At 55.8% G+C, this 40,686-nt stretch carries 26 protein-coding genes, 9 pseudogenes and 1 other annotated feature (1 of these 36 only partly in view); of the genes and pseudogenes, 17 read left to right on the top strand and 18 right to left on the bottom strand.

Annotated features, from left to right (window positions below; all coding sequences use genetic code 11):
- Positions 1–188, bottom strand: a pseudogene (locus AU509_RS18250) (hypothetical protein); the annotation flags it as partial.
- Positions 189–616: 428 nt separating this feature from the next.
- Positions 617–3,175, bottom strand: a complete 2,559-nt coding sequence (gene dosP, locus AU509_RS02925; protein WP_085652044.1) for an oxygen-sensing cyclic-di-GMP phosphodiesterase DosP — start codon at positions 3,173–3,175, stop codon at positions 617–619.
- Between the two features lie 576 nt (positions 3,176–3,751).
- Between dosP and dld the strand changes: the two genes are divergently transcribed.
- A complete protein-coding gene (gene dld / locus AU509_RS02920) occupies positions 3,752–5,506 on the top strand; it encodes a D-lactate dehydrogenase (protein ID WP_409359741.1) in 1,755 nt (584 codons plus the stop codon).
- A gap of 93 nt (positions 5,507–5,599) precedes the next feature.
- On the opposite strand, the gene AU509_RS18450 is transcribed toward dld, so the two are convergent.
- From AU509_RS18450 to AU509_RS02890, 7 genes and pseudogenes are all read right to left on the bottom strand, one after another.
- Positions 5,600–6,175 carry a PhoU domain-containing protein gene (locus AU509_RS18450; protein WP_254901506.1) on the bottom strand — a complete coding sequence of 192 codons (576 nt, stop codon included), beginning with the start codon at positions 6,173–6,175 and terminating at the stop codon, positions 5,600–5,602.
- A gap of 231 nt (positions 6,176–6,406) precedes the next feature.
- A pseudogene (locus AU509_RS18445) lies at positions 6,407–7,167 on the bottom strand (Na/Pi cotransporter family protein); the annotation flags it as partial.
- Positions 7,168–7,497: 330 nt separating this feature from the next.
- Positions 7,498–8,489 (bottom strand): annotated as a pseudogene (locus tag AU509_RS02910) (ABC transporter ATP-binding protein).
- 2 nt (positions 8,490–8,491) lie between these two features.
- Positions 8,492–9,277, bottom strand: a complete 786-nt coding sequence (locus tag AU509_RS02905) for an ABC transporter permease (RefSeq protein ID WP_094117606.1) — start codon at positions 9,275–9,277, stop codon at positions 8,492–8,494.
- A 19-nt stretch (positions 9,278–9,296) separates the two neighbouring features.
- Entirely contained in the window at positions 9,297–10,139 is an 843-nt protein-coding gene (locus AU509_RS02900; protein WP_094117605.1) for an ABC transporter permease, read from the bottom strand.
- Positions 10,136–10,954, bottom strand: a complete 819-nt coding sequence (locus AU509_RS02895) for an alkaline phosphatase family protein (RefSeq protein WP_094117604.1) — start codon at positions 10,952–10,954, stop codon at positions 10,136–10,138. Before AU509_RS02895 ends, AU509_RS02900 begins: the two co-directional genes overlap by 4 nt.
- Positions 10,955–10,976: 22 nt before the next feature.
- On the bottom strand, positions 10,977–12,038 hold the full coding sequence (locus tag AU509_RS02890) for an extracellular solute-binding protein (protein ID WP_094117603.1): 1,062 nt from the start codon (positions 12,036–12,038) through the stop codon (positions 10,977–10,979).
- 268 nt (positions 12,039–12,306) lie between these two features.
- Between AU509_RS02890 and AU509_RS02885 the strand changes: the two genes are divergently transcribed.
- Positions 12,307–13,026, top strand: a complete 720-nt coding sequence (locus AU509_RS02885) for a UTRA domain-containing protein (protein WP_094117602.1) — start codon at positions 12,307–12,309, stop codon at positions 13,024–13,026.
- A gap of 16 nt (positions 13,027–13,042) precedes the next feature.
- Here the strand turns inward: AU509_RS02885 and AU509_RS02880 are convergent, their stop codons facing one another.
- The 3 genes and pseudogenes from AU509_RS02880 to AU509_RS02870 all read right to left on the bottom strand — a co-directional run bounded on the left by AU509_RS02880 (position 13,043) and on the right by AU509_RS02870 (position 18,428).
- Complete coding sequence (locus tag AU509_RS02880; RefSeq protein ID WP_162896366.1) at positions 13,043–13,276, bottom strand: EamA family transporter; 234 nt, start codon at positions 13,274–13,276, stop codon at positions 13,043–13,045.
- Positions 13,277–13,323: 47 nt separating this feature from the next.
- On the bottom strand, positions 13,324–13,755 hold the full coding sequence (locus AU509_RS02875; protein WP_085651346.1) for a type III secretion system chaperone: 432 nt from the start codon (positions 13,753–13,755) through the stop codon (positions 13,324–13,326).
- Between the two features lie 33 nt (positions 13,756–13,788).
- Positions 13,789–18,428 (bottom strand): annotated as a pseudogene (locus AU509_RS02870) (AvrE-family type 3 secretion system effector).
- A gap of 629 nt (positions 18,429–19,057) precedes the next feature.
- Here AU509_RS02870 and AU509_RS02860 point away from each other — a divergent pair.
- Together AU509_RS02860 and AU509_RS02855 are read left to right on the top strand one after the other, a co-directional pair.
- Positions 19,058–20,440 carry a pectate lyase gene (locus tag AU509_RS02860; protein ID WP_094117599.1) on the top strand — a complete coding sequence of 461 codons (1,383 nt, stop codon included), beginning with the start codon at positions 19,058–19,060 and terminating at the stop codon, positions 20,438–20,440.
- A gap of 1 nt (position 20,441) precedes the next feature.
- A complete protein-coding gene (locus AU509_RS02855) occupies positions 20,442–20,786 on the top strand; it encodes a DNA-binding protein (RefSeq protein ID WP_094117598.1) in 345 nt (114 codons plus the stop codon).
- Positions 20,787–20,961: 175 nt separating this feature from the next.
- On the opposite strand, the gene topA is transcribed toward AU509_RS02855, so the two are convergent.
- Positions 20,962–23,559 carry a type I DNA topoisomerase gene (gene topA, locus AU509_RS02850; protein ID WP_085651350.1) on the bottom strand — a complete coding sequence of 866 codons (2,598 nt, stop codon included), beginning with the start codon at positions 23,557–23,559 and terminating at the stop codon, positions 20,962–20,964.
- A 434-nt stretch (positions 23,560–23,993) separates the two neighbouring features.
- On the opposite strand from topA, the gene AU509_RS02845 reads away from it, so the two are divergent.
- Positions 23,994–24,251, top strand: coding sequence for a YciN family protein (locus AU509_RS02845; RefSeq protein WP_085651351.1), 258 nt, complete (start codon positions 23,994–23,996; stop codon positions 24,249–24,251).
- Between the two features lie 98 nt (positions 24,252–24,349).
- Here AU509_RS02845 and sohB read toward each other — a convergent pair whose 3' ends face one another.
- On the bottom strand, positions 24,350–25,396 hold the full coding sequence (sohB, locus tag AU509_RS02840; RefSeq protein WP_085651352.1) for a protease SohB: 1,047 nt from the start codon (positions 25,394–25,396) through the stop codon (positions 24,350–24,352).
- A gap of 320 nt (positions 25,397–25,716) precedes the next feature.
- Between sohB and AU509_RS02835 the strand changes: the two are divergent.
- Positions 25,717–26,477: pseudogene (locus AU509_RS02835) on the top strand (YciK family oxidoreductase).
- 90 nt (positions 26,478–26,567) lie between these two features.
- Here AU509_RS02835 and rluB read toward each other — a convergent pair.
- The 3 genes from rluB to rnm all read right to left on the bottom strand — a co-directional run bounded on the left by rluB (position 26,568) and on the right by rnm (position 29,184).
- Positions 26,568–27,449, bottom strand: a complete 882-nt coding sequence (gene rluB, locus AU509_RS02830; protein ID WP_085651354.1) for a 23S rRNA pseudouridine(2605) synthase RluB — start codon at positions 27,447–27,449, stop codon at positions 26,568–26,570.
- A 143-nt stretch (positions 27,450–27,592) separates the two neighbouring features.
- On the bottom strand, positions 27,593–28,213 hold the full coding sequence (locus AU509_RS02825) for an L-threonylcarbamoyladenylate synthase (protein ID WP_085651355.1): 621 nt from the start codon (positions 28,211–28,213) through the stop codon (positions 27,593–27,595).
- Between the two features lie 77 nt (positions 28,214–28,290).
- Positions 28,291–29,184: an RNase RNM gene (rnm, locus tag AU509_RS02820; protein ID WP_094117597.1), complete on the bottom strand. Its 894-nt coding sequence runs from the start codon at positions 29,182–29,184 to the stop codon at positions 28,291–28,293.
- 220 nt (positions 29,185–29,404) lie between these two features.
- Positions 29,405–29,504, top strand: a sequence feature (Trp leader region).
- A 21-nt stretch (positions 29,505–29,525) separates the two neighbouring features.
- On the opposite strand from rnm, the pseudogene AU509_RS02815 reads away from it, so the two are divergent.
- The 9 genes and pseudogenes from AU509_RS02815 to yciA all read left to right on the top strand — a co-directional run bounded on the left by AU509_RS02815 (position 29,526) and on the right by yciA (position 38,992).
- Positions 29,526–31,087 (top strand): annotated as a pseudogene (locus tag AU509_RS02815) (anthranilate synthase component 1).
- Positions 31,087–32,685 (top strand): annotated as a pseudogene (gene trpD, locus AU509_RS18440) (bifunctional anthranilate synthase glutamate amidotransferase component TrpG/anthranilate phosphoribosyltransferase TrpD). Before AU509_RS02815 ends, trpD begins: the two co-directional pseudogenes overlap by 1 nt.
- 3 nt (positions 32,686–32,688) lie before the next feature.
- Positions 32,689–34,076: pseudogene (gene trpCF, locus AU509_RS02800) on the top strand (bifunctional indole-3-glycerol-phosphate synthase TrpC/phosphoribosylanthranilate isomerase TrpF).
- A 9-nt stretch (positions 34,077–34,085) separates the two neighbouring features.
- The gene (gene trpB, locus AU509_RS02795) at positions 34,086–35,279 is read left to right on the top strand and encodes a tryptophan synthase subunit beta (protein ID WP_176223446.1); all 1,194 of its coding nucleotides are present in this window, start codon (positions 34,086–34,088) and stop codon (positions 35,277–35,279) included.
- Positions 35,279–36,089 (top strand): annotated as a pseudogene (trpA, locus tag AU509_RS02790) (tryptophan synthase subunit alpha). The gene trpB and the pseudogene trpA overlap by 1 nt, the downstream one beginning before the upstream one ends.
- Positions 36,090–36,549: 460 nt before the next feature.
- A complete protein-coding gene (locus AU509_RS02785; protein ID WP_094117594.1) occupies positions 36,550–36,924 on the top strand; it encodes a YkgJ family cysteine cluster protein in 375 nt (124 codons plus the stop codon).
- Between the two features lie 112 nt (positions 36,925–37,036).
- The gene (locus tag AU509_RS02780; protein WP_094117593.1) at positions 37,037–37,789 is read left to right on the top strand and encodes a YciC family protein; all 753 of its coding nucleotides are present in this window, start codon (positions 37,037–37,039) and stop codon (positions 37,787–37,789) included.
- A gap of 163 nt (positions 37,790–37,952) precedes the next feature.
- Complete coding sequence (locus AU509_RS02775) at positions 37,953–38,525, top strand: septation protein A (RefSeq protein WP_094117592.1); 573 nt, start codon at positions 37,953–37,955, stop codon at positions 38,523–38,525.
- A 41-nt stretch (positions 38,526–38,566) separates the two neighbouring features.
- Positions 38,567–38,992: an acyl-CoA thioester hydrolase YciA gene (yciA, locus tag AU509_RS02770; RefSeq protein WP_026742465.1), complete on the top strand. Its 426-nt coding sequence runs from the start codon at positions 38,567–38,569 to the stop codon at positions 38,990–38,992.
- Positions 38,993–39,067: 75 nt separating this feature from the next.
- Here yciA and tonB read toward each other — a convergent pair whose 3' ends face one another.
- Positions 39,068–39,805, bottom strand: a complete 738-nt coding sequence (gene tonB, locus AU509_RS02765; RefSeq protein WP_094117591.1) for a TonB system transport protein TonB — start codon at positions 39,803–39,805, stop codon at positions 39,068–39,070.
- 192 nt (positions 39,806–39,997) lie between these two features.
- On the opposite strand from tonB, the gene AU509_RS02760 reads away from it, so the two are divergent.
- Positions 39,998–40,294 carry a YciI family protein gene (locus AU509_RS02760; RefSeq protein WP_094117590.1) on the top strand — a complete coding sequence of 99 codons (297 nt, stop codon included), beginning with the start codon at positions 39,998–40,000 and terminating at the stop codon, positions 40,292–40,294.
- A gap of 319 nt (positions 40,295–40,613) precedes the next feature.
- Positions 40,614–40,686: the 5' end (the start) of a methyl-accepting chemotaxis protein gene (locus tag AU509_RS02755; RefSeq protein WP_254901503.1), read on the top strand. 1,724 nt of this gene lie beyond the right edge of the window; the window shows 73 of its 1,797 coding nt (coding positions 1–73); its start codon is at positions 40,614–40,616; its stop codon lies off the right edge, out of view.

Genomic DNA, 40,686 nt, shown 5'->3' with positions numbered 1-40,686 from the left:
GTGGCTTTAAGTATATAGCACAGTGGTATCAGAAAGACGTGACCTGTGTGCACCCCTGCCATCCCGATGAGGCCAATAAAAAAACCTCCGCAGAAACCCCATCCCCAAAACGTCATTGGCAAGCTCAACTGCCCAGTTACAAGTTTCTTAAACACAATTACATCTCTTGAAAAGTATTCATTGATCATCAATAACTTCATTATCCGAAATATTACTTCAATCCCAGTGAAAGGCAGCTATTCCGGACTAAATTGAATACCAGCGCAGCTTTGTGCTAGCCAGTTTTTATCTTTAAGCCTCTAGACAAGCTAAAGTTCATCATCTGACGACGATGCGGAACCACATTTCTCACACGCATATAGCTTAACGTTTAGTAATGCTTTGAGGGCACATCCGGAAGTGTAGGTTCTCCCACTGAGCGCTAAGGCCCGTATTATCCAGTTCCCCCAACAAACTCCCCATCTACTTGCTTCATCCCCGGCAAATTGTTTTACAAGCTGAATGGCTATCTGCACGCAACTGTTCAAACACTGATGCAGTTACCTAGAGCTGTGCTCCGGTCTTAAACAGAACCTTCGCCAGGCAGAACGCTTAGCAGCCCTCCTAATTACATGAATCAATGCTGCTTACTCGGGCTCGAAGAGGCCATCCATTGGTTCAAGGCATTCGGCGGCAGCGGTTTTGAGAACAAATAGCCCTGCACTACCGGGCAATCCAACGCAATCAGCAATCGGCGCTGTTCATCCGTTTCCACCCCTTCAGCCACCACCATCAAATCCAGACTACGCCCAATACCAATGACGGCATGCACCACCGAACGCAGCCGGTTTTGCTTTCCGCACTGGTCGATGAAACTGCGATCGATTTTAACTTCCGTGACAGGAAGGTTGGCGAGGCTGGACAGGCTGGAGAAACCGGTGCCGAAGTCATCCACCGACAGTCCGACGCCCAACGCGCGTATGCGGTTTAGGATATCCAGCGTTTCATCCGTCAGCGCCATCATCAGGCTTTCAGTGATCTCGATGGTCAGGTTCGACCCCGCAAGCCCGTAGGTCTGTAGCTGACGAGCCACATATTCAGGAAGATCCGGATGATTAAAGTTGTATGAGGAGAGGTTCACCGACACCACCGGCACACGAATGCCTTCCGCCCGCCACGCGGCCATTTGCCGGCAGGCTTCTTCCAACGCCCAACGCCCGATGTGATCAATTTCGCCGATATCTTCCGCCAGACGAATAAACCGGTCGGGCGGCACATCGCCGAACTCAGGGTGATGCCAGCGAGCCAACGCCTCGACGCCAAACAATTTTCCACTACGCGTGCACACCTGAGGCTGGTAATGCAGGTGTAACTGACGATGCGCCAAAGCCGTCTTGAGCGCAGCTCCAAGCAATAGTCTCTCACGCGCCAGCACGTTCATTTCGGCGCTGAAAAAGCGGAATACGTTACCGCCAGACTTTTTGGCCTTGTACATGGCGTTCATGGCATTCGTCAGCAGCACTTCTCGCGTGGTGCCACCTTCGGGATACTGGCTGATACCGAGGCTGGCCGATAAACTCAACCGGTGACCGCTGATTTTTATCGGCTCTCGTACAATGCTGAGGACCTGGCTCGCCAACGCTGATGCCCTTGTGACGTCAAAATTCGGCATGATGATGACAAACTGGTCGGTTTCGGTACGGCTGATAAACTCGTCCGAACGTATCCACGACTGCAAGCGGTTCGCCATCGCCACCAGCACCTGATCGCCCGCTGCGTGCCCAAACATGTCGTTAATGTCTTTGAAATGGTCCAGATCCAGATTAAAAAAGCCGATCTTCTGGCTGGATGAGGTGAGCAAATCATCCACATGGCAATGCATGTAGCTGCGATTCGGTAAGCCAGTGAGCGCATCAAATCTGACGACGCGAGCCATCTGCTGCCGGTTCTCTTCCCGTTCAATCGCCAAAGTGCATAAGTGGATACTTGCGTCGGCGATATGTTCAAGAAAGGTGTTGGGTTTTAACCCTTGCCGAAAATAGAAGGCGAAAGTTCCCAGCACCCGGCCGTCGCGCTGTTTAATAGGATAGGTCCAGCAGGCGCGCAGGCCATGCGGCAACATTTGATGTTTATAAGGCGCCCACAGAGGGTCGGTTTCAATGTCATCCACCATCACCTGTTCACCTCTGAACGCGGCCGTACCACAGCCCGCGACGCCCTCGCCTATTTCTACGCCTTCCCAGTCAGGGCCGTAAGAATCATGAAAACTGGGCGCGGCCCAGGGGCGCAGCTTGTTGTCTTCCACCCGACAGACAGAAACAAGAACCCCCGGCACAATCGATTCGATACGGCGACATAAAAAATTACCGAGTTCATTGAACGACAGACTGCTGGTCAACGCTTCCAGCGCATCGCGCTCTAAATCCTGAATCAAGCGCTCCTCAGTGACATCCGACAACACGACGACATAGTTTTTAATAAGCTCGTGGTTTCGCTCGTCAACAATAGGATTGACGGAAAAACGTACCCAGACATCTCGACCGTCTTTGGTCAGCGTCAGGATGTCGCCATGTACGCCCAGCCAGTCCTGAGTTTTCTTTCGCAGTTTATCCACTAACGATTTATCTGTGCGTGGACTGGCCAGCAGTTCGCTCGGCCCTTTGCCGATGGACTCTTCGACCGTATAGCCAAACAGGGAGGTAAATGCCCGGTTGATCTGAACAATTCGTCGAGACGCATCCAACACGCAGACGACACGGTCAGTGTTGTTGATCGCCAGCAACAGTAATCGCGTTTCTTCCCGACGGGCGACCTCATCCGTCACATCACGCGCGATTGCCATGAAATGGATGCGTCCGTCGACATCGACTTTAGACAGGAAGAACTTTGCCCATAGCTGTTGTCCATCCCGTTTTTCCATGAGGATTTCACGGCTCATCGCTTCCGCTCGAGGCGAGTTTCCCTGGCGGTTTCTGCGGATGTAGCGGGTATGCACTTCCCGCATGGCCTTGGGCAACAGCGGGCGCATATGTTGGCCGAGCACGTCTTCGCGAGGGTATCCCCACAGTCTTTCTGCGGCCGCATTAAAAAACAGGACGCGGTCGCACTCATCAATTAGGACGACGGCTAGCATCGTCTGCTCCAAAGCTGGTAGCAATATGTGATAGTAATCAGCGACCGGACCTTCCATCTTCATCGATATATCCTCCATGCAGATGGGTTATCCGTTCCTTTTGCGATAAGTTCATCTGCAGCAATCTCAATTTTTAAGCAGCCCTAGGCACCAGGTAAACTGCATGGGTACACAAATGGATATTTGCGCCGCCGTCATGGCCGGTCACCGACAGTGCTCATGTCAGGGGTCTTCATCAGGAAAACCAGAAATGACGGGAAACATAAACTCCGGCCTGGGTTTTTGTCTTATCGGCACCACGGAGCAAACATTGAACATTTGCTCCAACTCATCACAGGCACAGATAAGCAAACGTTTACACAATACGACGGCCCGTTTCACCACCTTCGCGCTCTCTCCACACGCTTTATTTTGGTCGTCCAGTATGCCATCGAAGCACGACTTTTCTGTGGTGATAATTAGATGAATTTAACTTATCCATTAACATGTTATTCACGTATGGCAGCGGTTAAAAACCGGCCCCAACCCTCCGTGTGAACGGCCAATACAATAGCTCACCGAGCGAACCGGGGATACGCGCAAAATTCTGAATAAGCACTATCCTTTTTAAAGAAATCATAAGATTAATTAACAGGACAGATGCTCATGCAGGATCATGCAACTTCAATTACGTTTAGCGTAAACGCCCAGGACCTCATCGACACCCTCACCCACATCGTCGGCAAATCTCATATCCTCACCGACGCACGCCAAACTGAACGCTATCGAAAGGGATTCCGTTCCGGCCAAGGTGATGCGCTGGCAGTCGTCTTTCCCGGCTCATTGCTGGAACAGTGGAAAGTCTTCAAAGCCAGCGTAGAAGCCGATCGTATCGTCATCATGCAGGCGGCCAATACTGGTCTGACCGAAGGTTCGACTCCCAGCGGCGATGGCTATGACCGTGAAATCGTTATTATCAGCACACTGAGGCTCGACAAGGTGCAGCTGTTGGATCAGGGGCGGCAAATTGTCGCGCTGCCCGGCAGTACGCTTTGGCATCTGGAGCGCGTATTGAAGCCTTTAGGGCGCGAGCCGCACTCGGTGATCGGTTCGTCATGTATCGGCGCATCGGTCATCGGGGGGATCTGCAATAACTCCGGCGGTTCGCTGGTGCATCGCGGTCCGGCTTACACAGAGATGGCGCTGTATGGCCGCGTAAACGATCAAGGCAAGGTAGAGCTGGTCAATCATCTCGGTATTAATCTGGGGGAGACGCCGGAGCAAATTCTCGTTCGTCTGGAACAACGTCAGTACACCGAGGCGGATGTGGTCAACGATGATCGCCAGGCATCCGACCACGAATACGCCGACCGCGTCCGCGACGTGGATGCCGATACCCCTTCCCGCTTCAACGCCGATGAACGCCGCCTGTTCGAAGCCGCAGGCTGCGCCGGTAAGCTGGCCGTTTTTGCCGTGCGACTGGATACATTCCCGGCGCAGCAATCTCAACAGGTGTTCTACATCGGAACTAATCAGCCGGAGGTGCTGACCGAGCTGCGTCGCCATATCCTGGCGAATTTTGTTCACCTGCCGGTGGCCGGAGAGTATCTGCACCGGGATATGTTCAACATGGCTGAGGTCTATGGCAAAGACACCTTCGTGATGATCGACAAGCTGGGCACCGACAAAATGCCCCTGTTCTTCAACCTCAAAGGCCGAATGGACGCCATTTTTGATAAAATTCCGTTCCTGCCATCGCATTTGGTGGATCGCACCATGCAGCTGCTGAGCCGTTTGCTGCCTTCCCAGCTGCCAGAGCGGATGCGGGCCTATCGCGACCGCTATGAGCATCACCTGATGTTAAAAATGGCGGGAGATGGCATTGAAGAGGCGCATCGCTGGTTGGAAAGCTATTTCCGCGAGGCGGACGGCGAGTTTTTTGCCTGTACGCCGGAGGAAGGCAACAAAGCGTTCTTACATCGGTTCGCCGCGGCCGGAGCCGCTATTCGCTATCACGCCGTGCATAGCCGCGAGGTGGAGAATATCCTGCCGCTGGATATCGCCCTGCGCCGTAACGACCGGGAGTGGTTTGAGCATCTGCCGCCGGAAATCGGCGATCAGCTGGTGCATCGCCTCTATTACGGACACTTCATGTGCCACGTATTCCATCAGGATTACATCGTGAAAAAAGGCGTCGATACCCACAAGCTGAAGGAGAAAATGCTGGAACTGTTGGATAAACGTGGCGCCGAATACCCTGCTGAGCACAATGTCGGCCATCTTTATCAGGCCAAACCGCAGCTGAAGGCGTTCTATCAGCAGAATGACCCCACCAACACGCTCAATCCCGGCATCGGGAAAACCAGTAAGCTGAAAAACTGGGGCTGTGGCTGTAACGACCATTCACACCACTAACGCTGCCGCTTTACTCTGGGGCTTCGCCACACCGCTGCGAAGCCCCGTTCTCCTGCCATCACGTCAATCGCCGTAGCGTGGCGACTTCTATCGTTAGTTGGCTTCGACGACATCGCGCTCTTCGTCGTCCTGGTCGTCCAGCTCCAGCACGCTGTAGGCGACCGAACAGAACAGCGAGTTCAGACGCTTCATATCCCCTAACAGCCCCAAATGCAGCGAGCTGGTTTCCAGACTCTGCACATTCTTCTGCCGCAAACGCTCGACGTGCGCATGGGCAAAACGGCGATCCATAATGCGGAAGCGATGCTTGGAACGACGCAGACGTTTTGCGCTGGCAACGTCGTTGTTGAAAAACACGGTCTGACTTAGTCGCAGATTATCGAGTAGTCGGGAATAGAGCGCGTCCAGCTCCTCTTGCCCTTCTGCGGAAAAGGCGCGGCGCGATGCCTGCGCCTTGGCGCGAATATCCCCGGCCATTTTTTCCAGAATATCACCCGCCTGTTCCAGATTCATGGTGACCTCGATAACCTCGGCCCAACGGCGAGAGTCGCTTTCACCGAGATCGTCCTTCGCCATCCGCGCCAGATAGAGCTTGATGCCGGTATAGAGCACGTCCACATCGTCATCCAGACGACGAATGGTTTTCTCCTGCAAGTAGTTGCCGTGCATCATCTCGTGGGTAAGGATCAGCATATTTTCCACAATGTCCCCCATCCGCAGCGTCTCCCGAGCGGCATTGGCCAACGCCAGCGCCGGGGTATCCAATACGCTGAGATCCAGATGTCGCGGACGCAGCCGCGGATCTTCCTCCTGATTATCGCGCAACAGCGCCTGACACCACTCCGCCATTCGTCCTGTCACCGGCAGCATCAGCAAACAACGCAGCAGGTTGTAAACCACGTGGAAGTAAATGACCAGATTCTCTGTGCTGATGGGCAGTTTTTCCATCTCCGCCGCCAGCATCTCGACAAAAGGCAGCACCACCACGCAGCCCGCCAGTTTGAACAACAGGCTCCCCAGAGCGACCCGGCGACCATCAACGCTTTGTTTACTGGCATTGATCATCGCCAGCATTCCGCTACCCAAGTTGGCCCCGACCACCAGACACAGTGCGACTTTCAGCGATATCACGCTGGTTGCCGTCAGCGTCGCGGTCAGCAAGACGGCCGCCAGGCTGGAATAACTGACAATGGCGAACAACGCGCCAATCAGGCATCCAGCAAGATGTCGCCCGTCAGTGAGGAAAAGAGCACTTTGACCCCGGCCGCCTGCGTAATCGGCGTTGCGGCATTCACAATCAGCTCCAGCGCCAGCAGGATCAGTCCGAGACCGATCAATACGCGCCCCATCTGTCCGATGCGGGCCTGTTTACGACTGAGAAACAGCGAAACGCCGCTGAATATCAGCAGCGGAGAAAGCCAGGAGAGATCGAAGGTCAGAATTCGCACCATCAGCGCAGTCCCGACGTCCGCGCCCAGCATAATCACCAGACCAGGGGCCAAGGCAATCAAGCCCTGCGAAACAAATGATGTGACGAGCAACATGGTGGCGTTGCTGCTCTGCACCAATGCCGTGACCACAATTCCCGCCATAAAAGCCAGCGGTTTATGGCTGACGTTCTTGCTGAGCATACGACGCAGTCCTGCGCCATACACTCGCATGATCCCGGTGCGGACAATGTGCGTCCCCCACACCAGCAGCGACACGGCGGACAACAAATGCAGCAATATCAACAAAACAGAGAGCTCCTTAATATTCAGCGATCAACCGTTCCCTATCGCCAGTGATGTAGCCAAAATAGGTCATATGCCAGAAAAGCGATCAAGCGGCTTCCGAATTTTGTCGCCGTCCTCTCGCCGGTAAAAATAACGGCTGCAACGGGCTTTCAATCGTTTCGAATCCGGTCAGGTTATCAACCTTAAAACGTCCCTCTGATGGGGTATAGGATTGTATTTAGGCTTTGTGAAACTCTCTGTCCGCGCAAGCTAACGTCAGGCCACCTCCTGAACCGTCGCCAGATCGAGAAGTAACCCCACCTGGTCGCCCTCACCGTAAGCCTGTTCCATCGAGCGGTTGAGTGCATCAACCTGCAGTTCGACTCCCTGAACCCTCACCTGATAGCGGATCACATTACCGAGTAAGCTGTGACCGACGATAGTCGCGGGCACCCCCTGCGGCGGATTGACCAGGGCAATCGACTCAGGCGAATCGCCACCTGCTGCGTAAACGTCTGCCCTGTGAGTTGTGAAGCCTGATCCGCGCTTAACAGATTGTAGTTGCCAATGAAGCCGGCGGCGAATGCATTAACCGGCTGAGTATACAATTGCGCCGCGTGACCATTTTGCACGATTTCGCCTTTATTCATCAGGACGATGCGATCGGACAACGTCAAGGCCTCTTCCTGATCGTGCGTCACAAACAGCGCAGTGAGCTTCAGCTCACGCTGGATAGTGCGGATCTGCTCTCGCAAATGGCGGCGAATACGCGCATCCAGCGCGGAAAGCGGTTCATCCAGCAGCAGCAGCCGCGGGCGCGTCACCAGCGATCGCGCCAGCGCCACTCGCTGACACTGACCACCTGACAGTTGATGCGGATAGCGCCGGGCGAAGGTCTCAAGTTCCACCAGCGCCAGAACATCCGCCACCCGGCGATGCACCTCGGCACTCGACAACTTTTGCATCTTCAACCCGAACGCGACGTTGCCCTCCACCGTCATATTGGGGAACAGCGCGTAACTCTGGAAGACCATGCCGATTCCCCGCTTCTGAGGCGAGAGCGGCACGATATTCTGCCCCTGAAGCAAGATCTGCCCGCTGTCGACCGGCGTCAGACCGGCAATACAGCGCAATAACGTGGATTTGCCGCAGCCACTCGGGCCTAGCAGCGTTACGAATTCACCCTCTTCCGCCATGAAGTCGATCTGGTTGAAAACGGAGGTCGACCCGAAACTTTTATTGAGTTGCGACACTTGCAGATAGGCCATATTTATCCCTTGTCTTTATTCAGCAAATTCGCCAGCCACGTCACCACCAGCACGACGAAGAAATAAGAGATCACCAGTGCGCTGGTGAAGTGTCCGCTGCCGTTACGCATGTTGAACAGGTAGACCTGTAGGGTTTCGTAACGGCTTCCCACCAGAAGATTGGCGAAGACGAACTCGCCGATCAGGAAGGAGAAAGACAACAGGACGGCAATAAACGCGCCTTTGCGCAAATTGGGCAACACCACCCACCATGCCGCCTGCCAGGTACTCGCCCCCAACAGGTGAGCGGCATCCATCAGCTCGCGCAGGTTAATTGCCTGTAGGTTGTTCGTGATCGCGCGATAGATAAACGGCAGCGCGATGGTGAAATAGCAGCCGACGAGGATCCACGGCGTGCCGGTCAGCATCAGCGGATCCGAAGAGTACAGCTGGAGCAGCCCCACGGAAGAGACGATGGGCGGTACGGCAAAGGGCAGCAAAATCAGGACGTTCATCACCGCATCCAGTCGAGGGAACTGATAAGCGATGACGAACATCGCCGGCAGAATCAACGCCAGCGACAGCAGCAGCGAAGCGCCGCAGATCAACAAGGAGTGCCACAGCGCCGTCAGAAAACGCGGGTCCATCCATAAACTTTCCATCCACTTCAGCGTAAAACCCTCTGGCAAGAGGGTGGCGCCCCACTGGGTGGCGAAGGCATAAACCAGCGTTGCCGCCAGCGGCAGCACCAGAACAAACAGCAGCGTTCCCACCACGTACCGGTGGTAGACGCGTTCAGAGCGAGACATAACCGTCCTCCACGATGCGTTAACGTTTTACGTTCAGGTAGCTATGACGAACTAACCATTGATGAAGCGCCGTAATCAGCGTCATCAACATCACCAGCAGCATGGCCAGCGCACTCCCGAGGTTGGGGTCCAGCGAAATGTCCCCTGCGACCAGCGCCGCGATCCGGACGGGCACGATATTGAAGTTCCCGTTGGTCAGCGCATATACGGTGGCATACGCGCCCAGCGCATTCGCAAGCAGGATCACGAAAGTGCCGACCAGCGCCGGCATCAAAATGGGCAGTCCGATATAGCGCCAGTAACGATAACGCCCGGCACCGAGCAGCGCCGCAGACTCCCGCCATTCCGCTTTCAGACCGTCGAACGCGGGATACAGCAGGAGAACGCCAAGCGGGATCTGAAAATAGGTGTAGAGGATAATCAGCCCGGAGCGGGAATAGAGATTGAACGTCTCCATAAAACCCAGCTGTTTGAGCAACAGCGTCAGACAACCGTTCAGCCCGAGCAGAATCACGAACGCGAACGCCAGCGGTACGCCGGCGAAATTGCTGGTCATGTTGGTAAAGGCCATCACGCAGCGATGCAGTCGACCGTCTCGGAGCTGACTCAGAGAGTAGCTCCCGATAAGCGCGATCAATAAACCGTAGAGACTGGAGTAAAGCGAGATATCCAGAGAAAACCGCATCGCCTGGAGATAAAACGGCGACGTCAAGATGTCCCGGTAGTTATCCCAGCCCCAACTGGCGTTGATGTCACTATAGAAGCTGTTGACGGCGATCCACCCGAGCGGCACCAGTTGAAAGGCGATAAAAAACACGGCAAACGGTATTAAACAGATAATTGCCAACCCTTTTTTCTTCATCGGCTCGCGCCCTCCACGTCAGCAAGCAGCGCCGAACAGCACGATTTATCGTGTGGAATCCCCAGAACCTCGCAGATCGTCCCGCACAGATCCGTCTGACGCAGCGACGCCTCATCCAGAGAAAATGCATCGCCGAACACATACAGCGGAACCGCCCTTTCCTCGGGCAACACGCCGCCGTGGCTGCGGTCGTCGTTCATACCGTGATCTGCGGTCACCACCACCTGATAGCCTGCCGACAGCCAGTCCGCTAACCGCAGCGAGAGATAACCATCGACCCTTCGGGCTTGATTGCGATACTGCGGCGACGACAGGCCGTACCGATGGCCCGCATCATCAATGTTCATCGAATGCGCCAAGAGAAAATCAGGACGATATGTCCGCCGCAAGCTCTCGGCGTCAATCAACAGGTGTGAGTCTGGGTAGTCGTCCTCGTAATAGAAATGACCGTACTGGATAGGCAGATGTTTATCCGCCGTATGACGATCCCGCGGCGGGTCAAACGGCGTCCGGTTATACAGCTCGCTCACCCAGTGATAAGCCGCCGCCGCGGTCGTCAGCCCGGCGTCACGGGCATAATGGAAAATGCTCTTCTCATTCGATAATCGTCGTATGTCGTTGTGCACAATGCCGCTTTCCACTGGCGTAACGCCAGTCAGTATGCACTCATACAGCGGCCGGGAGAGAGAAGGCAGTTCGCAGGTCAGCGGATAGAGTCGCCCCCGTCCCGCCTCGCACTGCGCTTGCAGATATCCCATAGCATCGCGTGCCACCTGATAATTCAGTCCGTCCAGCACGACCAGAATACATTTCATGCCTTGCTCCCTCCCTGGCAGGTTACTGCTGCATGTTGATCATGACCGACTCCTGCCACTGACGCGGCAGCAGACGCGCGCTTTTCTCCCAGGCAGCCGGGTCGGCAATAGGACGGGCTGACTTGTACTGTTCCGCCGGCAACAGCTTATCTTTCACATCATCCGGCAGTGACAGATGCTCTGCGCGAATCGGACGGGCATAGCCGCGCGCCAGATTGATCTGACCAGCATCCGAGAAGATGTATTCGCGCGCCAGCTTGGCCGCGTTGGGATGCTGGGCATACTTGTTGATGATCGTGGTATAGCCGGACGTCACCGAGCCGTCTGACGGGATCAGCACGACAAAGCGATTTTTATCAATTTGATCGCGGTAGTTAAGGCCGTTGAAGTCCCACACCACTCCAACCTGAACTTCCCCTTTCTCGATATTGGCAATCACCGGGTTGGTCAGACCAAGCCGCCCCGCCTTGGCCAGGTCGGCGAACAGATCCAGTCCCGGTTTAAGGTTGTGCTCATCGCCGCCCATCGCATAGGCCGCCGCCAGTATGCCGTTGGTCGCCTGAGCCGCCGAACTGACATCGCCAATAGTGACGGTGTAACTTCCTTTTTTCAGATCGGCCCAGCTATGAGGCACGTCTTTCACCAACTGCTTGTTGACGATGAACGCGATGGTGCCGGTATACGCCAGCGCCCAGTGACCGTCTTTATCTTTGGCCCAGTCAGGAATTTGCGACCAGGTGGTGGGTTTGTAAGGCTGAGTGACGCCCTTTTGCATCGCGATGGGGCCAAACGAAGCGCCGACATCGCCGATATCTGCGCTGGCATTCTGTTTTTCTGCGGCGAACTTGGCGATCTCCTGCGCGGAGCTCATATCGGTGTCCGTGTGGCGTAAGCCATAGCGTGAGTTGAGGTCTTTCCAGGTGTCTTTCCAGTTCGCCCAGCTATCCGGCATCCCCACGCTGTTCACCTGCCCTTCCGCTCGCGCCGCCTGCTCCAGCTCGGCGACGGAACCTTCGGCCGCGTGAGCGGATGAAAGCGACAGCACGACGGCTGTCGTTAATACGGATGCAACCCTGTTTTTCATCTTGAATGCTCCTGGTGATAGGAATAATCGCTGGTCTAGTCCAGCAAGAACCACGCCAATCTACCCCCAAAAGATGAAATTTGTATGTCAGTCGCCCTGTATCGCCTGCCAGGTATACGGTGCGTAAATCCATGTCCGCCCGGCCCAACTGAACTGGGTGGTTCGAGCAAGACCTTTTGGCGGCTGCATGGCAATATAACGCTCTGATTAAGAACGGCGGTGTATCCACGGTGGTGCACGGCGTGCTCCAGAATAGGCAGATGAACTCATGCAACAACCCTCGACAACCGTGGCGCTGATTTGCCAAACGCTGCTGTCGCACATTGATGAAGGCACATGGCGGGATGAGGCGCGTCTGCCCTCGGAGAGAACGTTGAGCGAACAGTTTTCCACTACCCGAATTACCCTGCGGGAAGCCCTGCTGCAATTGGAGTCTCAGGGGGTGATTTACCGGGAACCGCGTCGAGGATGGTTTATTTCGCCGCCGCGGATCGTCTATAACCCATTGCAGCGCAGCCATTTTCACGCCATGGTTGAACAACAAGGCCGCCGCGCCGCCACAGAGGTGCTGGAAGCGCGTGAGATGGCCGCCAGCGATGTGATAGGCCATCAATTGATGTTGCCCATCGGGGCAAAGGTGTACCAGATCCGGCGCCTGCGACGCGTTGACGAACGCGCGGTGCTGTACGTGGAGCACTATCTGAATCCCGCTTTCTTTCCGAATATCCTGCTGTCCGATCTCACGCAATCCCTCACCGATCTCTATGAGACGCGCTATGACATCCGCTATGGCCGGGTTCGTTTCACGATGTTGCCGACGCCGGTTTCGCCCTTGGCCGCGTCCGCGCTCAACGTGGCGACAGGCAGCCCGGCGCTGTTCATCACCCGTATCAACCGCGAGCAGTCAGACCGGATCATCGATTGCGACCACGAATACTGGCGCTACGACGCCATTCACATCGACGTCGAAGCGGTTGAACGGCGCTAAATGCGGGCGTTTAGGATCACGGCGACGTCAGAACCGGTTCCCTTGACCGCAGCAGGCTGACGACCCGGCCCGCCATGATAAAGGCCGCCCCCACGGCCCCAAATCGCCCCATCACTTCTCCAAAGATGAAAAATGCAAACAGGGTCGAAAAGAGCGGGTCGCTGGTTTCAATAATCTGGACGCGCCTCACATCCCCTTTTTCCAACGAGCGAATAGCGAAGTCGATGCCGCCAATTGACGGAAGCAGCACCAACGCGGTCGCATTCCTTCGTGGAGCCAGTGTCCCTGCCGCGCAGGTTACGCCGCCTGCATCTGCCCCAGCATAGAGATAATAAAGTCCCGACTCTCTTTCACCTGTTGGATGAACCCGGAAAGCACCGCGTTAAAGCGATTTTCGTCCAATCCGCTGAGCGTGTGCTGAAAACACAGCCGTAGCTGGTTGAATTCATCCACCGCCAGCCAGCAACCGCGCATGGCCGCCATTTCGAAATTAAGTTGTAGCATCAGGCGTAACATTGCCGCTTCATTTGCCTCTTCCAGCCCGTCTAACGGGACGATCCGGCAGTGCAGCAAGAGTTGTTCACTGTGCGCCGGAACGTCGATCACCGCGGCTTCTTCGCCGTTCTCGTCGTTAAGCACGCAAATGCCATTGTCCAGTCTCAGCGGGGGTTGAGTAGACCGACCAAACGCCTGCAATAGCCGGGTGACGTGTTGTTGTTGGGAATGCATGGTGGAGCTCCTTCTGCTATGTGCCATCGTGTATCAGTGTTTCGCCAGCGTCATCCCTTCCTGATGCAGGCTGTCCAGTGCCTGCGCCAGGCTTGGATTAGCCCGCGCGATGTCGCCTTCCAGACTGAAATGCCTCGGCGTGTCCTGATTCTGTCCGTAGGAGAAATGAATTTCCCCGAGTGACTTGCTCATACTGACGTCCACGCTGCTGGACGCCCCGACGATAGGCGTCGGAAACGTGAAGCCTTCCTTCTTCTTCACCGTCTCGGTAAAGCTGATCGAACCAATGCGAAGGTTGTTGCTGTCTTTAAACAGGTCGACGATCGCTTGTTTACTCAGGCTATTGTTCTGAATGCCCTTTTCCACCTGCTCTTTCACGGCGTCTTTCGGTTCCAGATTCACGCTGGCCGACGCATTAGGCAGCGATTGCAAATGAGTGATCACGGCTTTCAATGCCGGATCGTCGCTCATAAAAGCGTGAATGCGTTCGGCGTTGGTTGGCGGCAGGTTATCGCTCACCAACTTGCGCAGCGCGTGTAACACCCCGTTGCTGTCCAACTTCGATAAGTTGGCGTAGCTGGCGCTGTGGCTGACGCTGGAGAGCATCACCGCCTGTTGCTTTGCCGCTGACTGCTGCCGCACGGCCTTGCTAAGCGACTGCATCGCGTTGTACTGACCATCGCTTTGCGGCGTTTTGGCGTCAAAGTGCCGGTGCACGATGGCGAGCTGTTCGTCGATGTCATCCAGCTTTTTCACGCCGCCAAGTAGGTGTTGGGTTTCCACATCGCCAAAATGTTTCTCAAGGGAGGCCGTCAGTTCCTCGATATCGTTCTTCTGAAGCGGCTCCGCGACCTTTACCTTTAGCGCGATGCTATGGCTGGTTTTGGTATCGACCGAGAGCGTGGCGGACGCGCCGGTGCCAAATCCAGCCGGCAGCGTGCCTTTGCCCGGTTGCGTTGTCGCCATCCCCGCCCAGAGCGCCGCATTCGCACCGACGGAGGCATGATTAAAGAACCGGACACGGTTGTTGCTGGCGGTACTTTTCTCACTCAGATCGCCCCGAACCGTGCTGTGATCGTGACTCGCGGACAGCACATTGACGCCCCCGCTGACGCCCAACGACGCGCGAGTCGTGGTGGAGAAGGTTTGGTTGTCGTTATCCGTCATGTTAACCGCAGCACGTCCGTCGAGAGTGAACGCGCCGTCCACGTCGAACGTCACAGAAAGCCCCTGCTTGACCTGGTGCTCTGTCCCTTTTTTAACCAGTTCCAGCGGATTGATCGCCCCCCGCGTCAGTTCATCGATAAACGACGGCAGCTCTTTTTCGCTCAGCGTGAAACTGAGGCCATTCTGGCGGGACGCCCCAATCGTGGCGGAGCCGCTAACGCCCACCCTGAGGTCGAACGTCAGCGTGTGGTCGTCATCCAGGATGAGATTTTCTGCCGTGGCTTTCGGTTCATGACCCACGATCATCCCGGCCTTGGCGCTGAGGCCGCCGGTACGGCCAAAGCTCACCTCAATACCGCTGTCTCCCCGACTGAAACTCAGGCTATAGCCACGATCGCCGGTCACTCCGCCGCTGGCGATCAACGGCGACGGAATGTGGTTGATGGTCACCTTAGCCAGTTGAGTCGGCATCACATAGACCGAACTCACGCCCGCGTTGTAGTTCCGGTTGAAGCTGATACTTTCACCGGCATTCAGCGACAGCACGGTGTCTTTCATTTTTTGGGCTAATTGCTCTTGATCGCCCGCCTGCAAAGACGTACGCGACGTCACGCTGACGGCATGCCGTTCATCCTTGAAGGCGCGCGTAAAGGTTTTCACCGCGTCATAGTCCGCCTCTAGCGCCGAGAAACTGGTGAATCCCATATCCGTGGCGCGCTTCACTTCGTGATGGCCATACTGATGATCTCGCAGCAGCGCCAGCGCTTCATGCATCGGCTGGAGATCCGCCTTTGTCGGTGACGCGCCGGAGTATTGGGCCAGCTTATCCACGATGCCATGCAGATCGCCGATCGTGAGCGTGTCCAGCGCCAGACGCGATTTTGTCAGCGCCATTGCATCATGCACGTCGCGGTGCGCGCCCTGAACCAGCTTGTCGCTTTGGTAACTCATATCCACTTTCTTCAAGACGAACTGTTTCAACAGCGCGGTCGCCTTGCTGTCCGTCGAGGAAGGATGCGCCAGCGTTGCCGTCATCAACGCCTCACTGAGGCTCTTCCCGGAACGGTGCGAATTCAGGCCTTGAATGGCGGACTTTAGCGCCGACGGAGTGAACTGATGATGGATGTCGCCTTTGGCGTTAATCAGGCCCTGATGCTTACCGAGCAACAGCGCCGCGTTGCCCGAACTCAGCTCCAGATCCTGATGAAACCGATGCAGCGCCGCCATCAGCGGCTTGCCCGCATCGCCCAGATCCAGCTGGCTTAGCTTGGTCTTCAGGTCGGTGCGGTTCATCGACGGACTCTGTTGTCGTTGTGTATTCAGCACCTCCAGCCGTTTGAAGACTGAGGCCTGAGCGGAATAGAGCGGATGCAGTCCCGCCCGGCCTTTAAAGTGGTGCTGAATGCCATCGCCCACGCTTCTCCCCAGCTCAGCCGGCAGTTTGATGACATTCGCGCGCATACGATCGACAAAACCGCTGTTGGTCTTTTTGTTTTCCTGCGCCGCTTGTCCCAGCACTTGCGTATCCAGCTGCGCCGTCAATCCGGTACCGGGGATAGACACGGCCTTGGTGTCACCACGTAGTCGTTGATAGACCGTTTCCGCCGCGCGCGGCTGAGCCGGGGTAATCGCCGTGTTTGGCCGATGCTCCGCCCATCCGCCTGGAGTCAGACGCTGTTGACGATCGCCCTGATGGACCACCAGATCATGTTCCGGCGTGGTATCCAGCCGGTCGGCCTTAACGCCTTCGGGCGTGTCCACCGGTTGCCATCGCGCGCCAACCGTTCCCACATGCTCGCCCTGCCAGGCGTCGCGGGGCAAGGTAAATAAAGCCCCATCTCGGTTGAGCGCGAACAGGTTGCTATCGCGATCCAGCGCCAGATCGGCGATCTTGCCCGTCAACCCGTCTTTAGGCAGCGCCGTGGCAGGAACCGACGCGCGGTTTGTGCCGGGACGGATCTGATGCAGTTGAATTTCGCCCGCAGCGTCGGCGGAGATGAACCGATTAGGGTTCACCACGGCTAATGCGACGGCCCCCCGTTTTTTTTCCAATCCCGGCAGCGCATCGCCCGCCTTTGGCGCATTGCGCGCGTGCTGAGAGCGAAGACGTTGCTGTCGCCATGAACGACGCTGTCTGCTTTCTGATTGATCGACAGCGCCTTAACCTGACCGTCGTGCAGGACGTAGGGCTGGTTATCCAGGCCGCGTTTGAGCTGACTGGCGGAAATCGACGTGGGCGTCCAACTGCGGGTGGTGCTGTCCACGTAATGCACCTTGCCTTCATGCAGCGCCATCATGCCGAAGCGCCCCATATTCATGACGGACGACGAGGGCGGCGCAACGTTTAGCAGCCCCATTTTGTGGTCTACCACCAGCGAATCGCTGAGATTCCACCCTGGTTTGAAGCCGCGGCCTTCCGACGCGGGGGCGGCCAAGTGCTTATGTCCCTGCGCATCCTTGACCACCGCATGCAGACTGCCTTCGCCATTGCTGACAAAGCCCTCCGTGTGATGACCTTTCCCCAGAGAACCTTCCAAATCCGGGCTATGCAAGGGGGTCAGTTCGACCTGATGCCCGTCGCCCTGTGGCAACGTTCCGGCAAACACCCGCCCTTCATGATCGGCCACCAATAGCTGTTGTCTATCGAGCCCGACGGCTTTGGCATCCACCTGTTCGCTGCCGCGTTCTAATGCGTGTGTGCCGTTCAGAGAAAGTTGCAATGCCCGATGCTCGGCCAGGGGTGCGTCCAGTGTCGGCAGTAAATGAAGCTTGCCTACGCCGCTGTCAGGTGTCGTCAACACCACCGTCTGGCCATCGAGATTGGAGGAGAAAGAGGTAATCTTGTCGGCAAAGGCCGCCGACTCCATGCCGGCAGACAGGTTGCTTAACGTGTGGTTTTCCTTCACCGCATACAGTCCGCCGTCCGCCTGACGGGACAACTGCGAATGCTTGCGATCGTCTTTCTGCTGCCAGACGCCATCGGGGCTCAGACTGAACAACTTACCATCATGCAGGCGCAACGCCTCGTCATGATCGTCCAGAAAAATCCCGGACAATTGCGACTGGAGTCCGCCGGTGGGATTCGGCAACGACTGTGATCCGGCATCTTTACCGTTGATGTTTGCCTCGGTATGCACCTGGGTTTCAGACAAATGCAGTGAGTAGCCTGCTGAGGCTTTACTGTGCAATAGCTCGCTGTCTTTTCGTGAGGGAACGCTGCTGTGCAACCCCACCAGACCATGTTTGCCGTGATGAAGGCTGAACAATCGCCCTATTTTATCCATTAACACATGATGGGTGCCGTTCGAGTTCTTGTGATGCGCCACAAACGGCACATCGTGTTTACCCAGCGTTTGGGATAGTACCGTTTTCAGTGGGGCCGGAACTTCATCGCCCACAATGACCTTGCCTTTTTTATCCAGTGAAAGCCCCAGACCGACCGCCGCAGGCGCGTGATCGGCGTTTGTGCTTGCCGCCTCACTGAAGTGAGAAACCGCGCTGTGCATGCTGCCCGTACGGGACGAACCGGCGCTGGAGGAAGACTGACGCGACAGAGAACGTTGCAGCAGTTCCCGGAGCGTGGTGACCGTTTTAACCGGCGTTTCAGCCGTCGCCTCAGTATCGGGCGCGTTCTGCATCGCACGGTCGATGGCCTCTCTCATATCGCGCAGATTGGGTGACCGCCCTACCTGCGATCCCAAAGCCTCAGGATGTTGCGCGGGCTGGCTGACGCGAGGCGTTGACGCCAGACGCATCCCCTCCTGCGCCAACGAACGGGTCGCTTTCTGTCCCGCGACGGAGGTGTGTCCCAGAGAGACCGCCCGGCCTTCTCCGGACACAGGCGGCGCATGCACTTCCGCCACCGTCTTATGATGAATGTGTCTGATATTCCCCAACATCGTCGTCTCCCAAAGAGGTTTCTGGATAAAAGGTGATTGCCGAGTAAGTGGTTGGGAAAACACATTCAGTTCCGCAGAGAAAGAAAACGAGAGAGTGGATAGCTTGAGCTTATCCCTTCGCCCTTCGGGGCCAGGAACCGGGCGATCATTTGAGCCACCCATAGAACGGCTAACCGGCTATTCCATATTTGCCGCAGCCTGTTTTTTACTCAATGTCATCCTGCGAGGCGCACGCTATGTCAGATATGAATATCACGCTTACTCTGCCCGGCTCCGGCATGAATCACGCCAGTTTGGACAGCAACACGTCACAAAATCTCACGACAGAACGTCAAAATAACGACCTCAGTTCGACACAAAACGCGGCGGCGCTAGATAGCTTAGCCAAACTGCTGGCGGCTTTATTACTAACGCTGCAAGCCGGAAGCCAGACGCCGTCGGCTGGCGTAAGTCCCTCTGAGAACAACGGCGGCGGCGCGGACGGAATTGGCGGTCGGAATAATCAGAATCAGCAAAACCAGCTTGAGACGCTCGGCAAGCTGCTGGATACGCTGATGCCCCAGAGTGGACAAAGCGCGCCACAGAGAGGGACGACGGTCTCCGCGCATCCACAGGATTTGAGCCGTGATACGTTGCAGAACGCGGGAAGCAACGCGCTGGCAGGCAGCCTGTCGCCAACACAGGACGGCGGAGGACAACTCAGCAGCGACGAACTGTCTCAAACGCTGCTGCAACTGATCGCGATGCTGATGGACAACCAGAAGAGTTCGTTCGGCCAACCGCAGAACGGAAACGCCGACAGCGGCAGCTCATCGGTCGCTCCTTCGTCGCAGCCGCTGAATAGCGCATCAGGTTCCCCTTCAGCGGAGCCCCAAACCGCAGAAACAGTGCCTGAGGCTAAGGGAGGATCATCGCTGCCGGGCACGCATGGCAACAGCCCATCATCAGACAGTCTTCCGGTTCAGTCGGAGGAAACGCCGTCCGCAACCTCGCAAAGCGCCGCCGTCAGTTTTCCAACGGCCGATAACGCTAATGCGGTGGTCGTGAACGAACCGATCAAAGTTGGCGCAGGGGAAACGTTTGACGGCCAGGGCAAAACTTATGTCGCCGGGGCGGGACTGGGCAATGGCAGCCAGACGGAAGGACAGAAACCGCTGTTTGAAGTCGCGGACGGCGGCTCGGTTAAAAATGTGATTTTCGGCGATAATGCCGCGGATGGTATTCACCTGCACGGCGACGCCACGATCGATAATGTCCACTGGACCAACGTCGGCGAGGATGCCTTAACGGTCAAGGACAACGCGGGTCGCCCTGCCAATGTAACGATCACCAACAGCAGCGCGCAGGGAGCCTCCGACAAGGTTTTCCAGTTAAATGCGGACGCTAACTTCACGGTCGACAATTTCAAAGTCAAAGATTTTGGAACCCTTGTGAGGACCAACGGCGGCCAGCAAGGGAACTGGAATCTCAACCTCAACAATATTGATGCGGAAAACGGCAAGTTCGCCTTCGTGAAAAGCGACAGCGAAGGGCTCAATGTCACCGGCCACAATAATAGCCTGACCAACGTCAATAATCCGTTCAAAGTGCCGACCTCGGCCGAACTGAAGGTCAGCTGAGATGGATAACAGAACGCCCTCTTTTTCCTGCGACTCTTCCGCCCGTTGGCGTGACCATGTCACGCCAGGCGGCTCTCTGTCGCCTGCCGAACGACGCGCATTCGAAAAGGCCATTCATCTGGTGTCGACACGGATAGATCAGGTATTAAGTCATAAAGATAAACCGCGAGCGGGGGTATTTGATTTCGACGCCTTCGTGGATTCACTGGAGGCGGACTTTCTGGGGACTGCGGGGGATCGTCTGACGTCGGGCTTGAACAGTGATGTCGGGCAAACGGCATTCTGGATCATTCGCGTCATTGCCGACCATCTGATCGCCCTTCAGGCTCAACGTCACGCGGATTAACGGCGCGCCCGATGTCATTTGCCGGGGATCGACGTTGGCGTTGCTATACAGCAACACGCTATGGCCGCGGATTATATGATCGTTCGACAAAAAAACGAGGCCGTCAAAAACGGCCTCGTTGTCATCATCTTACCTGTCGAACGGAGCGGCTTTACGCTCGCCGTCGGGATGAAGATTATTTCTTGGTTTCAACCCATTTGCCATCCACATAGAATGCGGACCAGCCGGTCGCCTTACCGTCTTTTTCAGACGAGACGTACTGCTGTTTGGTTTTACGGCTGTAACGCACCATCGTTTTGTTGCCCGCACCGTCGTTGACGGGCGCATCGGCCAGATAGCGCAGTTTTTCCGGCAACCGATCCTTGAAGCGCAGCAGTTCTTCTACCAGCGGCGCGCGCGTTTCACGCGATTTCGGGAACGTATTAGCGGCCAGGAACACACCGGCGGCGCCGTCTCGCAGCACAAAATAAGCATCGGACTTCTCACAAGGCAGCTCAGGCAGCGGTACCGGATCTTCTTTCGGCGGAGCGACTTCGCCACTACGCAGGATCTTACGTGTGTTGGTGCAGTCGTCGTTGGTACACGCCATGTATTTACCGAAACGCCCCATTTTCAGGTGCATTTCCGCGCCGCACTTGTCGCACTCAACCACCGGGCCGTCGTAGCCTTTCAGACGGAACTCGCCGGTTTCGATTTCATACCCTTCACAAGACGGGTTGTTACCGCACACGTGCAGCTTGCGCTGATTGTCGATCAGGTAGCTGTCCATCGCCGTACCGCATTTCGGGCAACGACGGCGCGCGCGCAGCGCATGCGCTTCCGCCTCATCCCCTTCGAGGATATTCAGCACTTCCTCTTCCGGAATCAGGTTAATCGTCGTTTTGCAGCGCTCTTTAGGCGTCAGCGCATAGCCGGAACAGCCCAGGAACACGCCGGTGCTGGCGGTGCGAATGCCCATTTTACGGCTACAGGTCGGGCAGTCGATGCTGGTCAGCACCATCTGGTTCGGCTTCATACCGCCCGCATCCGGATCCAGCTCGGCCGTTTCCAGACGCTTGGTGAATTCATCGAAGAACTCGTCCAGCACGGCTTTCCACTTCGCCTGATTGTTGGCGACCTGGTCGAGGCTGCTTTCCATCCGCGCGGTAAAGTCATAGCTCATGAGTTCACGGAAGTTCTCTTCCAGACGGTCAGTGACGATTTCGCCCATTTTTTCCGCGTAGAAACGACGGTTTTCTACCCGAACATAGCCACGATCCTGAATCGTCGAAATGATGGAAGCATAGGTAGACGGGCGACCGATCCCGCGTTTTTCCAGCTCTTTCACCAGAGAAGCTTCGCTGTAACGCGCAGGCGGCTTGGTAAAATGCTGGCTCGGCAACAGTTTGTCGAGCGTCAGGGCTTCGCCCACCTCCACCGCAGGCAGAGAACGATCTTCATCGTTTTTGCGCAGCGCAGGCATGACTTTGGTCCAACCGTCGAAACGCAGCGTACGGCCTTTGGCGCGCAGCTGGTAGTCGCCAGCGCTGACCGTCAGCGTGGTGGAATCGTACTGCGCCGGCGTCATCTGACAGGCGACGAACTGACGCCAGATCAGCTGATACAGCCTCTGCGCATCCGGCTCCATATCTTTTAACTGTTCGGATTGCACGTTGACGTCGGAAGGACGAATCGCTTCATGCGCTTCCTGAGAGTTTTCTTTGCTGCTGTAGTGATTCGGCGCATCCGGCAGGTAACGTTGACCAAACTCATCGCCGATAAAGCCGCGAACCATTTCCAGCGCATCCTGACTCAGGTTGGTGGAGTCGGTACGCATATAGGTAATGTGCCCCGCTTCATACAGACGCTGCGCCATCATCATGGTCTTTTTCACGCCGAAGCTGAGACGCGTGCTCGCAGCCTGTTGCAGCGTGGAGGTAATAAAAGGTGCGCCGGGTTTGCTGCTGGTCGGTTTATCTTCGCGGTCGGACACCACGTAGCTGGCCTTCTCCAACAGAGAAACCGCCGCGTGGGTCTGCGTTTTGTTAACCGGTTTGAAAGGCTTGCCGTTGTGATGCGTGACCTGCATTTTTAATGCAACGTCGCTTGACGCCAGCAGGTCCGCGTGAAGTTCCCAGTACTCTTCAGGCACGAACACTTTGATTTCACGTTCACGATCTACGACTAAGCGCACCGCGACGGACTGGACGCGTCCGGCGGACAGACCACGTGCGATCTTCTTCCACAGCAACGGCGAAACCATGTAACCCACGACGCGGTCCATGAATCGACGAGCCTGTTGGGCGTTGACGCGGTCGATGTTCAGTTCGCCCGGATTTTCGAACGCCTGCTGGATCGCGTTTTTGGTAATTTCGTTAAATACGACGCGGCTGAAGCGCGTTTCATCTCCACCAATAATTTCCCGCAGGTGCCATGCAATGGCTTCCCCTTCGCGGTCAAGGTCGGTTGCGAGATAAACATGGTCGGCGTTTTCCGCCAGCGTCTTCAGCTCGGCAACGACTTTTTCCTTGCCCGGCAGGATCTCGTAATTTGCCGCCCAGTCATGATAAGGATCGACGCCCATACGATTGACCAACGCGGTCTTTTCGTCCTTCTTAGGCGCTTTTTTGGTTTTTCCCTGTGAGGAATCCGCGCTCTTTTTACTCGCAGAGCCGCTGGTCGGCAGGTCACGCACATGACCAACGCTGGATTTAACCACATAGTTATTGCCAAGATACTTATTGATCGTTTTGGCTTTTGCCGGGGACTCAACTATGACGAGAGCTTTACCCATAATTTATTGTTACCTACTGAATTCTTTAAGAAAAGAAGAAATCTTTACCAACACGGGATGATAACCGTCACCACCCCAGCTCAATTCGCTTTCGGCTGCGAGGAACATCATTGTGTTCTTGTCTTTACGGGCTCGCTGGCACCGCTGATCCGTCGCAACTCTATGATCCCGTGGGAATAGTCATTTACAGCATTGTAACCATAGATAACGTTTATCATCCACGGCGTAAATAAATTATTCTGCTTGACTCTGGAAAATCCCACACTCTACCTGATAAATGCGACCACGCAACTTAATTAGCATGTAAAGGCGGTTTTCGCCACCGATCCCCCCGTAAGACCTCAAACGGGTAAGATAAAAATCTGGCGATTTGCCGTGTGAAGGCGTCAGGCAGTACAATGCCGCAGAATTTTATTCGCAGGAGCACAGGCGTTATGCACACTAATAAAGAAAAGACCCTCATCGATCGCGCCACCTTGCTGGCTGAAGCCAATACCCTCATTAAAAATCACGATGACTATTTGCACGGTATTGAAGCCACCGACGTCGAGCAAAAAAACGGCGTATTGGTTTTTCGTGGTGACTATTTCCTTGACGACGAAGGGCTCCCTTCGCGCAAAACCACCGCCGTATTCAATATGTTCAAATATCTGGCGCATGAGTTGTCTGAGAAATACACCCTGAAGGACTAGTCTCGTCGACGGTAAGGCAGGTGAGTCGGCGCAGAGGCCTCGGAAAGCGTCACTATAGGGAAGGATAGCCCGCCTCTTAGCGGGCTAAATACGGCAGGTTACAGGAGAGGCTGTTGCCCTTTTTGCCACCAGCGCAGCATCAAGCGCTCCAGCGTGGCCCCCGCGCTGCCGGTGAAACGATCCATCAGACGTTTACGGCGCGTGTAGTGTACTGACAGGACGTTGTACGTATCCATCTCCGCAATCAGCAAATCGTCGCTGGTGCCAATTGCGTCCACCAGCCCCAGCGCTTTCGCCTGAGTACCGAACCAGTGTTCACCTGTCGCCACGGCATTAATATCCAAGCCAGGACGCATTTCGCTGACGAAAGACTTGAACAACTGATGCGTGATATCCAGCTCTTCGCGGAATTTCTCCCGTCCGGCATCCGTATTTTCGCCGAACAGCGTCAGGGTCCGTTTATATTCGCCTGCCGTATGCAGCTCGACATCGATATCGTTATTTTTGAGCAACCGGTTAAAGTTAGGCAGTTGCGCGACGACGCCGATAGAACCGACGATGGCGAACGGCGCCGCTACAATGCGATCCGCCACGCAGGCCATCATATATCCCCCACTGGCCGCGACTTTATCGACCGCCACCGTCAGACGAATGCCTTTATCACGCAAACGCTGTAGCTGTGAGGCTGCCAGACCGTAGCCATGCACTACGCCACCGGGGCTTTCGAGTCTTAACAACACTTCGTCGTTCTTGCGGGCCACGGCCATGACCGCGGAAATTTCTTCGCGAAGCGAACTGACTTCAGAGGCGTCCATACTTCCGTTGAAATCGAGTACATACAGGCTCGGTTTACCCTCGATCTCATCGCCGCGTCGACTGCGCTGCTTCTCCAATCGAGCCTTGGCCTTTTCCTCTTTCTTATGCTTTTTCTCCAGCGCCTTGCGCTCCGCATCGCCCAATGCCGCGCTTTCCATCTCCTGCTGCACGCCGCGATACTGTTCGCCGAGATCGATAACCTGCAACTCTCCGCCCCGCTGACGTTTTCGCTGAGACAGCCCGACGGTCAGCACTACCAGCGCACCGATGGCGACCACGACGGTCAATGTTTTTGCCAGAAATAATCCATATAAAGCCACTAATTCCACGAATACCGCCTTTTGTTCTGTGACGAGCAGGAAACTAACTCGGTCAGCGCTCCTGCCTGGGTTGCCTAACATCAGTGTCATAACGTAGCGTATGCCATACGTAATGGCGATGCCTCAGCAACGAAATTCACACTTTCGCTGTTTTTTCCAACACGCGTCCCGGAAATCGTGCCAGTCTGATTGAAAACGCCTATCGTTTCAGGCATAAACCCTCTATTTATACCTTCCAAAATCGATATCGGATTCAGGCCGCCGCGCGTGGCCGACAGCAATCCCCTTTCGTTCAGCGTCTGAGTTAACGACGGTAAGAGGACATTGACGTGCACTATCAACCGAAAAACGACCTGCTGAAACAACGCATTATTCTGGTGACCGGCGCAGGAGACGGTATCGGACGCGAAGCCGCGCTGATCTATGCGCGCTTCGGGGCTCGACTGGTGCTGCTAGGCCGTACCGAGAGCAAACTGCGCGCCGTCGAGCGACAGATCCAGGAAGAGTGCGGCGCGCACAGCTATCTGATCCCGTGTGACATGCTGACGCTACGCCGGATCAGTACCACCAGATAGCGGAAGCGCTAAGTCAGGCGATGCCGCGTCTGGACGGCGTCCTGCACAACGCCGGCCTGCTGGGGCAGATCGCCCCCATGACGGAACAGTCCGTCGACATTTGGCAACAGGTGATGCAGGTCAACGTCAACGCCACCTTTATGCTGACGCAGGCGCTACTTCCCCTGCTCCTCAAATCGTCCAGCCCTTCGCTGGTATTCACCAGCTCCAGCGTCGGACGCGAAGGCCGCGCGGGCTGGGGCGCCTACGCCGTCTCGAAGTTTGCTACCGAGGGCATGATGCAGGTGCTGGCCGAAGAGTATCGCCACCGTAATCTGCGGGTGAATTGCATCAATCCGGGCGGAACGCGAACGGCGATGCGGGCAACGGCCTTTCCCGATGAAGATCCGGAAAAGCTGAAAACGCCAGCGGATATCATGCCGCTCTACTTATATCTGATGGGCGATGATAGCCGACGCAAAACAGGGATGAGTTTTGATGCCCAACCGAGAAGGAAACCCGGCGCGGCGGAATAACGCGGGGGGATTGAAGCCGCAGTTAGAAAGGAAGGCGATCGAAAGAAACTAAAACGGGATACCGTATCGAATTCGGTATCCCGTTTTCTATCAGCCGTTGCGCTTGGAAGGTGGGTTACGACGGCTTGGCGCCGCACTCACCTGGCTGTGTCGTTTTACCGCACGGCGGATCTGATGCGCCTTCATCCGACGGCGTTCACGTTCAACCGGCAGTTTGCTGACGGTTTCAGGCGGCAGCTGAACCAATTCGCGCAGGTAGTTGACGTCTTCCAACTTCATTTCAGACCAGCCGCCACGTGGCAGGCTCTTCGGCAGTTGAATGTCGCCGTAACGTACGCGGATCAGGCGGCTCACCTGAACGCCCACGGCTTCCCACAGACGACGCACTTCGCGGTTACGCCCTTCGGTTAGCGTCACGTTGTACCACTGGTTCATTCCTTCACCGCCCTGATAGCGGATGGTGCGGAACGACGCGGGACCATCATCCAGCTGTACGCCTTTACTCAGCTGTTTGATTTTATCGTCATCCACCGTGCCAAAGACACGAACGGCGTATTCACGCTCGACTTCACGACTCGGGTGCATCAAACGGTTCGCTAATTCACCGTCGGTGGTAAACAGCAGCAGACCAGAGGTGTTGACGTCCAGTCGACCGACGGCCACCCAGCGCGCGCCCTGCATTTTGGGAAGACGATCAAACACCGTCGGACGGCCGTCGGGATCGCTGCGCGTACACAGTTCCCCTTCGGGTTTGTAATACATCAGGACCCGGCATACGGTCTCTTCGGTGTCGCGTACCGTCACCACATGACCGTCGATACGGACCTTGGTCGCTTTGGTGACATCGACGCGATCGCCCAACGTGGCGATTTTACCGTCGACGCTAATGCGCCCTGCCTGAATCATTGTTTCGATTTCCCGGCGTGAACCATGTCCTGCGCGCGCCAGTACTTTTTGTAGCTTTTCGCTCATTGAGCAACCTCTGAGTGTCGCCTTCACAGGCGTCGGGGGGAGAGATGCGCCAGCGTTGAAAACGCCCACGCATGAAATTTTGCGGCGCGATTATAACTGCATTCGCGCCATTTGTATGCTGAATGTTACCAAGGTGAGGCGCGTTAAAGAAACGGGGTAATATCGCCGGTGCCTTCGCGAATCACCTCCGGCGCATCGCCGGTGAGATCGATGACCGTTGTAGGCTGCTGCCCGATGAAGCCGCCGTGAATAATCAGGTCGACCTGTTTACCAAGGTGATCCTGAATCTCTTCCGGATCGGATTCGGCGAAATCGTTGCCCGGTAACATCAGCGTCGTGGACATCAGCGGCTCGTTCATTGCCGCCAGCAATTCCAGCGCAATCGGGTTTGCCGGAACGCGCAGGCCCAAAGTTTTGCGCTTCTCATTCATCAGGCGGCGCGGAACCTCTTTCGTGCCCTTCAAAATAAACGTGTAATTACCCGGCGTGTTGTTCTTGATGAGTCGAAACGCCGCATTGTCCACGTGAGCATAGGTGGACAGTTCAGACAGGTCGCGGCACATCAACGTAAAATGGTGATTGCTGTCCAGATGACGAATGCGGCAAATGCGCTCCATCGCCGATTTGTCTTCCAACTGGCAGCCCAACGCATAGCCCGAGTCGGTCGGATAAACTATCACTCCACCTTTACGCAAGACGTCGACCGTCTGAGCGATCAACCGCGCCTGCGGATTTTGGGGATGAATATAGAAAAATTGACTCATGTACCACCTCATCTCTTCAAAACGCGAAATTCGCGACAGCGACGCTCCGCGCCCGCGTTTTCACGTGCGGCTGACGCTCACGCCGTCAGCCTGTCTTTCAGTGCCGGATGTTCCCAAACCGGTTCCACTCCGCCCGGCAACCACAGTTTTCGCCCGAGTTCTATCCAGGCGCAGGGAGAGTGAAAATCCGACCCCTGTGATCCCAGCAAATGATAGTCCTGCGCATAACGCGCCAACTGCGTCCGTTCATCGGGCGCCTGCTGACACTGCGCCACTTCCATCGCATCGCCCTGACATTCGGCAAAGTGCGCCAGCAGTCGTTTTAACCACTTGGCGCTAAGCTGGTAACGGCCTGGATGAGCCATAACCGCCACGCCGCCGGACTGGTGAATCACATCAACGGCCTGTTTTATTGTACACCACTGCGGCGGAACATAGCCGGTTTTACCCTTCGCCAGATAGCGTTTGAACACCTGGTTAATCGCCGTGGCTTTGCCTTGCTCGACCAGATAACGGGCAAAATGCCCGCGAGTAATAACCCCGCCGGCCGCCAGACGGGTGGCGCCTTCCAACGCACCGGAAACCTGCGCCTTTTCCAGCCGGGCGGCAATTTGCTCCGCGCGTTGCTGACGGTAGTCCGCCTGCTCGGCAAGCAACGTCACCATCGCGGGATGATGCGGGTCGATACCCAATCCGACGATGTGAATTTCATGATTTTCCCACAGCGTGGACACCTCAACGCCAGCGACCAGTCGCAGCGGCAGCGATTCAAGCCGAATCGTCTCTTGCGCTTCGTTCAGGCCAGCGGTGGTGTCATGGTCGGTGATGGCCAGCACGCCAACACGCATCGCCACCGCACGGCGCACCAGGTCGGCGGGTGTGAGTCCGCCGTCAGAGGCCTTGGTGTGACTGTGCAGATCGTACAGTGGGAATGAAGCAAGGAGGGAGGTTTCTTCTGACACGCAGTGCATCCATCTCGTCGGACAAAGATAAGTTCAGACGGCATGATGCCATCAATAGTCATAAAAAGGTAAGAAAGATAATCATCCTTATCCGCCCCGTTTCCCATCCATCCCGCATAATTAATTTTGTTTTCGGGTTGACTTACCCATAACGTTCCAGTTAACTAGTACACAAGTTCAGTAACGGTTTAGAGACAGACTCATGGCGATTCAATCGAAAAAATTTAGTGCTGGTTGGTGGCGTTTCTCCCTCTAAGGGCGAAACGATCGCGCATACCCAATATTTGATATGCAGCATCCTTAAGCCCGCTTAATGCGGGCTTTTTTATGGAGACAAAGGAATGACCATCATGCCAAAGACAAAACCAGTAATTGAATTATTACGCGCCGAGGCCAAGTACCGGGACGACCCGAGCGCGATATTTCATCAGCTGTGCGGCGCCAGACCCGCGACGCTGCTACTGGAATCCGCCGAAGTCGACAGCAAGCAGAATTTGCAGAGTCTGCTGATCGTAGACAGCGCCCTGCGCATCACGGCAATGGGGGCGCAGGTTTCCGTTCAGGCGCTGACGGCCAACGGCGCATCGCTACTGCCGTTACTGGACCAGGCGCTGCCGCCGGAGGTGCGGGTTGAAGCGCGTCCGAATAGCCGAGAGCTGACCTTCCCGGCCACAGACGCAATGCAAGACGAAGATGCGCGTCTGCGCTCGTTGTCAGCCTTCGATGCTTTGCGGCAGCTGCTTACACTGGTGACTTCCCCGGACAATGAACGTGAAGCGATGTTTTTCGGCGGCTTGTTCGCCTATGACCTGGTTGCCGGGTTTGAAACGCTGCCTCCGCTCAATCAGCAGCAGCGTTGCCCGGATTACTGCTTTTACCTCGCCGAAACCCTGCTGATTGTCGATCATCAGCGCCAGATCACACATCTACAGGCGAGCTGTTTACACCCAATGCCGACGAGCGTCAGCGCCTGCAACAACGTCTTGAACAGCTACAGCACCAGCTGACGCAGTCTGCGCCTGCTTTGCCTCGCCAGCACGTGGAAAGCATGACGCTGAACTGCAATCAGAGCGACGAAGACTTCGGTGACGTCGTTAGACAAATGCAGCAGGCCATCCGCCTGGGTGAAATTTTTCAGGTGGTGCCGTCTCGCCGTTTCACACTGCCTTGCCCTTCTCCGCTGGCGGCGTATCAGACGCTGAAGGAAAACAACCCCAGTCCTTACATGTTTTATATGCAGGATCAGGACTTCGTGCTGTTCGGGGCCTCTCCGGAAAGCTCGCTCAAATATGACGCGGCTAACCGCCAGATTGAAATCTATCCTATCGCGGGAACCCGACCGCGTGGCCGCCGGGCGGATGGCTCATTGGATCGCGATCTGGACAGCCGCATCGAACTGGAAATGCGCACCGACCATAAAGAGTTGGCGGAACACCTGATGCTGGTCGATTTGGCGCGCAACGATTTGGCGCGTATCTGCGAACCAGGCAGTCGCTATGTTGCCGACCTGACCAAAGTCGACCGCTACTCTTTCGTCATGCACCTGGTGTCCCGCGTGGTCGGTCAGCTGCGCGCCGATCTTGACGTCTTGCACGCCTACCGCGCCTGCATGAATATGGGTACGCTGAGCGGCGCCCCTAAAGTTCGCGCCATGCAGCTGATTGCCGAAAGCGAAAAAACGCGCCGCGGCAGCTATGGCGGCGCAGTCGGTTATTTCACCGCCCGCGGTGATTTGGATACCTGCATCGTTATCCGCTCCGCCTATGTCGAAGACGGCATCGCGACCATACAGGCGGGCGCCGGCGTCGTACTGGACTCCGACCCACAGGCCGAAGCCGATGAAACCCGCAATAAAGCTCGTGCCGTTTTGCGCGCCATCGCCAGCGCCCATCATGCCAAGGAGGTGTTCTGATGGCTGATATTCTGTTACTCGATAACATCGACTCGTTTACTTACAATCTGGTCGATCAACTGCGCGCCAGCGGCCACCACGTCGTGGTATACCGCAACATTATGTCGGCGGACGCGATCATTGAACGCCTGAAGCAAATGGACCAGCCGGTGCTGATGCTGTCTCCGGGACCGGGCGCCCCGGCCGACGCGGGCTGCATGCCTGAATTGTTGCAGCGACTGCGCGGTCATTTACCCATCATCGGCATCTGCCTGGGGCATCAGGCGATCGTCGAGCCTACGGCGGCCATGTAGGTCAGGCCGGTGAGATCCTGCATGGCAAAGCATCCAGCATCGAACACGATGGGCAGGCCATGTTCAGCGGATTAAGCAACCCGCTGCCGGTCGCCCGCTATCATTCTCTGGTGGGCAGCGATATTCCCGCAGCGTTGACCGTTAACGCACACTTCAATGATATGGTAATGGCCGTTCGCCATGACCAGGATCGTGTCTGCGGCTTCCAGTTTCATCCGGAATCTATTCTTACTGCCCATGGCGCCCGCTTACTCAATCAAACGCTGGAATGGGCTCTGGCATAAATTAAGCAAGGACACGACAATGCAAACCATACTTCAAAAGCTTTACTCTGCAGAAACGTTGAGCCGTGAGGAGAGCCAACAGTTGTTCGCGGCGATCATCCGCAATGAACTGGAACCCTCACAGCTGGCTGCCGCACTGATTAGCATAAAAATTCGTGGTGAAACGCCGGATGAAATCGCCGGCGCTGCCAGCGCGCTGTTGCAAGACGCGCAGCCATTTCCGCGCCCGGATTACCTGTTTGCCGACATCGTCGGTACTGGCGCCGACGGCACCAACAGCATCAACATCTCGACGACAAGCGCTTTCGTAGCGGCGAGCTGCGGCGTGAAAGTGGCCAAGCACGGTAGCCGCAGCGTCACCAGCCGCTCCGGTTCTTCGGACCTGCTGGCCGCCTTCGGCATTAAACTGGACATGTCAGCGGAAGCGTCTCGCCAGGCATTGGATGAATTGGGCGTTTGCTTCCTGTTTGCGCCGCAGTATCACACGGGGTTTCGCCATGCCGCGCCGGTTCGCCAGCAATTGAAAACCCATACGCTGTTTAACGTGCTTGGTCCTTTGAGCAACCCTGCGCGTCCGCCGCTGGCGCTGATCGGCGTTTACAGTCCCGATCTGGTGAAACCTATGGCGGAAACGCTGAAACTGCTCGGCTATCAGCGCGCCGCCGTCGTCCACGGCAGCGGAATGGATGAAGTCGCGATCCACGGTCCGACTCAGGTGGCGGAGCTGCGCGATGGTCACATTGAAACCTACGAACTGACCCACCGGGATTTCGGGCTGGACAGCTACCCCATGTCGGCGCTGATTGGCGGATCGCCGGATGAAAACCGGGATATGCTGGCGCGCCTGCTGCAAGGAAACGGGGAACCGGCTCACAACACCGCCGTTGCGGCCAACGTCGCGCTATTGTTAAAACTGTTCGGGCAGGAAAACCTGGCGCAGAATGCGCAGCAGGCATTGGAAGTGATTCACAGCGGTCAGGTTTATCAGCGAGTGAAAGACCTGGCAGCGAGAGGACAGTAAACCATGCAGGATACCGTTTTAACCAAAATCGTACGGGATAAAGCCGTTTGGCTCGAAGAACGACGTCAACAGCAGCCGCTGGCGGATTTCCAGTCACAGGTCGTGCCGAGCCAACGCTGCTTTTATCAGGCACTGAAACAGACTCGGCCTGCATTTATTCTGGAGTGCAAAAAGGCCTCGCCCTCGAAAGGACTGATTCGCGAAGATTTCGATCCGGCCGCGATAGCGCAGGTTTACAAAGACTACGCTTCGGCGATATCCGTGCTGACGGATGAAAAATATTTTCAGGGCAACGTCGAGTTTCTGACTCGCGTTAGCGCCGTCGTTCATCAGCCCGTGCTGTGCAAAGACTTTATTATCGATCCGTATCAGATCTATCTGGCCCGCTACTATAAGGCCGATGCGATACTGCTGATGCTTTCCGTGCTGGACGATAGCCAATACCAGCAGCTGGCCGAAGTGGCGCACAGTCTGAAAATGGGCGTTCTCACCGAAGTGAGCAACCCGCAGGAGCTGGAGCGGGCGATTGCGCTGAAGGCTCAGGTTGTCGGCATCAATAACCGCGATCTTCGCGATCTATCTATCGATCTCAACCGCACATGCACGCTTGCGCCACAACTGCCGCCGGACGTGACGGTCATCAGCGAATCCGGCATCAGCCGCTATGCGCAGATTCAGGCGCTAAGCCGCTATGCCGACTGCTTCCTCATTGGCAGTTCACTGATGTCGGAATCTGACCTGACTATGGCCGTTCGCCGTGTCATTCTGGGCGATAACAAAGTCTGCGGATTGACCCGAGCGGAAGATGCCAAAGCCGCGTTTGAGGCGGGAGCCGTATACGGCGGGTTAATTTTCGTCGCGTCATCCCCGCGTTACGTCACGGTGCAGCAAGCCTCTGATGTGATGGCCGGCGCGCCGCTGCGCTATGTTGGCGTGTTCCGTAACGCGCCGTTAAGCGACATCGCCACCGCCGCCCATGAGCTTCGGCTGACGGCAGTACAGCTGCATGGCGACGAAGATGCGGCTTACATTGCGGCACTGCGTCAGCAACTGCCTGACGACTGTCAAATCTGGCAGGCGGTCAGCGTCGGCGACGCCCTGCCTAATCTTGAACGCCCCCATGTCGATCGCATGGTGTTGGATAACGCGCAAGGCGGCAGCGGTCAGGCCTTCAACTGGCAGGTGCTGGAAGGCGCTAAGCTGGACAATGTGATGCTGGCGGGGGGATATCCCCGGATAACGCCGACCGTGCCGTCACATTCGGCTGCGCGGGATTGGATATGAACTCCGGCGTGGAGTCGCAGCCGGGTATTAAAGACGCGCGGAAAATCCAGTCGGTATTCAAAACGCTACGCACCGCGCAACAAAATCGTACTTCATTGCATAAATAAGACAGGCTGATTATGACATTACTCAATCCTTACTTCGGTGAGTTCGGCGGGCAATACGTCCCTCAGATTTTGGTTCCCGCCTTACGTCAGCTTGAAGAGGCTTTCGTCAGCGCGCAGCGCGATCCTGAGTTCCAGGCGGAATTCGTCGATTTACTGAAGAACTATGCCGGGCGGCCGACCGCGCTGACCCTGTGTAAAAACCTGACGGCAGGCACCCGCACCAAGCTGTATCTGAAGCGTGAAGATCTGCTGCATGGCGGCGCGCACAAAACTAACCAGGTCCTGGGACAGGCGCTGCTGGCCAAACGGATGGGCAAGACGGAAATCATCGCGGAAACCGGCGCGGGTCAACATGGCGTGGCGACGGCGCTGGCTTGCGCCCTGTTGGGTCTGAAATGCCGCGTGTACATGGGCAGCAAAGATGTCGAACGTCAGTCCCCCAACGTATTCCGCATGCGATTGATGGGCGCGGAGGTGATCCCGGTTCACAGCGGCTCTTCTACCCTGAAAGATGCCTGTAACGAAGCGATGCGCGACTGGTCTGGCAATTACGACAAGGCGCACTATTTGTTAGGCACCGCGGCGGGTCCGCATCCTTTCCCGACCATCGTGCGTGAGTTCCAGCGCATGATCGGCGAGGAAACCAAGGCGCAGTTGCTGGAGCGCGAAGGCCGACTGCCGGATACGGTGCTCGCCTGCGTCGGAGGCGGTTCTAACGCTATTGGTATGTTCGCCGACTTTATTGATGAGCCGTCAGTCAAACTTATCGGTATCGAACCTGGTGGTCACGGCATTGAAAGCGGAGAACACGGCGCGCCGCTGAAACACGGACGCACCGGGATCTACTTTGGGATGAAGTCGCCGATGATGCAGACGGCGGACGGTCAAATTGAAGAGTCCTACTCTATCTCCGCCGGGTTGGACTTCCCGTCTGTCGGGCCGCAGCATGCCTACCTCAATAGCATTGGGCGCGCTGACTATGTGTCGATTACTGACGATGAAGCGCTGGACGCGTTTAAAGCCCTGTCCCGCCATGAAGGCATTATTCCTGCGCTAGAGTCTTCGCACGCGCTGGCGCATGCCTTGAAAATCATGCAGGCCGACCCCGAAAAAGAACAGATTCTGGTCGTCAACGTGTCTGGTCGCGGCGACAAAGACATTTTCACAGTACATGACATTTTGAAAGCTCGGGGAGAGGTGTAATGGAACGCTATCACACACTGTTTCGACGTCTGGCAGAGAAAAAAGAAGGCGCTTTCGTTCCCTTCATCACGCTGGGCGATCCTTTTCCTGAAATGTCGTTGCGCATCATCGATACGCTGGTCGAATCCGGTGCTGACGCGCTGGAACTGGGGATTCCGTTTTCCGACCCGCTGGCAGACGGCCCGACTATTCAGGGCGCCAACCTGCGCGCGTTGAAAGCGGGCGTCACGCCGGACCACTGTTTTGACATTCTGGCAGCCGTTCGACAGAAGTATCCGCAACTGCCCATCGGACTGCTGATGTATGCAAATCTGGTGTTCAATAATGGCATCGATGCTTCTACGCGCGCTGCGCGCAGGTCGGCGTGGATTCTGTGCTGGTGGCGGATGTGCCGCTGGAAGAGTCGACACCGTTCCGCACCGCGGCCATGCGTCATGAAGTCGCGCCGATTTTCATCTGTCCGCCGAATGCGGATGACGATCTGCTCCGCGCCATCGCTTCGTTCGGCCGCGGCTACACCTATCTGCTTTCACGTGCGGGCGTGACCGGTTCGGAAAACCGTGCCGAGCTACCGCTGAATCACCTCATCGACAAACTGACCGAGTACCACGCGGCGCCGCCGCTGCAGGGATTTGGTATCTCTGAACCGTCTCAGGTTGAGCAGTCGTTGAAAGCGGGAGCCGCCGGGGCAATCTCCGGTTCCGCCATCGTGAAAATCATCGAGCAATATCAGCAGCAGCCGGAAGACATGCTGAAACATCTGGCGAATTCGTCAGCCGGATGAAAGCGGCGACCCGCCAGCCGCGTTAAGCGATATCACGTCCCCTCGCGTTGGGGAAAACGATCCACAGGCAACGTCCATCACGTTGCCTGATTTTTTCATTAGCCTCTGCCATTTTCTCACGCTCTTTGCCTTCTCCCTGCCAAATGTGAGCGGCTAACCGAGCGCATTTCGAAGTGAGAGCGGAGGCAAAGCTTGTTGCCGACATACCGATATCATACGGCCGCCGCAGACTGATCGTCAGATGGCTACCGTTGGCTCTGAACCCATCACATCGTTTTAACTGGCGTTCAATGGCTGGCCATGAGTCATTCCTAACACCGCCAACGTTGCGCAACCCGACATCAATCACGGACTGATTTAACGACGCACGTCATAAAGAGACAGAACGTGCTTTGCACAAAAATCCCCCTGCCCAATTTCCCGATTCTGCAGTAGATTTTTATTCTTAACCCAAATTTAATCGGTCGCAGACCGTGGGATGATTCGATGGCAGAAAGTATGAATCCGTGTATGCAGTGCGGCGCCTGCTGCGGTTATTTTCGTGTGTCGTTTTATTGGGCCGAAGGCAACGATGCCGCGGGTCAGGTTCCGATTGAACTGTCAGAACCGTTAACCCCATTCTTGCGCTGCATGCAGGGTACCAACAGCAAGACCCCGCGTTGCTCTGCATTGGAAGGCACTATCGGCGAGTCCGTCAGCTGTCGCATCTATGCCAACCGCCCTTCGCCCTGTCGCGAATTTGCGGCGTCAGGAGAAAACCAACGTCCGAATGACGCCTGCGATCGGGCGCGAGCCCATTACGGCATGCCGCCGCTGACGCTCAGGGATATAATCCCGCAAGCGGAAGAAAGTTTGGAATAAAAAGAATTAGATAGTTGAGGTCGCTGTCGGGGTGCCACTGTCTTGCCGAACCGGTTACAATTAGCGATTAACGACTGAGTTTTATCGCCAACCTTTTTGCCAAGGAGTTGTCATGCCTATCACGGCCAGTACATTGTACCGTGACACAATGAATTTCACGCGTAACCAATTCGTCAGCATCCTCCTGCTGTCGCTGCTGGCATCGCTTATTACCGTTGTTTTGGGGCATCTGTTTACTCCGGGAAGTGAACAACTGCAAATACTCAACGATTCGAATATTGACCTCTCCGCAGGCGAACAGCTGGGTCTTAGCGATCTCATTCAGCAAATGTCCCCTGAACAGCAAATGGTCTTGTTGAAAGCCTCTGCGGCAGGCACGTTTGCCTCTCTGGTGGGCAATACATTACTGGTTGGCGGTTTACTGCTGCTGATTCAGATGGTCTCTGCTGGCACGCCGACCAGCGCATTGCGAGCCATCGGCGCATCGCTGCCGATTTTACCGCGGCTTCTGCTGCTAATCCTGATCTGCACCCTGCTGATTCAGTTAGGCATGTTGTTTTTGATTGTCCCGGGAGTCCTGCTGGCGATCGCGCTCAGTTTAGCGCCAGTGATTAGCGCGACGGAAAAGCACGGTATCTTCGCTTCCATGCGTTATAGCAGCAAACTGGTGTTCGCCAATTTCCGCATCACCGCCCCAGCTGTAGTGCTGTGGCTAGTCGCTAAAGTGGTCCTGCTGCTGCTGGTTGCGCGTCTGCCGTTGGCGGCCCCTACCGTGATAGCTATCGTCATCAACGGCCTGAGCAACTTTATTTCTGCACTGCTGCTCATTTATCTGTTCCGTCTCTATATGCTGCTGCGTAACTGAGACCGGCTCGCCCTCCCGGCGGCCTGACTCTGCGAACGATTGTAATTAACTGCAAATTATTACGATCTGACAGACGCATTCACACCGGGAGCGGCGATAATACGCATTGAGCGCCAGCCGCTGGCTGGCATTCATCAATGCATCTTAAGTATGGAATCCCTCGATGAAGCAACTTCTTGATTTTCTTCCCCTGGTGGTGTTTTTCGTTTTTTATAAGCTTTACGACATTTATGTCGCTTCCGGCGCGCTGATGGTATCGACCACGCTTGCTCTGGCAGTGAGTTGGTTTATCTACCGCAAAATCGAAAAAATGATGCTGGTCACGTTTGCGATGGTGATGATATTCGGGACGCTAACGCTGGCTTTCCATAATGATGAGTTCATCAAGTGGAAGGTGACGGTGATTTACACGCTGTTCGCGTTAATTCTGCTGGTCAGCCAGTTCGTCATGAAGAAAAACGTGATTCAGCAAATGCTGGGAAAAGAGATCACACTGCCCCAGCAGGTTTGGGCGCGAATCAATGTCGCCTGGGCGGCCTTCTTCTTCCTGTGCGGGCTGGCGAATGTGTATGTCGCGTTCAGACTGCCGCAAAGCACCTGGGTAAACTTCAAAGTTTTTGGATTGACCGGTGCTACATTGGTATTTACCTTACTCTGTGGGGTCTACCTCTACCGTCATTTACCCGCAGACAAAAAAGCGGCGGAAGAGAACAGCAAAAACGACCACCATCCTTGAATTTTAACAACACCTTACCTGGATGATGTATTGAACCATTTATGAGCAATCAAGACTTTTTACCCCACGGGGAGCTGGTGTTACGCACCCTGGCGATGCCTGCCGATACCAATGCCAACGGCGATATTTTCGGCGGCTGGATCATGTCGCAAATGGATATCGGCGGCGCTATTCTGGCCAAAGAGATCGCTCACGGCCGCGTGGTGACCGTGCGTGTCGACGGCATGACCTTTTTAAAACCGCTGGCGGTGGGCGATGTGGTTTGCTGCTATGCGCGCTGTCTGAAGACCGGCCGCAGCTCCATTAATATCAACGTTGAAGTCTGGGTGAAGAAAGTATCTTCCGAGCCCATCGGCCAACGTTACCGGGCGACAGAAGCGTCGTTCACCTATGTGGCGGTGGACGAAGCAGGAAAATCACGGGAACTGCCTGAGGGGAAAAGCCATTTTACCGCAGAAAACCTTTAATAATTAGTTAGACAACGGGCACCCTCAGGTGCCCGTTTTTCATTAAACCTCACAACGCACAGATAGGCTCTCGCATCACTCCATCGCCGCCCCGCCATTGATTTTAAAGACAATCGTTACTACCAGATTATTAGATGGCTTGTTCTCTTCATATCGCCATTTCCGCATCGCCTGACGGATATCGCGCTCAAACATGTTTTTCGGTTCGGCAGACAGGATACGGATGTCGCTGACGCGCCCCGACCCATCGATATCAAATTGAACCTTCACCCGGCCTTCTACCCGCAGGGCAAAGGCGCGAGCTGGATATTCCGGCTGCGTGCGGCTCAACGGCAGAGGTCCGCTCACGGGTGCACTGGCCACGGGCGCCTGACGAACCGGGGCATTGTTAGGCGCCTTCGTCGGTTCATTGCTGGTGAAAGGCGATTCCTTCGGCTCTTCAACCGGCTTCGGACTTTCCTTTTTCTTCACCGGCTTGGGTTTCGGCTGCGGTTTAGGCTTCGGTTTAGGTTGCGGCTTGGGTTCAGGAACCGCAACGGGAACGGGTACAGGCTCCGGCGGCTGAATTTCAGGCTCGGGTTCAGGTTCAGGCTGGGGCGGCGTCGGCGCGCTTTCCGGCTGAGGCGCAGGCGCGGCATCAACCGGCGCCGGAGCAACCAGCGTCATGGTAATAGGCTGTGGCGCCTGCTGCACCGTCGCCGAGCGGTTAAGCGAAGCATAAAGCATGGCTGCGATTAAAGAACCGTGAAATGCCACGGAAACGATCACAGGCCATGAATAACGGCGGGTAAGGAAATTCTTTTTTTGCGGCATAGTATTACGGTGTCCTCTCAGGCCGCATCAAGTTTAAATGCAAATAGCAATCATATTCAACATGAAGCCTTCTAATTGTAAAAATAAACCCAAATCCAGAAACATTCATTTGCAAACTCAAGGGGTTGCCCTTCTCCTGACATACCGTAAGATGAACAAACAAAACGCTTCCCGACAATGATAGAGGTCAATATGTTCTATGTTATCTTTTCAACTGACGCCGCAGGCACTTCAGAAAAACGTCAGGCGTCGCGTCCAGACCATCTTGCACGCCTGCAAACGTTGCGCGATCAGGGTCGTTTGTTCACTGCCGGTCCGCTACCGGCCGTAGACAGCAACGATCCGGGCAGCGCCGGTTTCACCGGTTCCGTGGTGATTGCCGAATTCCCTTCCCTGGCGGAAGCCAAAAGCTGGGCGGATGCCGATCCCTATGTCGCCGCAGGCGTGTATCAACAGGTCATCGTCAAACCGTATAAACAGGTATTCTAATCGACCCACGCTTTGATTCGATATTCAACGCGAAAATCCCACAACGCTGATGAACGCCTGCGACGAGCTGACGTCATCAAACCTGTGGGATATCCCGTTCATTCCAGCTTTCCCTCACCAGCCTGACATCCCAATATCGCGACAGCCTGTAAGAAACCGCCTTCAAGTGACAACGTCACCTGCCGGGTCAAGTTTTTCATTATCAATCGTCTCGGGATGTCTACAGCGACAAGCCCAGTATCTCTTATCAAACGGCAAATTATCACGCGTGAAGCAATGCTAACCCTATGAAATAATTTGGTCATTAAGCAATGGTACGGTGGCGATACTATCTTTTTTGATTGAAGAGACCTATCACCATGCAGCTCGCCTATCGCACCGTAACGGACTAT

Origin of the sequence: Lonsdalea britannica, from assembly GCF_002111595.1 — a bacterium.
Lineage (GTDB): Bacteria > Pseudomonadota > Gammaproteobacteria > Enterobacterales > Enterobacteriaceae > Lonsdalea > Lonsdalea britannica.
Note: the sequence above shows the minus strand (reverse complement) of the source record. Positions and strands in the feature narration are given on the sequence as shown.

Excerpts from the sequence above, each read along its gene's own strand:
- dosP (WP_085652044.1), bottom strand. The coding sequence starts at position 3,175 with ATGAAGATGGAAGGTCCGGTCGCTGATTACTATCACATATTGCTACCA.
- dld (WP_409359741.1), top strand. The coding sequence starts at position 3,752 with ATGCTCATGCAGGATCATGCAACTTCAATTACGTTTAGCGTAAACGCC.
- AU509_RS18450 (WP_254901506.1), bottom strand. The coding sequence starts at position 6,175 with ATGCACGGCAACTACTTGCAGGAGAAAACCATTCGTCGTCTGGATGAC.
- AU509_RS02905 (WP_094117606.1), bottom strand. The coding sequence starts at position 9,277 with ATGTCTCGCTCTGAACGCGTCTACCACCGGTACGTGGTGGGAACGCTG.
- AU509_RS02900 (WP_094117605.1), bottom strand. The coding sequence starts at position 10,139 with ATGAAGAAAAAAGGGTTGGCAATTATCTGTTTAATACCGTTTGCCGTG.
- AU509_RS02895 (WP_094117604.1), bottom strand. The coding sequence starts at position 10,954 with ATGAAATGTATTCTGGTCGTGCTGGACGGACTGAATTATCAGGTGGCA.
- AU509_RS02890 (WP_094117603.1), bottom strand. The coding sequence starts at position 12,038 with ATGAAAAACAGGGTTGCATCCGTATTAACGACAGCCGTCGTGCTGTCG.
- AU509_RS02885 (WP_094117602.1), top strand. The coding sequence starts at position 12,307 with ATGCAACAACCCTCGACAACCGTGGCGCTGATTTGCCAAACGCTGCTG.
- AU509_RS02875 (WP_085651346.1), bottom strand. The coding sequence starts at position 13,755 with ATGCATTCCCAACAACAACACGTCACCCGGCTATTGCAGGCGTTTGGT.
- AU509_RS02860 (WP_094117599.1), top strand. The coding sequence starts at position 19,058 with ATGTCAGATATGAATATCACGCTTACTCTGCCCGGCTCCGGCATGAAT.
- AU509_RS02855 (WP_094117598.1), top strand. The coding sequence starts at position 20,442 with ATGGATAACAGAACGCCCTCTTTTTCCTGCGACTCTTCCGCCCGTTGG.
- topA (WP_085651350.1), bottom strand. The coding sequence starts at position 23,559 with ATGGGTAAAGCTCTCGTCATAGTTGAGTCCCCGGCAAAAGCCAAAACG.
- AU509_RS02845 (WP_085651351.1), top strand. The coding sequence starts at position 23,994 with ATGCACACTAATAAAGAAAAGACCCTCATCGATCGCGCCACCTTGCTG.
- rluB (WP_085651354.1), bottom strand. The coding sequence starts at position 27,449 with ATGAGCGAAAAGCTACAAAAAGTACTGGCGCGCGCAGGACATGGTTCA.
- AU509_RS02825 (WP_085651355.1), bottom strand. The coding sequence starts at position 28,213 with ATGAGTCAATTTTTCTATATTCATCCCCAAAATCCGCAGGCGCGGTTG.
- rnm (WP_094117597.1), bottom strand. The coding sequence starts at position 29,184 with ATGCACTGCGTGTCAGAAGAAACCTCCCTCCTTGCTTCATTCCCACTG.
- AU509_RS02785 (WP_094117594.1), top strand. The coding sequence starts at position 36,550 with ATGGCAGAAAGTATGAATCCGTGTATGCAGTGCGGCGCCTGCTGCGGT.
- AU509_RS02780 (WP_094117593.1), top strand. The coding sequence starts at position 37,037 with ATGCCTATCACGGCCAGTACATTGTACCGTGACACAATGAATTTCACG.
- AU509_RS02775 (WP_094117592.1), top strand. The coding sequence starts at position 37,953 with ATGAAGCAACTTCTTGATTTTCTTCCCCTGGTGGTGTTTTTCGTTTTT.
- yciA (WP_026742465.1), top strand. The coding sequence starts at position 38,567 with ATGAGCAATCAAGACTTTTTACCCCACGGGGAGCTGGTGTTACGCACC.
- tonB (WP_094117591.1), bottom strand. The coding sequence starts at position 39,805 with ATGCCGCAAAAAAAGAATTTCCTTACCCGCCGTTATTCATGGCCTGTG.
- AU509_RS02760 (WP_094117590.1), top strand. The coding sequence starts at position 39,998 with ATGTTCTATGTTATCTTTTCAACTGACGCCGCAGGCACTTCAGAAAAA.